This window comes from Tepidibacter mesophilus (assembly GCF_002724055.1).
Lineage (GTDB): Bacteria > Bacillota > Clostridia > Peptostreptococcales > Peptostreptococcaceae > Tepidibacter_A > Tepidibacter_A mesophilus.
Genome location: NZ_BDQY01000010.1, coordinates 1 through 57,671 on the forward strand (window position 1 = coordinate 1; position 57,671 = coordinate 57,671).

The following is a 57,671-nucleotide window of genomic DNA, read 5'->3' on the forward strand; positions in this document are numbered from 1 at the left end:
AAATCTTTGACATTTTTAAGATGCCTTAAAAATGCATTATCTCGTATTAGCATATCTTTCGATATGTTATCCGTGTGTATAGGGCAGGTTACCCACGCGTTACTCACCCGTCCGCCGCTAAGATTAAAAAGCAAGCTTTTTAATCTCCGCTCGACTTGCATGTGTTAGGCACGCCGCCAGCGTTCATCCTGAGCCAGGATCAAACTCTTAAATAAAAATTCGTCTAATGCTAACGCATTGACTCATATCGCCAACGAAATTCTTTCGGCATAGCCTCATAATTTCCGTTGCTCAAAGTTTGTCTACTCAGTAAACTGACTTTTTGTTTGTTTATTCCGAAAATCACTGATGTGATTTATTTATAACCTACTGTTTAATTTTCAAGGTTCATTTATTTCTTTCGTGTGTTTCGTGTTTGCCTCGTTGTTGAGGACAAGTAATAATATATCACCTTCTAATCAATCCGTCAACATTTTTTTAAAGTTTTTTATATTTATTTAAAATTTAATTAATCACCTTTTTAGTGACTCTTTACATAGTATATCTTAGAAAAACATTTTTATTCATTAAATTTGATTTTTTTATTATATTTAGAGAGACTTTTATGTTTGATAATAAATTAAATAGAAAAAGGCTGCTATTAGCAGCCTTTTTCTATTTAATTTGCTTCTTTATATAATCTATCGCAGTTGGAAGTTGTTTATCTACATCTTCTACTACAATATCAGGAGTTATTCCTTTACCGTGTATATACTCTCCATTTGGAGTAAAGTATTGAGACACTGTAAGTTTAAATCCCGATCCATCATTTAAAGATCTTACAGTTTGAACTAATCCTTTTCCAAATGTAGTAGTCCCTATTAAAGTTCCAGCCTTGTTATCTCTTACAGCTCCAGATAATATTTCAGATGCAGAAGCTGAACCTTTATTAACAAGTACTGCAAGAGGTACATCTATTTTGTTTTTATCAGAATTATAATATTTTGTTTTTCCATTTCTGTCTTTTGTATAAACTATAGTTCCCTCTCCAATTAATTTATCCGTTATTTCCTGACATTTATCTAATAATCCACCCGGATTATCTCTTAAGTCAATTATTAATCCCTTTATATCCTTATCTTGTAATTGATTCAAATGAGTTTTAAATTCATCTGCAGTTTTTTCATCAAATTGAGTTATTCTTATATATCCTATATTATCTTCTAGTATCTGAGACTTTACAGTTTTCAGTCTTATTTCTTCTCTTTTTATTTTCATATTTATTGTTTCTTTTCCATTTCTTAAAATAGTTATCTCTACTTCCGTTCCAGCTTTTCCCTTCATCATAGATATAGCTTTATCCATCTCTTTTGCTGTAACATCTTCTCCGTTTACCTTTATTATTTTATCCTCGCTCTTTATTCCAGCCTTAAAGCCAGGTGAATCTTCAATAGGAGATACTACGGTTATATATCCGTCTTCGCCAGGTGTTATAATAACCCCTATACCGCTAAAAGAACCTTCTGTATTTTCCATAAAACGTTCAAACTCTTTTTTGTTCATATACTGTGAATATGGATCATTGAGTCCTTCAAACAATCCTTTTATAGATCCGTCTACCAAATTACCTTCATCTACATCTGTATAGTAATTATCATCTATTACCTTTTCAAGAGAATACAGTTTATTATACTTTTTGTATTCATTAAATGCTTCTTTAGAAACCAATACCTTATCCCCAAATGCAAGTTCCATATTCATAGTTACTATAGAACTTATTAAAATCAGTACAACCCCCCATACAACGGCTTTCTTTTTAGATATCATTAAATGCATCTCCTTTTAAGTATTCTATCTATATTATATGTTTAATTATCTATTTATATAACGTATAGAAATTATATTATTTTGATTTAAGCATAGGTAACGGATCTACATACTTTCCATTCTTTCTAACTTCAAAGTGACAGTGCGGTCCTGTTGATCTTCCAGTTGAACCTGCTTTAGCTATAGATTGTCCCCTTTTTACTTCCTGTCCAGTTTTAACTGAAAGCCTTGAATTATGTCCATATAAAGTTACTATTCCACCGCCATGGTCTATCATAACAGTATTGCCATATCCATTTTGCCATCCAGCAAACATTACCTTACCATCATTTGCTGCAACTATATTCGCACCCATAGGAGCTCCTATGTCAAGTCCAGTATGCAGTTTCTTAGTTTTTAATATAGGGTGAATTCTATATCCAAAATAAGAAGTTATCCTAGTGTATCCAGGCGCTGGCCATCCCATGGCTCCACCCACATAAGAACCTTTAGATTGTTTTTTTAGTATTTCAGCTTCTAAAGCTTTTGCATATTTATTTAATTCATCTATATTAGCTTCTAGCTTTTTAGCATCCTTTTGCAGGTCATTTTTTAATGCTGCCTCTTTGTTTTGGCTAGCTACAAGCCTCTCTTTTTCTACCTGTATACTATTTTTTAAAGAAATTATTTCTTTTTCTTTATTTTTAAGCTCTATTCTTTTTTTTTCGATTTCTTTTTTCTGATTTGATAATTCTGCTAATAATTCTTTATCGCTGTTTACTATTTTTTTAATCATGTCTAAATTAGACAATAATTCATTCATATCTTTTGAACTCAGTATAACCTCTATATAACTCATATCAGAAGTCTTATACATAACATTTATTCTTTCTCCTAATAGAATCTCTTTTTTACCAATTTCATTCTCTAGTTTTGATATTTCCTCAGTCGTTCTCTTTATTTTTGATTGTGCACTGCTTAAATCAGATTGAGCTTTATTTATTTTTTCTTGAGTATTGTGTATTTGATAACCTAATTTTTCAATATTATTATCTACTTTAGCTTGATTTTTCTTATTTTCATTTAAAGCATTTTGTATGTTTTTTTTACTTTGTTGAGTATTCTTAAGTTTTTGTTCATAGCTTGTATTTGCCGCAAACACATTAAAAGAAGTAATAAACATTATAATAATACATGTCCATACTATTTTTTTATTCATTCTAATATCCCACCTTACTAGTTTTAGACATTCAAGTACCTTCTAAGAGAAATAATACTTCCTATTATCCCAACTCCAATACCCATTACTATAGATATGTTTATTAAGCTATCCATAACCCCTGTTACAGGTAAAATATATCCTGAAAAAATAGAATATGATGGCAAATCTAATTTTGAATAAAAATAATCATATCCAAAATAAGTAATTGCAAGAGATATTAAAGCTCCTATTAATCCTAAAACCATTCCCTCTATTATGAATGGCCATCTTATGAACCAATCAGTAGCTCCAACGTATTTCATTATATTTATTTCTCTTCTTCTCCCATGTAGTGCTAACTTTATTGTGTTTGAAATTATAAAAAGTGATACAAAAGCTAAAATTGTTATTATGAACAATCCAGACATCTTTACTATATTAGATAATTGTATAACTTTTTCTACAACATCATCATAATATTTAACTTCTTTTATACCATCGAATTTTTTAACTTTATTTGCTATTTTCTCTGTATTTTCAATATTACTAACTTCTATTATAAATGAGTTATCAAGCGGATTATCTATTCCTTCTAGAAGATATCCATCCTCTCCCCATCTTTTTTTCATTTTATTTAAGGCATCTTGTTTTGATTCAAATTCTACACTTTGTACTCCAGATACCTGACCTAACTTTTTTTCAAGATCGAATATGTGCTGCGATGTCATATCCTCATTTAAATAAATTTGAACATTATCAAACTGCCCTTCGACTAGTGATGTGAAGTTGTTTATATTTATTACCACACTAAAAATTATACTAAGTACGAACAAAGCTGCTGAAACAGATCCTATAGATACAAGTGACATAGTAGGGTTTCTGAATATTCCTTTTAACCCCTCTTTTATATTGTAAATAATACTATTCATATCTGTAGCTTCCCCTTTCTTCGTCCTTTATGACTATTCCTTTTTTAAGCGCTATAACTCTTTTTTTCATTTTATCAACTAAATCACTTGCATGAGTTGCCATTATTATAGTAGTCCCTCTTCTATTAATATCCGTTATAATATTCATTATTTCATTTGAAGTTTTGGGGTCTAAGTTACCCGTTGGTTCATCTGCAATTATTATTGCAGGATTGTTAACTATAGCTCTTGCTATACTAACTCGTTGCTGTTCTCCTCCTGATAATTCTGAAGGATATGATTTTGCTTTTTCACTAAGACCTACCATGCCTAGAACGAAAGGAACTCTTCTTCTTATATTTTTACTGCTTTGCCCTATTATTTCCATGGCAAAAGCCACATTCTCATAAACCGTCTTATTTGGAAGCAATCTAAAATCCTGAAAAACAATACCTATATTTCTTCTATACTTTGGAATCTTTCTTTTTGGTATATCACTTATATCCTTTCCACTAACATATATTTTTCCACTTGTTATGTCTTCTTCCTTCAAAAGTGCCTTTATAAAAGTAGATTTACCTGCCCCAGATGACCCCACCAAAAATACAAATTCTCCTTTTTCAATTTTTAAATTTATATTAAAAAGTGCTAATTTGCCATTTTTATAACTCTTACTAACATCTTTAAATTCTATCACTTTCACCAACTCCATCCAAAAATTTAACTTTGACTTCTCTATTATAACAATAAATACGATAAAACTCCAATTCTGATGTTAAATTGGAATAAATTTAGAACTTTAGATACATATATCTCGAATTATTTTAATATATAGAATCTATATATCAATTATTTTGATATAATTATATAAAGGGGATGATTTTATTGAAAAAAGAATTTAGAAAAAAAGTTATATCAGAGAGAAAAAAACAAGGTTCAGACATAATAAACTCAAACTCAGAATTAATATTTCAAAATTTATTAAAACTAGATGAAATAAAAGAAGCAAATACTATAATGGCATACCTTAACTTTAATAACGAGGTTAAAACAGACAATATAATAAACTATTTCTTATCTAAAGATCAAAAAGTTATAGTTCCAATAACAATACTGAATGAAAAAAAGCTTTTACTATCTCAAATTAAAGATATTGAAACCGAGGTTTCTATAGGCACTTACGGAATTAGAGAACCAAAGTCAGAATTTATAAGACCAGTAAACGTCAAAGAACTAGATATAGTAATAGTACCCGCAGTAGCATATGACATTAATGGATATAGACTCGGTTATGGAGGCGGATATTATGATAGGTTCTTGGAATCTATAAGAGATGACTGCATAACAATTGGAATAGCCTTTGAAATTCAATTATTTGATGAAATTCCAAAAGAAAATCACGACGCACAACTTGACTACATAATAACAGAAAAAAGGATAATTAAAATTTAATTATCCTTTTCATCCTTATCCTCTTCTTCATCTATTAATTTATCTAAAGCTTTATTTACTCTTTCATTTATTTCACTCTCACTAAGCCCTGTAAGAACTTCAAGACCCTCACTTATATTTGATACTGAATATATGTGGAACATTCCATCTTTAACAGCCTGTATTACCTCATCGCTTAGCATAAGATTTTTCACATTTTGTATAGGTATCATAACACCTTGGTTTCCCGTAAGTCCTTTTATCTTACAAACATCAAAGAATCCCTCAATCTTTTGATTTACTCCTCCTATAGGTTGTATCTCACCTTTTTGACTAACAGACCCTGTTACTGCAATATTTTGCCTAATAGGAATAGATGCAATACTAGATATTATTACATAAAGTTCTGTACTCGAAGCACTATCCCCATCTATACCAGAATAGTTTTGCTCAAACGTGATAGACGTATTAATTGATAACTGTCTTTCTTTCCCATATTTTTCACCTAAATATCCACTTAATATCATTACTCCCTTATCATGTATACTTCCACTGTGCTTAATCTCTCTCTCTATATTTATTATTCCACGCTTTCCTCTATAAGTAGACGCTGTTATTCTGGATGGCTTTCCAAATGAGTATTCTCCCGTACCCATTACAGCCAGACCATTGATTTGACCTATTTTTTCACCTTCTACATCCAAAATAAGAGTTTTATCTTCAAACATCTCATTAAGCTTTTGTTCATACTTATTATTTCTATATTTTTTAGACTGTATTGCTTTTTTTACATCTTTGTCTGTAACATAATCTAAATCTTCATCACTCAGATTTTCTGCTTCATAAAGAATATCTACTATTTGATTAAACCTAGCTGTCAGCTTTTGTTTATTTTCACATATTCGAGAACTATACTCTATAATCTTAAGAACAGCCTTTTTATCAAAATGCTTTAAACCTTCTTTTTCACAATGAGATGAAATAAATCTAGCTACTTTATATATATTTTCTTCATTTCTATCTACCTCAATATCAAAATCCGCCATAACCTTAAAAAGCTTTGCGAAATCTTCATCATATGCGTATAATAAATTGTAAATACGGTTGTCTCCTATTAAAATAACTTTTATATCAATATCTATTGGCTCTGGTTTTAATGTAGATGTAACTATATATCCATATTGCTTATTTAGTGTTTCTATATTTATCTTACCAGTTTTTAAAGTTCGTTTAAGAGCTTCCCATGCAAATGGATGAGAAAATAAATCCTTTACATTCAATATCAAAAATCCTCCATTTGCTTTGTGAATAGCACCTGGCTTTAATTCCATAAAACTTGTAGTAAGAACTCCTATTTCATTTTTATACTCTATCATCCCCGTCAAATTATAATAAGTTGGATTAGTTTCATTTACAACTCTACATCCCTTTTGTTCACTGTTATCTATGAATAAATTAACATTGTATCTTGTAAAGAATTTGCTATCATCTTTTTGCATAAATCCAAATATATTCTGTTCTGTATTTTTTTGGGGCTTAAACTTGTCTATATTTTCTACCATATCATCCTTCATATCGTGTAAAAATGTAAGTTTTTGTTCATTATATCCATGATTTTCTATTAATATATTAATATAAAAACTTATTATACTTTCTCCGATTTTTTTATCTAAATTAGATATCTCATTCTTAAATTCTTCTTCTATTTCTTTTATCTTTTTCAAATAACCACTTATATCATTATTCAATCTAGCAGCACTTTGTCTTATATTATTTAATTGTATTTGAGATAGTTTTTTATACTCTTCATCTTCCATAGGAGTATTGTCTTCTTTTAAAGGAATGCTCACAAGACCCCTTTGCGTTATTTGAAATGTAAACCCTCTTGATTTTGCAAACTCATTTAATTCATTTATAACAGTTTGAGTCATAGTCTCATACTCTATTGTTATAGCTTTATTTTCATCTTCATATTCCCTAGATTCGAACGTTCTTGGAATATCTGATTTCAACCTTTCCAATACACCCTCTACATCTTTTTTAAACTTCTTACCGTTACCTGCTCTAAATTTAAGAGCTATAGGTTCATTAGGACTTTTATAATTGTATACATAAACATAATCAAAATTGTCCCTTTTATATCTAGATATTTTTTCTATCATAGCCATTGTATAACTAGTTCTTCCCGTACCGCTCATCCCAGCCACATATACATTATATCCTCTTCTTTGTATGTTAAGACCAAAGTCCATAGCACACACAGCTCTATCTTGACCTATTATTCCCTTTAGTGGGCTTATATCCCTCGTTGTCTCAAACTCTAATTTATCAATATCATATTCATTTTTCAAATCTTTAATATCTATTTTGAACTTTTCTATATTATTCATAAAAAACTCCTTTTTCATATTAACATTAGTTTTTAATTAGTCTTACCAAAAAAATAAAAAAAAAACTAATGACATAATATTTATCAGTAGTTTTTTATATTTATTCAGATTATAATATTTTTATCTCCTTAATTTTCTTAAAAATGTAGAATATATATTTTGTACAAAATTAAATATATGTATTTATCCCAAAATACAGGGAATTAAAATACCGTTCATGCGTTAAATCTTTTTAATAAAACTAAGCATTACATCTTATTAAATATCCTAAAAGTTCTAAACTCTCTTAGGTCAAACAACGAACTTTCTTAACGGATATTTAAACGCTGTAATACAAGTTTTATACAAAAACATTTAAATCATTCTCTAACATTTTAATTCCCTGTATTTTGTAAGTATGGTGCTCATATTTTAAATAGATTCAAAACATACTATTCCAAAAAATCAAATAAAAAATAATTATATAATAAATACCGTTTTTTTCATTTCATTTATTAGTATGTATTTAGATAAGCTCTTTTATTAAAATATATTTAATAATTTTTTATATAGAGGTAAGATTAATTTTATATTATAGTATCAATATAAAAAAACTATCTATGAAAATGTTAGTGAATGCTTTTAGATATTTTGACCAATACAACTTAGGTTTTATTGTTTAATAATCCGTTAAAAAATTTGCGTGTCTGACCAAAGGGAGTTTCGTAAATTTTAGGATTATTAATAAGATAAAATCTTAGTTGTATTCAAAATATAGTTGCATGAACGGTATTTACATAGATAGTTTTTGATAACCCACAATTTGAAAATCATATAATTTCCCTAATCGTAAAAAAGTAGCTACCTGAATTTCGTTTATATAAAATTTAGGTAGCTATTATATAGCATTGATTAAAAATCTCAGAGTATTTTACTTTTCCTCAAACCTACTAATCAATTCTACTTTATCAGGAAGCTCTGTTAAAGTACTTTCAACTACTATGTATGGATGAGAATCTTCTGGCTTTTTATAAACAGAATAAACTTTCATATTCATCTTGTCATCTTCTTTTACCATTTCTATCTTGTCTATCTCAACTCCATAATCTTTATTTTCTCCTCTTGTAACTATTACATATACTTTATCCTTAATCTTACAAGCAAGCGCTCTTTCTTCATTAACGTATTTTGGCATTATATCAAGTATTTTATCTGGTATGCTGTCTCTTTCTACTACTGTAAACTCTACAGCTTCAGCTTTATCACCTAAAAATCTGGGAACTACTAAAAAACCCCCAACAACTAGTATAATAGCGATAATTCCATACAGTACCGCCTTAGTGTTCCATTTAATTTTCAAACCATATCACCTCCAAATCTTTTTATAATTATATGAATATGATTTGAATATTAGAACTTTTAGGATATTCAACAACCGTAAAATTAAAATTAAGTTTTGCTTTATAAATTTTATTTATTTAGATATACTTTTTTTATTAAATACAACTAGAATACCAGCAATTACACCACCAAATATATTAAATATCAAATCTATATTAGTATCCATTAAACTATGTTGATTTTTAGTATTAATTATACTATCTAAAATAAATTCTAAAATTTCTAAAAAAACTCCTGCTGTAATACCTACAGATATTACCATAGTAAAAATAAATATTTTAGATTTAGAAAGAAATTCACCATTCAAATTAAATATATTGTAAAAGAGTAATGAAAATGAAAATGTTCCGAACATATGTAAACCTTTATCAAACCAATTATTAGTATTATAAAACTTATAATACTGTCCTACTATATTATGAAATACAAAAGTCATAATAACTAATACTTTTATGTAATTTTTTATCTTTTTATTCTTTTTCTTTTCAAAATAAAGTATTATTAAATAACTAAAATATATTGCTATAGAATTATAAATAAAATTATATTCTTTTTTAATTAAAAATCCAAAGACCGCCAAAATTATAATTACTGAAAAAGAAATAGTTAGAAATCTTGAAATATTAATTTTTCTTAACATAAAAAATACACCTCCGTAGTCATATTATTTTATATTCAATAGTTAATTTACATACTTATAATTACAAATATATTGCCCTATTTCATATTTATCATCACATTTTTCTTTTTTGTGAATATAATAGTAAAGTGTATCTTATTTTTACTCGGGGGTGCTATTATGACCAATAAAACCAAGGAATTAGTAGAATTAATTTGTACTACAGATGAATTCAAAAATCTTAAAAAATCAAAAAAAAATATAGATAAAAGTAAGACTCTAAAAAAGAAAGTAGACGACTTTAAGAAAAGACAATTAAAAATACAAAGCTCAAAATTATCAAAAGAACAATTGAATTCAGAAATGATAAGACTTAATAATGACTTTAAAGCATTACACGAAATATCTCAAGTAAACGAGTTTTTTCAATGCACCAAAAAATTTAACGATATGATGTTTGATTTATTTAAAGAAATCAATATACTTCTAGATTCAAGGTTAAATTCAAAATAAATTAAGAAGGTGATCTATTTGAGTTCATTAAAAGATAGGAAATACAAAGATGAATTACCGCTCAATACTATAAATAAAATAAGAAAAATACTTAGTGACTTAGGAATTATTACAATAGAAACCGATTGGAAAAACTCAGCTAAAGGATTTTGTTCTGTAAGAGTTCAAATTATAAACACTTCAATTTCAACTAATGGAAAAGGGACTTCCCATGAATATGCTCTTGCAAGTGCTTATGCAGAGCTTATGGAAAGAATTCAAAACCAAACTTTCTTTAGATTAGACGATACTTTAAGCGAAGATGCTATGTCTTATAAACACTTTTATTATGCTCCCGATGAAGAGTACTTTAGTGTAGATGATATTATAAAAAGAAATGACGATTGGTCTTCATATCATCTAAATAGAATAAATTCAACTATAGACGAGTATGAAATTTTGAACAAATGGGCAAAAACATCTTATGAGCATACACCTCTTGATTTTGTGAGCATTCCATATAAAAATTTAAACACCGATAAATTATCTTACATACCTATTAATATGGTATCAAAAATATATATGTCAAACGGAATGTGTGCAGGAAATACATTTGAAGAAGCCTTAATCCAAGGTATATCCGAAACTTTAGAAAGACATGTGAATAAAGTCATAATAACCGAAAAGATAACTCCACCTAATATCCCAAGATCCTATATACAAAAATTTCCTAGATTAGATTTTATGATAAACCAAATAGAGTCTAAAGGTAACTACCAAATTATAGTAAAAGACTGTTCATTGAATGAAAATTATCCAGTAGTAGCTGTTGTATTTATAAATAAAGATAATCAGAACTACTTTATCAAATTCGGCTCTCATCCAGTATTTGAAATTTCACTAGAAAGAACTTTAACTGAGCTTTTACAAGGGCAAGATATAAGTAATATGATAGGACTTAAAGAGTATTCATACAACAGCACCATATCCGATGAATATCAGAATTTACTTGGAATACTAACCAATGGATCTGGATATTATCCAAATGAATTTTTTGATTCAAATCCAGATTATGATTTTAATGAATTTAAAGATATTTCAACTTTAAATAACAAAGAAATTCTAAATCATACTATAAAACTATTAAACAATAAAGGATTTGATATATTCGTTAGAGACTGCTCTTTTTTAAATTTTCCTTCTTATCACGTTATAGTTCCAGGCCTTAGTGAAGTAGATAAATTCGATGATATAGATTCACTAAATACCTATATAAAATATATTCAAATAAAAAAACATATAAGGAATTTAGGTAATATATCGAATCAGGAAATTTCAAATTTAATAGATTTAATACATGAAGTTGAATACAATCCAAATTTATCTATAACACAGCTATTAAATTTAAATACTGATAACAATACACCTTGGTATTATTCAAACATGAATTTATTTTTAAGTGCATTAAATTATTATCAAAAAAACTTTGATAAATCCTATAGACATTTCAATAAATATTTGAATTCTTTAAATTTAAAATATCATAATAAAAATACTATAAATCACTATAAATGTGTTAAAGATTATATATCTATGCGAGCTGATAATATAGATGATGAACATATAGAACAAAACTTAAATCTATTCTATAATAAAAATTTAGTAAACAGTGTTATGAATGAATTTAGGTATCCAGAAAATATATTGAATTCAACCTATATAGATGAATATAAATATAGAAATAAAAAAACATATGCCAATACATATGATAATATATATAAAACATTAAAAGACAGATATATATTATCCAATATAAATCAAAAGAGCTTATCTTTAGATTAATCTAAAGATAAGCTCTTTATTTATACGACTTCTACACTCTTAATTTCTGCAACTATATTTTTTTGAACATTTTCTATATTTTCTAAAATCTCATCTTCATCTATATTATCTACTATTTTTTTAAAGTGAGAATTTTTAATCTTTCTACTTAATCCTATGTATTCAAGTTTATTTTCATCTATATCTTCTAAAATAGTAATAATTTCGTTATTCACATACTCATTTATAGCGTCTTCATTATTTACTAACTCATTTAAAATCAATTCATCTTCATTAATATTAACTTCCATGTTGATAGTTACCTTAATCTGTCTTATCATATATAATTCCTCCATTAATTAATTTTATGTAAAAAAAATAACAAGATAATTATATACTATTAATCTATGAATTAGGGCCAAAATTAACATGTAATTTATACCATTAATTTAATTTATTAACAACTATATATTATTGAATTTTCTGTTACTTTTAACCCTTATATATTCTCCTATATTAGTTATACAAAATATAGTACTTATCATAAAAACTCCTGGAAACAATGCAATCCACCATTTATTTAAAAGTATACTCTCTCTAGCATCCATAAGCATAGAACCCCAAGATGGTACATCTATAGGAAGTCCTAACCCTAAGAAGCTTAATGTAGTCTCTGCCATAATTGCATTAGCTGAATTTATTGCTGACATATATATTATGCTAACCATATAATTAGGTATCAAATGCTTTTTAATTATATATATAAAATCCGCCCCCATAATCTTAGATGCTAAAACAAACTCTCTTTGCTTTAATTCAAGCACTTCACTTCTTACTATTTTAGCTATATTCATCCAACTAGTTATACTTATTACGAATATAATACTACTAACCTTATTGCTTTGAAGTATAGACTGAATAAGTGTCATTATAAGTAAAGATGGAATGCTAATCATTATATCTATAAATCTCATCATAATATCATCTATAACCCCATCACAATAACCACTTATACTTCCATATATGGCTCCTATCACAGTAGATATAACCATAGATAATACCCCTATGATAATAGATATTCTTCCTCCATACAATACTCTTGATAATATATCTCTGCCTAGATGATCTGTTCCAAATATATACTCTTTACACGGTGATACGAACACATCAGATAACTTCATATTAGTTGGATCTGAACTAGTAATTAAAGGTGCTAGCATGCATAGTGATACTATTATAAACAATACAAGAGGTGAAATAAATATATCTCCTTTAAATCTTAAATTTTTAAAAGAAAATTTCTTTTTTTCAATATTATTAGTTTCTCTTAAAACTCCGATAGGGGTAAAATCCATTTTAATTCATTCCTCTCTCTTTTAATCTTGGATCTATTAAGCTACTTAATATATCAGATACTACGCTTACTAATACGACTATAATACCCGTTAACATAACTCCTCCCATTAAAAGAGGATAGTCATGATACTTAGCTGATTCAAATATCAGCTGTCCAAGACCCGGATATGAAAATATGTACTCTACAACAAATCCTCCTGCTATCAAGTGGCTAAAAGATAGAGACATCAGTATTATAATAGAAGGCATTATCTTTTTAAGTGGATGCCTAACTATTATTTGAAACCTAGAAAGTCCCTTAGCTCTAGCAAGAAGTATATAATCTTCTTTAAGTTCCTCTAAAACTTTATTTCTTACAAAATTCGAATAATATCCCAAATGTCCAAACACTATAACTGTAAGTGGTAATATAAGATGATTTATTCTATTTAAAATATTATTTTCTTTTCCTATATCATAAACACCAGATGATGGCAGCATCCTGAGGTTTACACTAAATACTAGTATTAATATTAAACTAATCCAAAATCCAGGTATACAATAAAGAAATGTAGTACACCTTGTAATAATCCTATCTATTAATTTCCCTTCATTTAATGCTGTTAGAAGCCCCAATATTATAGATAATATAAATGTCAGGGTAATGCAAAGACCTATTAACAAAACCGTATTTGGTAAATTATTTTTTATAATATTTTGAACTGGCATTTTGTACTTATATGAATATCCTAAATCACCTTTTATAGAATTTTTAACCCACATTCCATACTGATAAATTAACGGCTTATTAAGTCCCAAATCATCAATAGCTTTTTCTCTTAATTCGTTAGAAATTTTTTCAACTCCAGATCCATATACTGATACAAGAGGATCTCCTGGAGCTAAATGAGAAATCATAAATACCCCAAATGATAATATCATTATAGTTAATATAGCTTGTTTGATTTTTTTCAATATGAACTTCATCATTTGAGATATCAACTCCTTTTCAACATATAAAAAAAGCCATGAAAGCAAAATCCTTACAGGATTTCTTGCCTTCATGGCTTATATTCATCAAAAGATAATCTTCATGATTAACACTTCAATTATCTTCATAATAGCATAAATACCATAGAATGTAAATATATTTACTTAATATCCCACTCTTCTATATTCCATAAAAAGCCTATTCCGTGATGCCCAAGAACAGTACTTTCAATACCAACTATGTTATCCTTAGATCCATAAATAGCATCTATATAAGCTAAGAATGTAAATGGCGGATCAAGTGCTAATTCTTTTTGGAACTCCATATAATAAGGTTTTCTATCTTCTTCTTTAAAAGTAGTTCTTCCCTTAGTTATAAGTTCATCTACTTTTTGATTTGAATATGCATTCAAGTTCATTCCTGATTCTATTTGAGATGAGTGGAACACCTTATAAGTATGATCATCTGGATCATAAGGGCTTCCCCATCCTATTAAAAATGCCTCTAAATTTCCCCAGTCTATCTCTGATTGTATATCCACACTTGCATTTACTCCTATTTTTTCAAACTGATGGCTTACTACGTTTGACATATTCACTCTTACTGGGTCTCCTTCAAAGCAAGTTAATTTAAAAGATAATTTTTTACCGTTTTTTTCAAAAATATTATCCTTATTTAATTTCCAACCATCTTGGACTAATATTTCTTTCGCTTTTTGAGGGTTATACTCATACTTTTCTACGTCTTCGTTATTGTATGAACTCATTTGTAAAGGTCCATAAGCTACTTTTCCCATTCCATCAAGTACACTATCTACTATCTCTTGTCTATTAACAGCATAGTTTAACGCCTTTATAACTTCTTTATCCTTAAATAAATCATTATTAAAGTTATACATTACCCCTCTGTAGTCAGCAGTCTTTTCTCTATATATTTTGATACCTTCAACACCTTCAAAAACTTCTGTATCCTTTGGTTCAAGTTGAGCTAAATCAATTTCTCCTGATTTTAACTGCATAGCTCTAACTTTTTCATCTTTTATAATCTTAAATATAACTTTATCAATCTTAGGAATAGTATTGTAATAATCTTTATTTGATGATAGCTGTATGTATTGTCCAGACTCCCATTTGTCGAACTTATAAGGTCCTGTTCCAACTGGATTTTGATTAAACTTATCATTATTTAAATCCTTACCCTCTAACAAGTGCTTAGGAAGCATTCCAACAGATAAATAATCAAGTATAGCAACACACGGAGCATTTAAATGTAACTTAACATTGTACTTGTCTACAACCTCAACACTGTCTATCTCTTCATAATTTGATGCTATCTCAGACGCATTATCAGGATTTTTTATACTATCTATTGTAAATTTAACATCATCTGCTGTAAATTCTTTGCCATCATGCCACTTTACTCCTTCATTAAGTACAAATTCATATGTATTAGTGCTCTCATCAAAACTCCACTCTTTAGCTAAATCAGGTATAACCTTTCCATCCTTATCATGCTTAGTAAGTCCTGTGAATATAACTTTATGTATCTCTGCATGCTCATCAAGTGCTGGATTTATTCTTCCAGTCTCACTTACATTACCCGTACCATAAGTTAATACCTTCTCTGCTTGTCCATCATTATTTGATTGTTCTTCAGTAGTAGAACTGCATCCACTCAACATTACAACAACCATAGCAAAACTTAAAAATAAACTCAAAATTTTTCTTTTCATTTTTATCCCCCTTTATTTTTATTAAAACAAAAAACCATGAGTGCATAGGCCCATAATCTTGTGGGCTTTATTACCTTCATGGTTAATATATTCATATATTCATTTGACATAATTTTATCATAATTATCAAAATATGTAAACATCATTTTTTTCATTCCATATCACATATTATCTCTTTGGGAATATTATAACCTTGAAGATAACAACATTAATATTAAAGGATGTGATTAAAATAACTGAATCATTTTTAATAGCTATAGCAATATGTATAGATGCTTTTGCCATAGGGTTATCCTACGGAATGAAAAACATAAAATTCCCCAAAATTTCCTTAATAATAATTAGTTTTATTTCCGTATGTGTTCTTATATTCTCAATGGTTATAGGAAATTTACTAGAAACATTATTACCTAATAACCTCACAACTATTCTAAGTTTCATAATATTAGTTGGCTTAGGCTTTTCTTTAATAATAGAAGGTTATATAAAACATTTATTTATTCAAAAAAAAGAGAATAATGATAAAAATCTAGTTAATATAAAATTGTCAAAGTTAGAAATCACAGTAAATATTGAACTTGATAACGAACTAGATAATGAAGATATTACAGAAAATATAAATTTCAAAGAATCTATATGCCTAGGTATCGCACTTTCGCTGGACTCACTTGGAGTAGGTTTTGGCAGTGCTCTAGCAAATGTTAATTATTTGCAAGTTATTACCTTTGTCTTTATCCTTAATTTATTATCAATTCCACTAGGTACAACTATAGGTAAGAAATTTAAATTATATGTCAAAAATATGAAAACATTTTGGCTAGCAGGAGGCATATTAATTATACTAGGAATATTAAAATTGACATAAATCGCTTAGATAAGCGCTTTATGTCAATTTTTATATTTATCCGAAAGCTAAGAGTTCTAAGACTCCACCCTCTTAAGGCTAGAGATAAGAACTCTACAGCTTCTGGATAAGTTTCACTTGATAAAATTAATACAAATATAATATTTTTTATTGATAAATTAAATTATTAGATAATATATATAGTGTATATAAGATTATATAAAGGAGGTTGACTAATGCCGTTTATTATCTTGATTTTAAGCTTCATTATTATAATTAAATCTGCAGATTTATTTATTGATGCCGCATCTGATTTAGGTTATTATTTAGGTATTTCACCTTTAATAGTAGGGTTAACAGTGGTAGCCTTTGGAACCAGTGCTCCTGAAGCTTCCGTTAATATTATTGCTTCCTTACAAAATAAAGGTGATATTTCGATTGGTAATATTGTTGGTAGCAATATTATTAATATCGGAATTGTAATAGGAATAACAGCACTAATCTTTACAATTAAAGCCGAATGGTCGGCTATACGAATTGACATTCCCTTCGCTTTTCTTAGTAGCATAATTTTTGTGTTTCTTGCACTTGATGGTTTATCAAATAAAGATGGTTTCATTCTTGCAATACTTTTCTTCATATATTTAAACTACTTATGGTTAACAAGTAAATCTAGCTATAAGAAAAACGTAGATACAAAAAAGCAAGATATAAATCTAAGAAACATAATATTTTATTTATTAGTAGGAATAGTAGGTATTGCCTTTGCTGGACATTTAATTGTAGAGGCTAGTGTGAAAATAGCAATACTATTCGGTTTTAGTGAAGCTTTTATTGGACTAACAGCCATTTCATTTGGTACATCTTTGCCAGAATTAGTTACATGTCTTATGGCTTGTTATAAAAAAAATGCTAGCATCGCAATTGGTAATATGATTGGTAGCAATATATTCAATATACTATTAGTTCTATCAATTTCATCGATTATTTCACCTATTCCTTTTAATCCTCAACTTACAATCGATTTAGTTTTCATGACGATTTTAACTCTTTTTCTATTCATATTCGCTTATACTAACAAAAAAATTTCTCGTATAGAAGGCTTTCTTTTAGTAATATCCTATTTTATATATTTTTCTTTCATATACATACGTAGATAGTAATGTTAATGACATTCACCATATAAAATATCTATATTAAGTACATTAAAAAATAATGTTTACCCTTAAAGTTTGTCTGTATGGTAATTATTGTATTAATCTGTTTATTAGAATAAATAAACTGAAAATACTAATACTATCGTTAGACTAATTTAAAGGAGGTTTTAATATGCAAAATAATATAAATTCTAGTATTGGATGTACTGTAGATGAATGTAAGTATCATGCTAAAACAGTTCAAAAGTGCAGTCTTGATGAAATTCAAGTAGTTAAGCATACAACTAATGCTACATCTAAAGAAGCTACTGATTGTGGAAGTTTTGAAAGAGAGCATTAAATTTAAACATTGACTATAAAATATAACTTTTCACTAAAAACAAGGTAAAAATAGCATATAAAGATGAGCTACATTATGGATGTCAATTCCAAAATGTAGCTCTATTTATTTTTTAAACAATAAAATAAATTTGAAATAAAATTAATTTTCCTTACATATTCTAATAAAAAGCGCAAAGGTGGTTATGAATGTGTTTTTTATTAATAATCTAATATATACATTTTTAATTGCATTAGGGGTAGTAATTGGTGCTAGCTTTTTTGCTGGAATTGGAGCTTTGATTAATAACCATCCTCCACTTAAAACTATGATTGATATATCGAGTTCAATTAAAGTTTGGGCAGTAGCTGTTAGCCTTGGAGGAACCTTCTCATCATTTGAAATTATCGAACAAGGCATATTCAAAGGAGAAATCAAATCCGTAATAAAACAAGTAGCTTATATTATCTCTGCCCTTACTGGTGCAAATCTCGGATATTTAATAATTAAGTTATTATGGAAGAGTGGAAAACTATGGAGATAATAAAACTAAAATATTTTATTTCAATAATATCAGGAATAATAATTGGATTAATATTAGGATCATCTATTATTATTGCGTTAGTTAGTTATAGAGTTGACAGCTACTACGAAGAAATACAAAAGCTTAACATTTCAATAGAAGAAAGAGATGAACGGTTAGAAAAACTTGAACAATCTTTAAATAATAAGAAATTAATACTTAAAGACATCGAGATTATATTAGCACACGAAGAGGATGAAATAGATAAAATTACTATTGAGAAGTATGCTAAAGAGAAATATATTAAATTGTTAGGCCGTGAAGTAGAAACTATTGACGTTGATATAATAGAAGAAATTATTGATAAGAGAATTTTCAAATTAAAAAACAAGGAGTATCAACTTGAAGTAACTAAAATCGTTTTGACAGATGTATTAAAAATTTGGATACAAACTAGACCAATAAATTGATTTAATTTTTTATTAAAATAACCTTCTAAATGTGAACTATAAGTAATTTTCATTGTATCCACATTAGAAGGTTACTTTAATGCTTTATATTATTTTTATAAATCTACGAAAGTTCTTTTCCTAATTTATCAGCTACTAATATAGCTGCATAAACATCATCAGCTGTCACCTGAAACGGCATATTATGAATTGTTTCTCCTTCAGCCACTGCTAATTCTGCTACTTGGAGCAATTTTTCTTTTGTTACATTGTGTGCATTTATATTTTCTAGTGTTACAGGAAGACCTACATTATTGCAAAACTCTATCACTTCTTTAATCTCCTCCATAGGAGCATTCTCTAATACTAATTGAGCCAATGTTCCAAAAGCCACCTTTTCGCCATGAGAGAAATGATGACATTCTTCAAGTGCTGTTAAACCATTGTGAATTGAATGTGCAGCAGCCAATCCTCCACTTTCGGCTCCAACTCCACTTAAATAAGTATTTGCTTCAATAATTTTTTCTACTGATTCATTAGATACCTTATTTTCTACAGCTAGTTTTGCTTTTACTCCATTAGCAAGTAAAGTTTTATAGCATAGTTCAGATAAAGCGAAAGCTGCTTCTGTTACATGAGCACCTAGTAACGATAGTTCATTTGAACGTTTGCAAGCACGAGCTTCAAAATATGTTGCTAATGCATCTCCCATTCCTGAAACTAATAATCGTGCTGGCGCTCCTGCAATTATTTTTGTATCCATAAGTACTACCGCTGGATTAGTTGGTAAAAATAAATACTCATCAAATACTCCTTCTTCTGTATAAATTACTGTAAGAGCGGTACACGGTGCATCAGTAGATGCAATAGTTGGAACAACCATCACTGGATATTCAGTATAAAAAGCAATTGCTTTTGCTGTATCGAGCGTTTTTCCGCCACCAATACCAACAATCATATCACAACCTTTTTCTTTAACAATGGCTTTTAAACGATTTATTTCTACTTTTGAGCATTCACCATTAAACACTTCTATAACATACTCTCTATTATTTGAAGAATAACTTTCATCAACAGTATTTTTTGTTAATTCCATAACAAATGTGTCTGCAATAATAAACGGTTTTTTGGCAAAATTCTTTGTGTAATTCTCAATACGTGATAATTCACCATAACCTTGAACATATTTACTTGGACTATTAATAATTTTAGTTGACATTTCTTCCACTCCTATCATTTTATACATTTCTTATAACTATTAACTAGCAATACCTATGCCAACTTTAAAGAAATCATAATATATCAATTATTCATTAAATAATATATACTATTATTTAAACTTATTTCAAAATAACTAGTTTTATAAAAAACATATTATATTATTTGTTTTTCAACGAATCACTAGTTGTAATTAATATTTTTAATAGACTAAATAATTAAATATTTTAAAAAATAAAATTAGTTTATTCGATAAAAACATTTATTTCATCCTATATTAAAAGTCTAATATTAGTATAAAATCTCGGTTTAGGAAAAATCACGTCTCAAAATGGGATATCTTATATTTTTTTCCCATTTTGGGATAAATCAATATTGTATTCTTTTATTTTTCTATACATGGATGATTTCCCAATATTAATAAGTATGCTTGCTTTAATAACATTTCCATTACAACGCTTTAATGCTTCAATAATCAATTCTTTTTCCATTTGTTTTAAAGTTTTTATTTCTAAATCACCTTTGCATTTTGTTGTAAAATAAGTATCATTATTAATAGTATTTGACATGTATTCTGGCAATAATGAAGAATCGATACATTCACTATCAGATATATAATAAGCTCTTTGTATTACATTTTGTAATTCTCTTAAATTTCCATTCCAAACATATTTTTTAATATTAGCTAAAAAAGCTCTATCAAAATACTTATTTTGTCTGCAATTATTCTCATTTAATTTATTTAAAAAATAATGTGAGCAATGTATAATATCTTCAGGACGTTCTCTTAATGACGGAATATGTATTTTTAAAACATTTAATCTATAAAATAAATCACCTCTAAAATTTTTTTTCTGTACCTCATCATATAAATTTCTATTGGTAGCTGCTACAATTCGTACATCTAATTTCCTCTCATAAGTACCACCAATCCTTGTCACTACATAATTATCTAAAACACGGAGTAATTTTGCTTGTATTTCTAATGGCAACTCACCAATTTCATCTAAAAATATAGTTCCTTTATTAGCTAATTCAAACTTACCAGGTTTTCCTTCTTTAGACGCCCCTGTAAATGAACCTTTTTCATATCCGAAAAACTCACTCTCAACCAATTCTTTAGGGAGTGCAGCACAATTGATTGCAACAAAAGGTCCACTACTTCTAGGACTGCTACTATGAATAGAGTGAGCAAATAACTCTTTTCCTGTACCACTCTCTCCTTGAATTAAAACTGGACAATCATTTTGAGCCATTTTTTTTGCAGTCTCAATCAATGAAATTAATTTAGGATTTATCGTTACTATATTATCGAAATTATAACTAGAAGAATTACCAACTACTTTATTGACAACAGCTCTAACTATATCAAGTTTTTTTAATGAGATAACAACACCAAAATACGTATTTTTTTCAATTGCTGGTGAAATAGTAAGACTACATTCGATTATTTTTTTTCCTACATATAAAGTTATCTCACTATATTTTATAGTACTGTTCATGTTAAAAATATCATTATCCTTTAATATATCCTTTAATAAATAGTTAACATCAATAGTATTCATTTGCTCTTTAGATACTTTTAAAATTTCGCATATCTTTGTATTGAAATTTTTTATCTTATAATTAGTTCCTAGTATCAAAATTCCATCTTCAATGGAATCAAATGATACGTCAATCCATTTTCTATGTTCAATTATTGAAAGTTGATTTTGAATTGCATTTGCAGCTGCAACTACTATTCCTAGTGTATGAGGATGAAAATCATAAAAATCTCCAGATAAATCAATAATTCCTATAAGTTTTCCTTCATTATTATGAATTGGAGCTGCCGAACAAGTCCAACCATGTTGATCCTTACAATAATGTTCAGCACCTAAAGTTTGAATCGGCTTGTCCAAATTTAAGCATGTTCCAATAGCATTTGTTCCAACATTTTGTTCAGTCCATTGGCAACCCTTTATAAAATTTAATTCATCTCTTTTCCCCATTGCTAATTTATTCCATATAGTCTCAATTATAACTCCATTTTCATCACATAATATAATAGCATAGTTAGAATCTTTTACAATATTATGCAAATCCATCATAATAGGTTTTGAGACCTCAATTAGTTGTCTATTTTTCTTTAAAATATTCTCAAATTCTTCTTTAGGAATTAATTTTCCACATCCTTTATTATAGTCCACCTTATATTTTTTGCACCTTTTCCATGAATCTAATATTTCAGTTCTTATATGAAATGAATTTTCTCTTTCTTCAATAAAATTTTCCCAAGCTAATCTAGTTTCTTCAATTCTTCCTGTCATATTAACTCCTCTACAAAAAATATTTTAATATTAATAATATTTATAGGTACTTAATATTAATAATACCATACTTATCAAGAGTGTAATAAATACACAAATTATTCAAATCTTAATCTATTTTATAAATATACCCAATATAAAAAAAAGCTAGCATAAAAATGCTAGCTTTTTTTTATTATTAAATACTTTCTTTAACTGCTTTAACTATATCATTAGCTGTTAAACCATACTTTTCTAATAAATCATTAGGAGTTCCTGACTCCCCAAAAGTATCCTTAACTCCAACTTTCTTAACTTTCACTGGACAATTCTCAGTTACAACTTCACTAACTGCAGACCCTAGCCCACCTATTACACTGTGCTCTTCTGCTGTTATTATAGCTTTTGTTTCTTTAGCAGCTTTTATTATTATATCAGTGTCTATAGGCTTTATAGTAGGCATATTTATAACTCTTAAAGATATACCTTCTTCTTTTAACATATCATGAGCCTTCATAGCTTCATTTACCATTATTCCACAAGCGATTACAGTAGCATCTGTTCCTTCTAGAACTTCAACTCCCTTACCGATTTCGAATTTATAGTTTTCATCAAATATAGTAGGTACTGCTGATCTACCTAATCTTACATAAACTGGTCCATTATATTTAGCTACTTCAAATATAATTTGTTCTGTTTCTACTCCATCAGCTGGAACTATTACTGTCATATTAGGAATAGATCTCATTATAGCCATATCCTCTACTGATTGGTGAGATGCTCCATCTTCTCCAACTGTAAGACCTGCATGAGTTGCACATACTTTTACATTTAATTTAGGATAACAAACGGAGTTTCTTATTACCTCAAAAGCTCTACCAGCTGCAAACATTGCAAAAGTACTTGCAAAAGGAATTTTCCCAGCAGTTGACATTCCAGCTGCTGCTCCAATTAAGTTTTGCTCTGCTATTCCCATATTGAAAAATCTATCTGGGAAATTCTTTTGGAAATCCGCTGTTTTTGTAGATTTTGAAAGATCTGCATCAAATACTACTACATTTTCGTTCATTTGTCCAAGTTTAACAAGGGCATTACCATAAGCTTCTCTTGTTGCTATTTTTTTCATTACTTAACACCTCCTAATTCTTTTAAAGCTACTTCAAGATCTTCATCGCTAGGAGCTGTTCCATGCCATCCAGCTTGATTTTCCATGAATGAAACGCCTTTACCTTTAACAGTTTTAGCTATTACTATAGTAGGTTTTCCTACTGTTTCTCTAGCTGAATCAAGCGATGCAAATATTTGATCAAAATCATGTCCATCTATTTCTATTACATTCCATCCAAAAGCTTTGAATTTATCAACAACTGGATAGATATTCATTACATCTTCATTTTTACCATCAATTTGAAGTCCATTAAAATCTAAGAAAGTAACTAAGTTATCTAATTTATAGTGAGCAGCACTCATAGCAGCTTCCCATACTAAACCTTCTTGAATCTCTCCATCTCCAAGTATAGTATATACTCTCCAAGGAGCATTATCCATCTTAGATGCCATAGCCATACCACAAGCAGCAGAGAATCCTTGTCCTAAAGATCCTGTCGACATCTCAACCCCAGGAGTTCCTTTCATGTCAGGATGTCCTTGGAGCATAGAATTTATCTTTCTTAACTTCATTAACTCTTTCTTTTCAAAATATCCTTTTTCAGCAAGAGCACTATATAAAACAGGAGCAGCATGTCCTTTTGATAATACAAATCTATCTCTATCTTCCTTCTTAGGATTTTGAGAATCTATATTCATCTCGTCAAAATATAAAGCTGTAACTATTTCAACACAAGATAAAGAACCTCCTGGATGACCTGATTTTGATTCATTAATCATTTGAACTATATTCTTTCTTACACTAGTAGCAATTTGTTTTAATTCATTATGATCTCTCATTTATTACCCTCCTTTTTATATTTTAACTAATAATATATATTTTAAAAATTTAACTAACTTTATGTTCTTATAGGTTTAAAACCTTCACCTAAAACTTCATGTACATTTGCAACCATTATAAATGCATTTTCATCTACATCTTTTACTATATCTTTTAATTTTACCTCTTGAGTTCTATCAACTACTACCAGCAATACATTTTTATCTTTCTTTGTGTACATTCCTTTCCCATTTAAAGAAGTAACTCCCCTTCCTAGGTTTTGCATTATTTCACCACTTATTTCATCTGGTTTTGATGATATTACAAAGAAAGCTTTAGAATAACCCATACCTTCGATTATAAAATCTGCCATTTTAACAAGTATGTAAAGAGCAATTATAGAGTATAGAGATGTTTCGACATTTCTGTTTACAAAGCCGGCAAGTGCTACTATACATAGGTCTATACACATCATCAGCTTTGGTGTACTTATATTAGGAAAGTATTTATTTAGTATTGCCCCTGCTAAATCTGTTCCACCTGTAGTTCCTCCTGATTTAAAGACAAGACCTATTCCAACACCTGCAATAAGACCTCCGTATATAGTCGATAGTAACATATCATTAGTAGGTATATATCCATGAGAGGTTTTTGCAATGACTTCTATAAAAAATGATAATGCCAATGTAGCATATCCTGTTTTTGCTCCGAAAGCTTTTCCAAGAATTATAACTCCAGCTATAAAAAGTGGTATATTTATAACTAGATTTGTTACCGAAATAGATATGCCTGTAATTTTTTTAATAACTATAGCAAGACCTGTGACTCCACCAGGTGCTATTGTATGTGGAGCTAAAAACATAACTATTGCTAATCCCATTAAAGCACATCCAATAGTTATAAGTATATATTCGATTAATATAGTACTCCAGTGCTTTTTTTTCATATTCCACTGCCCCTTTGTCTATTTTTTGATCATCACTTGTACAATGAATTTTGGGAGTAACATCATCCTTTTATATCTCCATGGCTCTTTTACAAGCCTATACAACCATTCAAGTCCAAACTTTTGATAAACCTCTGGTGCTCTTTTGACTTCTCCCGCATATACATCAACGCTTCCTCCAACACCCATAAAAACAGATGTATTTACCTCATCCTTATACTTTTGAATCCATAATTCTTGTTTTGGAGCCCCAAACGCAACAAATAATATATCAGGTTTTAATTCATTTATTTTTCTTATAACTTCTTTTTCCTCATCATGACCTTCATGTCCTATATGATGACCTTTGAAGTAGCCATGGTGAGCTCCTGAATTCTTTATATTTGGGTATTTTCCAACTATATTCTCAACTGCTCTATCAGCAACTCCAGGCTTTCCACCTAATATAAATATAGACTTATTGTTTTCATTACAGTAATTAAGTATATTCTCCATAAGATCAATTCCTGTAACTCTTTCCTTTAAAGGATTTTTTATTATTTTAGAAGCAATTACAAGTCCTATTCCGTCTGGTATAACAAGATCTGCCTCTTTTATTATATTTAAAAATTGTTCATCATCCTTAGCCATCATAACTATTTCACTATTTGGTGTTACTATAATGTTTTTTTTGTTATTACCAAAAAATGTACTCGATGCATTTAACGCTTCATTCATATCTACTTTATGTACTGGAACTCCTAATATATTAATTCTTTCCAAAGTATTCACCTCTATTTTCAATCAAATCCATCAATACCTTATTGTGGATATCAGTTATTTCTCTGAATTCATCTTTTTTTCTAGATATTAATTTTCTCTCATCATCTATATTCTCTATTAAATATTTTACATCATTCATTATATCATTAAAATTTATATTTAAAATAGATATCACATCATTTTTTTCAATAAAATTTAAAAAATTATTTATTTTTGGATCATAAGAAAGCCCTACAACAGGTACCTCCATTAAAACCGAAAATATAAGTGCGTGCAACCTCATTCCTATTAAAAAATCCAAGTTTCCAACCAAAGATATATACTCATCTACATAAAGATATTTATCTAATACGAATACATTTTTTCTATATTTTTTATCTATACTCTTATAAATATCTTTTATTATACTAGAATCTGCATAAAAATGAAAAGGTATAAATAGAACTTGATAATCATATTCTTCAACTAAACTTTCACACACCTTAGAAATTTCTGCTACTATTTGCTTGTTATTCTTCCACGGCCTTATAGAAAATCCTACTATTTTCTTATCAAAGTCTATATTTATATCTCTTAATATTTGTTTCCCAATCTCAATATCTGGTTTTTTAATTCCAAATACAGTATCCATTGTAACTAATATATCCTTCTCTATTCCCATATCTAAAAGCTCTTGTTTAGAATTTTCATCTCTTACATTTATAAAGTCAACTTTATTTAAAACCCTTTTTAAAATATTTCGATTGTACTTCTTATTAACAGGGCCTATCCCTTGAGAATATATCATAACCTTTTTATTTAAAATCTTTGCTATATGTATTATAGCTATATAATAAAGAATAGATCTCTTTGAAGTCACGTCTTGAAGAAGGGATCCTCCTCCACTAACTAATAAGTCACAGTCTTTGATTTCTTTTATTATACTAAAAAGATTCATTCTCTTTATAGACTTTACATTATGCTTTTTTGAAGTGAATTCAGGATACTGAGATAAGACAACTATCTCAGTATCCTGACTAAAACCTTTTATTCCATCTATTATTCCTTTAAGTATAGCTTCATCTCCGATATTATTGAATCCATAATATCCAGATATAACAACTTTAGGCATTTATTTTTCTCCCTTCAATCTTTCTCCATATAAAATCGATTAAAAGAGTAACTATACCTCCTATAATAATTCCAAATACTATCTCATAATTAGTTCTAATATAAGATAGATAAAGAGGTGCTCTTATATGAGAGAAAGTGTTGACTATATTTCCTTGACCAATTACAACTAGTAAAGATAATGGGAATATAGGCCACTTTTGTCCTTTAAACGCTAGATACATCATCAAAATAAATGCAGGATTAGCCATTAAGAATGACTTGTTTCTAGGTCTTGCAGTGAGTACTAACTCTAACATATTTCTAAACAATAATTCTATACTCGAAGGTTTTATATTAGTTTCATGTCCAGTCCTAGCTATAAATACAATACCTATAACCAAGAACACACCTAAAACTATAGCATGTCCTATTTTTATATCTTCCTTAAAAAGTTTTATTATCTCTTTAAAACATATTCCATTTCTTTCTTTTTCTCGTTTATATCCAAATATAGATAAATAAAGCAATACAGTAAGCATTATAGGAGAAAGTTGGGATACTTTAACTCCTCTGAATATATCCATTTCAAGTAAGAACTTACTATCAAGTAAAAGAGATGTTTCAAATAATACCCCTATTAAAGATATCATACAAGCTATTATCAATGTTATTATTCCTTTTACTAGTATATTAAATGCATTCATATTATTTTTAGTTTTTAAAGCAGCTCTAACAACATATAGTATAAAAGCCATACTTATAGAAGGCATTGCAATAGTTGCAAGTAGTGCAAACATCTTGTCTAGTAAATCAGCTTTAACACCTAACCAATATAAAGCTGCAGTCCCTGCTGATGATAATCCAAATAATATATTCATATACTTAGGATTTATATTTACTAGATTGTCTATTAATATTAAAAATGCAGCTATTATACCTATAGCTATAGGTATATGCATCAATCTATTTGGATGAACTTCTCTCATAGAATTAACCTTGCCAATTTTCATATTATGACCCTTTTGTATTCTATTATCAAATTCTTCAAATCTTTGCTTATATATGCTCATATCCGTTACATATTTTCCTTGTTTATCTATAAACGGTTTAAAGTATATAATTCTTACATTTCTCTCTGTTACAGCTCTATACATAGAATTTATTATCTCTTGTCCTTGATGATGATAAGGTATCTCATAATCATATCGTTCCTGAAGCCAATCCCATACATTAAAAACTCTTGTAGCATAATATCCACTGTCCTCAACTAATTTATTAAGACCTTTTTGATCTATATTTTCTCTTTGAACATTGGTTTCAATCATACCTACTACCATATTTCTACTTTTAAGCTCTTTTTGTAGGTAGTCAGTATCAGAATCAAAACCTAAAACTTCTCCACCAGCAAATATTATAGAACTTGGATTAATACCCTGCTCATCTAAAAATTCAAAATAATACTTTATACTTTTTTCATCCTCATACTCAGATAAATATATAGGTCTTGGAAGAACCTCAAGTCCACTAGACTTTATTATATCTATATCCTCTTGTAGGAAACCAATTCCTAAAAACTCAAGCTTAGATCCTTCTAAAACCTTGCTCATTCCTACATAATCTCCATTAACATCATAAAGCTTAGTTTCATCATATATATAGTCTTTACTTTCACCTTTAACTCTTATAGTATTAGAGTCTATAGCCTCTACTCTATCTTGTCCTATTTTTCTTTTAAACCCTTCTAGTATAAAACTGTATATACCCTCATCTGCACTTACTATTAAGTCATATCCATCTATACTAGTTTTTATTTTATATTCTTTTCTATTCTTTAATGTGTTTATAGTAGCTTCATTTATAGCAACCGAGCTTACTTTCATATCCTTAAATTCATTTAAGAAATATTTTAAATCCTCATCACTTCCTTCTTTCATTTTGAGTAATTGATCATAATCAAGAACAATCTCAACATTTTTATATTCACTTTCAATACCATTTCTTTCAAATACTAATACACTAGAAAATAATATACCTATGATTAGAAATATACTAAACAGTCTATTTACCTTCAAATTTATCCCTCCTTCATTTTTCACAAGAAAATAAGGGGTACTAATCCCCCTTTAGATTATTTCACCTCATATTCTCCTTTTACCATGAATATGCAGTTTGTTTTTGCTTTAATACCTCTTCCATCTGATCTTGGCACCATTAAAAGATGATTTGCCGGAGCATCATATCCTTTTCTTAAATCTATACCTTGAGTTAAATCAGCTATTCCTCCAAATTCTGAATCTATTATAGATCCTTTACCTCCTCTTAATATAATCTCACTTCCTGATTGTAATATTATACTTTGTCCCGATTTAACCTCTACTATCTCTAACTCATTAGTGGAATTAATGGGTGTTACATTTCCTTGATTACCTGTATTTATTTTTCCAATAACCTGATTCACATTTTTTGCAAGCTCATCTATTTTCATATCAACATAAGATTTGGTTACAACCGGATCCATATTAGATCCTGCTTCATAACCAGAGGCCTTAACTATATATGTAGATGTTACAATAACAGAACATGATAAAACAGCTATTACAATTTTATTTTTAATCAAATCCTTAAGCATAAATTTAGTCCCCCAATCGAATTATCATCTAATATCCATTATTACAAAATTAACAAAATAAATCAATAAAAATTCGCTTCATGCTATAGCATGGCTCATGTCGCCAACGAGTCCTAACGGGCTCCGTTGCTCAAAATAGTTGCTAGTTAAGCCTTTTTACCAATTTTATTCATAGATTTAAAATATTATATTTTCATTATAAATAAAAAAAAAGAGCCGTTATCAGCTCACTAAATATCGAATAATCCCAAACTTATTTGAAGACCCTCATCTACTTTTTTCATCATATCATCATCGAAATTGCCTATTTTTTCTCTTAATCTCTTTTTATCTATGGTCCTTACCTGCTCAAGCAATACCACTGAGTCTCTATTTAGTCCATAATCATTTGAATTTATTTCAATGTGAGTCGGTAGTTTTGCTTTATTAATTTGAGATGTTATAGCTGCAATTATAACTGTTGGGCTGTATTTGTTGCCTATATCGTTTTGAATAATCAATACGGGTCTTACTCCCCCTTGTTCAGACCCTATTACAGGACTTAAGTCCGCGTAAAAGATGTCGCCTCGTTTAATCTCTAAATTATTCACCTTCTGCGATCTTCCCTTCGTACCCCTTTAAAGAAGACATATCCATGCTAAGACCCATTTCTGCTAAAGCTAAGTTTATAACACCCATTTCTCTATAACCTTTTATCATAGACTCTCTGGTTTGAACTTTTCTTTTTTCTCTTAAATAAAGGTTCATAGCTTCTTTTATAAACTCTGATCTGTTTTTATTTTCTACTTTTATTATTTTATCTACTTCTGAAAGTAAGCTATTAGGTAAACTTACAACGATTTTCTTTTTACCCATACAACTAGACACAAAATCGCCTCCCAAAGTTAAATACACCTCTATTTTATCAGATAATCTAGTATGTGTAAAACTCTATTTCCTTCCAAATACACCCTCGGTATCCTTCTTGAAATCATGCATAAGACCTCATAATTTATTGTATTTAAAGAATTAGCTAGCCTCTCTATCTTAATATCTGCATCTTCACCGAATATCTTTACTTCATCACCTATGCTTACATCTAATCCTTCTATTTGAAGCATACATTGATCCATGCATATTCTTCCAACTACAGGTACTATCTTATCTTTTATCTTCATGTTTGCATTTTCATTTAACATTCTTGTGAAACCATCTGCATACCCAATGGGAATGGTAGCTATTTGTGCTAGCCCATCTGTCTTATACTTTTGGCCATAGCTTATTCCTGTATTAGGTCCTACAGTTTTAATATTCGATACAGTTGTCTTTAATGTCATAACAGGCTTTAGATTTATCCTATCCTTCATAATATCATCAGAAGGATAATGTCCATAAAGGATTATCCCACTTCTTACCATATCAAGATGATACTCAGGGCAATCCATTATACCCGCACTATTACATATATGCTTTATTGGGATTTTTATACCTCTATCTTCTAATTTATCTGTAATATATTTAAATTTATCAAATTGCATATTTGTAAAAGTCTTATCCTTTTCATCTGCCATAGCAAAATGACTATATATACCTACAATATCTAAATTAGAATACCTACATATATTCTCAATAGAGTCTATAGATTGATTATTTATTTGAAATCCCAGTCTCGACATTCCAGTATCTAACTTTATATGTACTCTAGCTTTTTTATTCTTTTGTTCACTAACTTTGTTTAAACTTTGGGCTAATTCATTTGAATATATAGTTATATCTATGTTGTTTTGTATTGCCAGATCAAAGCAATTTTCTTGTATAAAACCAAGACATAATATGGGTAATGTTATATCATTATTTCTAAGTTCTATTCCCTCCTCAAGTGTAGCAACAGCTAGATAATCCACGCCTTCATCAACAAGCGTCTTTGCAATTTGTACAGATCCATGTCCATAAGCATTAGCTTTAACAACTCCGCATATTTGGGTGTCTTCTTTGAGTAATTTTTTTATGTTTTTATAATTTTGCTTTAAGTTATCTATATTTATTTCTGCCCAAGTAGCTCTTGTTTTATAACTCAATATTTCTTCCCCCTCCAATTTAATCCCCGTTGTACTTAAACTCCTTATAATTAACAACAAATCTTTTCTTTAAGTTAACATCCATTATCTCTAACTTATTAGGCTTTAATGTTTTTTTATCAACGTAAATTTTTTGCTTATTAAAATAAAAAGAAGAACCAGGTATATTAGTTTCTAGAATTAAGAAATATTTATCGTAACTTATCTTTAAATCTTCATTTTCAAAAATATTTTTTAGAAAATCTCCTACAAATAAATATCTATTTTCTATGCCTCTATTAGTTAATTTTAATTCATCGTTGTATTTTGGATTTTTAATTATAATCTTATCATCATCATAAATAGTTATTTTTCCTTTTATATTGCTAGGATTTAAGGTTTGGAGCTTGTAATAATTTGGGCTTTTAAAATAGTGAATCGCTTCATAATCTTTTATAGATTTATTGCCACATACGCTTATATTTGCTATACATGAATACGAATCTAATTTATTTATCTTCTTTTGAAATTTATAATACACTTCTTCATCTGTGGATTCTTTACATCCTGTAAAACTAGTACTCGCTAGTATAATTACAAGGATAAGCAAAATCCACTTTTTCACAAAATCCCCCCTTATATTTAATTGTACATCGCTTTTATAATGTCATATCTACATATAATCCCCTTAATGTAGTTGTTCTCATCAACAACAGGTACCCTATTTATAGACTTATTTATCATTTGATTCGCAACATAATCAACACTATCATCTTCATTAACAGTCATAACATCCTTTGACATTATATCAGAAGCCTTATATGCTGCTATCTTTCTAATATCATTTTCTACCTCCTTAAAGCTATCAAAGAAAATATATCCTTGAAGTATGTTTATAAAAGATGGTACATTTACATTTTTCTCTTTTTGTATAATATCTGTTTCTGATATTATACCTACTATCTTATTTTCCTCATCTACTACAGGAACACCACCTATTCTATTCTTTAAAAATATCTCAGCTATCTCCTTTATGGTAGCATCTTTATTTACAACCACTACATTACTAGTCATTATATCTTTTGCCGTCATAATTAAACCTCCCTTCTAGTTGTTATAATAGCATTCGCAACTGCATATTCTCTTGAGTGAGATATAGACAATGAAATTTCTTTCATTTCTAACTTTTCTGATAATTCATATAATTTATTATATAATTTTACTACTGGTTTTCCAAGAGAATTCCTTAATATTTCTATATCTTTTAAATTATATCCTCTGATTCCAGTTCCAAATGCTTTGCTTATAGCCTCTTTCGCAGCAAAATTTCCAGCTATAGTTTGAGCTTTGTAATCTTTTTGTTTAAAATACTCTATTTCTTTCTCTGTATAAATTCTTTCTAAAAACTTATTATTTTTATTTATTGCTTTTTTTATTCTCTCTATTTCTATTATATCTATTCCAGTACCTAAAATATTCATAAGCATCTCCTAAAATTTTATAGTATTTAACATTTATATATTTTAATCCTTTTACGGTAAAAAAACCACCAAATTATATTTAGTGGTTTTCGAATTATTTACACATTGAAAATTATATAATTTTGAATCTATATAAAATTGCTTAAAAACCTACACTTTTAAGCAACAAAGCCCGTAGGACTCGTTGGCGCCATGAACCATGCGTTAGCATGAAACGCATTTATTTCAAAAATTTATCGTCTAATTTTTCCATATCTTTGTGTCCTAGTATAGAATGTATAAAATGATAAGTTGTATTAACTTTTTCTTCTACATCTTCCTTTTGTACTCTAAGTTCATCTAATTCTTTTCTAAGCTTACTTATCTTAGTATTTACGTCTGAAAGATTTGACTGCCCTTTATTTATTCTTTCGTACGAATATTTTACAGTTTCCCTCAAAAGATCTAAATTTTTTTCTTTTATTAACATAGGCATATCTTCTAGTTTTTCAAATATCATATCTATATTATTATTTATATCTTCCATTTCCTGTTTTAATGTATCTAACTCCTTCTCTGCTTTTATATTCTGATTTTCATTTAGCTCATTTGATATATATATTATCTTAGCCATCAACTTAGGCTTTTTTCCCTGAATATCTTTAAGCTGTTTTTCCATAATTTTTTTTTCTTTTATCAACTCATTTAACTCTTTAATCTGTTTTGATATTGAATCATTTGATTCTCTCTTGATAAGCTGTTTAAATGGTTCATATTCAACTAATATAGGTACTTTATTTTTTTTTACTATTTGCTCAATTAAATCTAAATCTAGTTTATCATTCCCAAATATCATATTTTTCAACCTTCCCTTATCTAAATGCTTATAATATATTATATCGTCAAAACAAATTTATATTTTATTAACTATTATAATAAATCTTATTTCCATATATAAAATTTACTAAATAAAATATATCAAGTCAATAAATCTATTGAATTATTTTTTAGTGTTTGGAAAAAATAATTTCACGAGGTGATTTTATGAGAAAAACTATAAGTATACTACTATTTTTTGTACTTATTTTAACTGGATGCTCAAAACCCGAAGAAAAAAAATCAGAAAGTACTCTTCCTAAAGAGCCCAAAACTTTACAAACATTGCAAGACAATGTACTAACTATAATGGCTAAAATAGATTTAATGCCAAGTATTAATACTGCTATTGAAAATAGAAACAAACTAATGGAAATATCTTTTCAAAAAGAAAAAGAACTAGCTTCTCTAAGTGAAGATAGATTGCCCGAAAAAGACAGGGAAAAAACGCCTGAAGATATGGAAAAAGATACAGTTAAAATATCCAACTATATAATAAATACAAATATATACCCATCTTTATTAGTTGAAGATATAGAAAGTATAAACAAGCTAGAAAAAGATAAATTAAAATCCAAATTAGAAGAATATTGGCTTGATATAGACAAAGACTTAGTGGATATCCATAAAGACTGGAATACCGTTCAATCAAGTATGAGCGAAGTATCCGCTGACCCTGAGCAAATTAAAAATTTTGAAACAAATTTAAACTCATTAACAGATTCAGTTGCAAAATACAACATATTTGATTCACTTATATATGCTAATAACATGACTAAATATTTATCTTCTTTTAAACAATACTTTAAAACAAATACTAATAATGATATTGATATTGCAAAATATTCTGTAAGAAAAATAGTATTATTATGTGATATGGAAAATTATGAAGAAGCATTAACAACAGTAAATAATATTTCAGAACTTGTAAATTCGAATGCTCAAACTTATTCTAAAGAAAAGGAAAAATTTGCAAAACTTAAATACTCAATGCAATCTCTTCAAAAATCAATAGAAAACAAAAACCTAAAATTAGTACAAATAAATGCGCCTATAGTTATATCTAATTTAAATGAATTTATACAAAAAGGGACTAGTGAAGACTAGTCCCTTTTATTTAGAAGTATTTATTCTATTAATCGCTTTTTTAAGATCAACTTCAAGAAGATCTATTTCTTTTCCACTAGCTGACTTGATTTTCGCTTCAGCTTCTTCTTTAGCTTTATTAGCTCTTTGTACATCTATTTGATCAGCCCATTCAGCAGCTTCTGTTAATATAGTAGTCTTTTCCTTATCAACCTGAATAAAACCACCTGCAACAGTTGCTTCTTTAAATGAACCATCTTTTTTAAGCTTTAATACACCTATATCCAGTGGAGCTACGTAACTTGCATGATTCTTAAGTATACCGACATCACCGTTTATAGTTCTAACAACTATCATTTCAGCAGTGCCTTCAAAAAACTTTTTATCGGGAGTAACTATTTCTACAGAAAATTCTCCTGCCATGTTTATCTACTCTCCCTTCTTAGCTTTTTCAATTGCCTCTTCTATAGAACCAACATAAAGGAAAGCTGATTCTGGTAAGTTATCATGCTTACCTTCAAGAATTTCTTTAAATCCTCTTACAGTTTCTTTAAGAGGTACATATTTACCTTCCATACCAGTGAACTGCTCAGCAACACTGAACGGTTGAGATAAGAAGTTTTGAATTTTTCTTGCACGGGCAACAGCCATTTTATCTTCATCAGATAATTCATCCATACCAAGTATAGCTATGATATCTTGAAGTTCCTTATATCTTTGAAGAACTGATTGAACTCTACGAGCTACATCATAATGATCAGCTCCAACAACATTTGGATCTAATATTCTAGATGTTGAATCAAGAGGATCAACCGCAGGGTAAATACCACGAGATGCTATATCTCTTGATAAAACTGTCTTAGCATCAAGATGGGCGAATGTTGTAGCTGGTGCCGGGTCAGTTAAGTCATCGGCTGGAACGTATACTGCTTGAACAGATGTTATAGAACCCTTCTTAGTAGATGTTATTCTCTCTTGAAGAGCACCCATCTCTGTAGCTAGTGTTGGTTGGTATCCAACCGCAGATGGCATACGTCCTAATAGTGCAGAAACCTCAGATCCTGCTTGAGTAAAACGGAATATATTATCAACGAATAATAATACGTCTTGTCCTTCTTCGTCTCTGAAATACTCAGCCATAGTAAGTCCTGTAAGCGCAACTCTCATTCTCGCTCCAGGTGGCTCATTCATCTGACCATAAACTAGAGCAGTCTTATCGATAACTCCAGACTCGATCATTTCGTTATAAAGGTCATTTCCTTCTCTAGTTCTCTCTCCAACTCCAGCGAATACCGAAAGTCCACCATGTTGAGTTGCTATGTTGTTAATAAGCTCCATTATAAGAACCGTCTTACCAACTCCTGCTCCTCCGAATAGACCTATCTTTCCACCCTTTGCATAAGGAGCTATAAGATCAACTACCTTGATTCCTGTTTCAAGAATTTCAGTAGAAGTCTCTTGATCTTCAAAAGAAGGAGCTTCTCTATGTATTGGTAATTTTGGTGCACCATCCGGAGCAGGCTTATTATCAACAACCTCTCCAAGAACATTGAATATTCTTCCTAACGTATCTTTTCCAACAGGAACAGATATAGGTGCTCCTGTATCCACAGCGTCAATACCTCTAACAAGTCCATCAGTTGAACTCATGGCTATACACTTAACAGTGTCATCACCTATATGTTGAGCTACCTCTACCACTATCTTTTTTCCATTATATTCTACTTCTATCGCATTTAGTAAGTTTGGTAAATTCTCACTACTAAACTTTATATCCAGTACGGGTCCGATAATTTGAACAACTTTACCGATATTCTTTTCTGGCATTTTCGTACCTCCTTATTTTAACGCCTCTGAACCTGCAACTATCTCTGATATTTCTTGAGTTATAGATGCTTGTCTTGCTCTATTGTATTTTAATTCTAATTTAGAAATCATCTCATCTGCATTATCAGTAGCAGATTGCATAGCAGTTCTTCTAGCTCCTTGTTCTGATGCAGAAGATTCAGCTATACCTCCATATATAGATCCTTCCATAAACTTAGGAACTAAATACTCAAGTACCTCTTCTTCACCTGGATCAAACTCTATCATCTCATGCTTTACACTTTCCTTATCTTGTTCAAAAGAAAGAGGAAGTAGCTTTACCACTTCTGGTGTTTGAGTTAAAGTTGATTCGAACTTAGTATAAACAAGGTATACTTCATCTACTTCTTCCTTTTTATATGCATCAAGCGCAATATCTGCAACCTTTCTAGCATCTGTATAAGTTAAATCTTCAACTCCAATAAATTTATCTAAAACATCATAGCCTCTTTTGTTAAAGAAATCTACAGACTTTTTACCAATAGCTATAATACTTTCTTGTTTGTGTTCCATATGGTTTATTGCAGTCTTTAAGACGTTTGAGTTGTATCCACCAGCAAGACCTCTATCCCCAGCTATAACTATATAGCATTTTTTAGATGAGTCTCTTTGATCTAAAAATATACTTTGAACTCCTTTAGCACTTTTAGCTATCTTTTCTATAGTAGCATAAAGAGTTTCAAAATAAGGCTTAGTGGATTGTGCTCGTTCTTTAGCTTTTTTTAACTTAGCTGATGAAACAAGCTCCATAGCTTTAGTTATTTGCTTAGTATTACCAACACTTTTTATACGTCTTTTAATATCCTTCATTCCAGCCATATTATTTCACCTCCTATTTAAAGAGGACTACTCTTCAATTTTAAAACTTTTTTTGAATTCTACTATGGCATTTTCTAATCCTTCTTTATATTCTTTTCCATCAAGAATATCCTTACCAACCTCAGGATGATTTGCATCCATGAAAGCATAGAATTCTCTTTCAAATTTTCCTATTGCACTAACAGGAATATCAGTTAAGAATTTATTAGTTACTGCATATATAATCATAACTTGCTTTTCAACATCTATTGGGTCATTCTCGCCTTGCTTTAGCATTTCAACGACTCTTTCCCCTTGTGCAAGTCTTGATTTTGTATCCTCATCAAGGTCTGATCCAAACTGAGCAAACGCTTGAAGTTCTCTATATTGTGAGTAAGCAAGCTTTAATGTACCTGCAACTTTTTTCATAGGTTTAATTTGCGCACTACCTCCAACCCTTGATACTGATATACCAGGGTTAACAGCAGGTCTAACTCCCGAGTTGAAAAGCTCAGTCTCTAGGAATATCTGTCCATCTGTTATAGATATTACGTTTGTAGGTATGTAAGCCGAAACGTCTCCTGCTTGAGTTTCAACTATTGGAAGTGCAGTTATAGAACCTCCACCTAACTCATCAGCTAATTTTGCTGCTCTTTCTAATAATCTTGAATGTAAGTAGAATACATCTCCTGGATATGCTTCACGTCCTGGTGGTCTTCTAAGAAGAAGTGACATTGCACGATAAGCAACCGCATGCTTAGATAAGTCATCATAAACTATTAAAACATGTCCACCATTGTACATAAATTCCTCTGCTATAGCACAACCAGCATATGGTGCCATGTATTGAAGTGGAGCAAGCTCAGATGCTGTAGCTGATACTATAGTAGTATAATCCATAGCGCCATTAGACTCTAATCTATCCATTATTTGAGCAACTGTAGAACGTTTTTGTCCTATTGCTACATATATACACTTAACACCCTTACCTTTTTGGTTGATTATAGTATCTAGTGCAACAGAAGTTTTACCAGTTTGTCTATCCCCTATGATAAGCTCTCTTTGTCCTCTTCCTATTGGAATCATAGAGTCTATTGCTTTAATACCAGTTTGAAGTGGCTCATGAACTGATTTTCTAGAGATTATACCAGATGCTATAGACTCGATAGGTCTAAACTTATCACTATTAATAGGTCCTTTACCATCTATAGGTTGTCCTAATGCATTTACAACTCTACCAGATAAAGCCTCTCCTACTGGAACCTCAACTATTCTTCCAGTTCTTTTAACAGTGTCGCCCTCTTTTATATTTTCTTCAGAACCAAGTAAAACGGCTCCTACAGATTCTTCTTCTAAGTTTAATGCCATTCCATAAATCTGACCTGGAAACTCTAAAAGCTCTCCTGCCATACACTTTTCAAGTCCATGAACTCTAGCTATACCATCTCCAACTTGAGTAACTGTACCAACATCAGTCAATTCTAATTTATTTTCATACTTTTTTATTTGTTCTTTTATAATTGAACTAATTTCTTCCGGTCTTAAATTCATGGGTTTCACCGCCCTTCTACGCTATTATTTGAGATAACTGATCCTTTAATTTTTCTAAACGAGTTCTTATAGTTCCATCTATTTCTTCATTACCCATCTTAACTAAAACACCACCTATAACACTCTCATCAACTTCATTTTTAAGTATTATATTCTTGCCTTTAGTTTCAGAAAGCTTTAATTTAAGATTATTTAAATCTTTGTCTGTCATAGGTACAGCTGTTATAGCAACAGCTTCTAAGATGTTATTTTTCTCATTAATTAAAGTATTAAACTCAGTAAATATCTCATCTATAATTCCTATTCTATCTTTATCTACTAAAATCTTTAAAAAGTTCATCATTTCTAAAGAAGTATTATTACCATAAATCTTTTCAACTAATGCTTTCTTCTCTTCTTTAGAAATCAAAGGAGCTTTAAGTATTTTTAAAAAGTCTTCATTTTCATTAAAAAGATCTACGATAACTTTTAAATCGTTATTTAAAATTTCAGTAGTTCTCTCTAAAACTCCAACTTCGAATAAAGCATTAGCGTATCTACTAGCAACTAACTTTGCCATTTAGCTTCGCCTACCTCTTCTATAAAATCTCCTATCAATTTTTCATGTTTAGCTCCATCTATATCAGTTCCTATCACTTTAGAAGCTGCTAAAATTGCTAGAGATGATATATCATCTTTAAGCTCATTCATAACTTTTTGTTTTTCTCTTTGAATCTCTCTATTAGCTCTTTCTTTTAATTGAACTGTTTCTTCTTGAGCCGCCTTGATTATTTCATCTGCTCTTTCTTCAGCTCTCTTAGAACCATTCTTAACTATTTCTTGAGCTTCTTCTTTAGCTGAACTTATCTTTGCTTCATATTCAGCTTTAAGTTCTTCTCCTTTATTAACTGCTTCCTCTGCATCTTTATAAGATGCTTCAACTTCAGCAGTTCTATTTGCCATAAATTCTGTAACTGGCTTAAATAACAATTTTTTAAGTATTAAATACATTATAATAGTATTTATTATTTGTATAGCCATTTGTGCATCTATGTTAACAACGTTCTGAAATAATTGCATTTATAGTCCTCCTTTCAATCCATTATCAATTTTAAGAGTTAGGAGATGGATTGCATCTCCTATTATTACATAAAGTAACTGATGAACGGATTAACAAATAGAAGAATTATTGCTATAACTAGACCATAGATACCAGTTGACTCTGCAACTGCTGCTCCTAAAAGCATAGTCTTTATTATATCTCCTTGCGCTTCTGGTTGTTTTCCAACAGCCTCTGCACCTTTACCTGCTGCAAATCCTTGTCCTATACCTGCTCCTATACCTGCTATCATTGCTAAACCTGCTCCTATAGCTGATCCTGCTAAAACTATCGCTTTTGCCATTTCCATTTTAAATTCCTCCTAATCATTTTTATGTATTTTCTATATAATCTTTAATCTATTGCATTTGAAACAAAAACCATTGTAAGCATTATAAATATAAACGATTGAAGTACTCCAGAGAATAAATCAAAATAAATATGAAGCACTGCTGGTATACCTACTCCTAATATAGGGAATACTTCTATACCTATTAACCCACTTAAATATCCAAAGAATTGATATAAAAGTGCCATAATAACTGACCCACCCAATATATTACCAAAAGGACGGAAACTTAACGATATTGGAGTTGCAAGCTCTCCAATTATATTAAGAGGTAACATAGCCGGCATTGGATCTAAGAATCCTTTTAAATATCCTCCTAAACCTTTACTCTTGACTCCATTATAGTGAATCATAAAAAATGTTATAAGAGCCCAAGCTAAAGTAGTATTAAGGTCAGTTGTTGGAGATTTTCCAAAAAGACCTGTCAAAGTTACTAGATTTGAACAAGCAAAAAATAAGAATAAACTTCCTATGTAAGGAGCGAATCTCATTTTATCTTCTCCCATAGTTTGTTTAACTACACCATTTAATCCACCTACAATGCCTTCAATAATGATTTGAAACCCTCTTGGAACCTTCTCAAGCTTTCTAGTTCCAAAGTAAGCAAACAATGTAAGCACAATCATAATTGCCCACGTAGTAGTTACTGTTTCACTAATAGGTATGTTAAGACCAGGTATTGTAAATATTATTTTAGGACCTAGATTCATATTACGCCTCCTTTCCTTTAATAATTTTTTCTATGCCAAATAGGTTTACAATCAATATACTAATCTTAGGTAAAAGTAAACCTATAATGGTTCCAATAGCATTTATGTATGGTGCTTTAAATGATATAGCAAGCACCATAGCTGTAAGTATAAATCTTATCATATATCTTGAAAGAACATATCCTTGTGCATTTCCTGGATGCATAGTTATAGCTTTTTCCAAAGTAAGTGATAAAAGTCTAAGATTTAATATTGAAAAAATACTGCCAAATGCAAGACCACACAAAAGTTCCTTCGAAAATGTATGTGTTAAAAAAGCAACGATAACTACAAGTCCAAATATTGCAATCATCACTTTTATTATGCCAACAATCATATTTAATGTCGATTTCAAAGGATCACTTCCTTTTTTTTATAACTGATATTGATATCTTATACGCATTTACAAAGCCTGCTCCAATGCCTATTATTATGAGTATGATAAAAAAGATGGGTGTTTTTGTATTGAATTTTCTGTCTATTAACCCTCCCAGAAAACCACATACAATAATTGGAACTACCATATATATACCTATTTGAGATACTAAGCTTAAATAAACTAAAGCCTCTACCCATTTGTTTTTTTTATCACTCATAGTTTTTCCCCTTATACATCGTCATACATCGTCGAATTTTGTTAATTTTAAAACTATTATGTATAATAAAATCTATTTGTAATGTCTTTTAATAAAGATTATATACTATATACGCATCCCTTTTCAATGAAAACATTTTCCTAATTTCATAAATCTAAATTTTGAGTATATTTGGATTAAAATCCGCCTATATATCTATTATATATTCCGACGGATTAAAAATCAAACATAATGAAACCTTTTTCCTCATGTGAATTTAAGCATTTTTGAGTATTACCTTAAAAATCCTTTGTTTTTTCCACATTTTCTTTATAATTCGCTATTAAATAATCAATTATTCTATCACAGGCTTTACCATCACCATATGGATTTACTGCATTTGACATTTTAGAGTATTCATTCTCGTCCCTTATCAGTAAATTTGTCGATTTATAAACTTCTTCTTCATCAACCCCTACAACTCTTGCAGTTCCCGCTTCTACAGCTTCAGGTCTTTCTGTTTCAGACCTCAAAACTAAGACAGGCTTTCCAATAGCTGGAGCTTCTTCTTGTATGCCTCCAGAATCAGTAAGTATTATATCTACTTTATTCATTAAATTTGCAAAAGGTTCATAATCAAGGGGTTCTATAAGGTGTATTTTATCCATATTCCCCATTATAGATTTTGCACAATCTCTAACCTTAGGGTTCAAGTGCATTGGGAATATTACTTCTACATTTTCATTATCTTGAACTACTCTTTTAATAGCTTTGAATATATCTTCCATAGGTTTTCCCCAATTTTCTCTTCTATGACAAGTCAACAGTATAACCTTATTATTATCATAGTCTATATCATCTATGTCTTTATTGTTGAATTTATAATCTTCATCTATTACAGATAAAAGAGCATCTATAACAGTGTTTCCAGTTATACATATTTTATCCTCATTTATATTCTCTTTTAATAGATTTTCTTTATTTCCATCAGTAGGTGCAAAGTGAATAGATGATATCATTCCTGTAAGCTTTCTGTTCATCTCCTCAGGATATGGAGAATATATATTACCACTTCTGAGCCCAGCCTCTACATGCCCAACTGGGACTTTATTGTAAAAAGCTGCTAAAGAAGCAGAAAAAGTAGTAGTAGTATCCCCATGAACAAGTAAGATATCAGGTCTATCGTTGGCGATTACACTTTCAAGTTCTTTTAGAACTCGGTTAGTAACATCAGTTATAGTTTGTCCATGCTTCATAATATTCAAGTCATACTTAGGTTTTATATCAAATATTTTAAGTACACTATCTAGCATTTCTCTATGCTGAGCTGTTACACAAACTATAGAATCTATATTGTCATTCTTATCCATTTTTTTAACTAAAGGCGCCATTTTGATAGCCTCTGGTCTTGTTCCAAATACAGTCATAACTTTTATTTTGCTCATTTTAAATCCCCCTATTTAAGTTCGCTATCTTCTGGTGATAAAAGCTTCAATCTAACTATTCCATAGTATATGAACACTGCATCTAATATAAGTATAATAGTTGATTCAAAGAAGTTACTCTCAGATATTAACACAGCACTAACTCCTAGAAACAAACTTATTCCATAAAGTATAAGAACAGTCTTTCTTTGAGATAATCCCTTACTTAAAAGCCTGTGATGCAGATGTCCCTTATCAGCCTGCATTATAGGTTTTCCACTTAGTTTTCTTCTTATTATAGCAAATGTAGTATCAAATATAGGTATACCAAGAGCTAGTACTGGTATAAATATAGCAAGAGCTGCTGCTGATTTTATAGCTCCCTGTATAGATACAACAGCTAACAAATATCCTAGGAATAAAGACCCAGTGTCCCCCATAAATATTTTTGCTGGATTGAAATTATAAGGCAAAAATCCAATAGCAGAACCAGCTAAACACATCAACAATACAGCTGATGTTTGTTGATCATTAGCAAACGCTACAAAAGCAAGCGTGATAGCAGCTATTGCAGATACCCCTGCAGCAAGTCCATCTAACCCATCTATTAAGTTAACAGTATTAGTTATACCAACTATCCAAAATATAGTAACAGGAACAGATAATATTAAACCTAGCTGAGTTATACCACTTTGAGTAAATGGATTTGTAACCCACTCAACTCGTACTCCACAAACAACAACAATTACAGCTGCAAGTACCTGACCTAAAAGCTTTGTCTTTGCTCCTATTTCATTCAAATCATCAACTATACCCATGCAAACTATAACAAGACTCCCAAGAAGTATTCCTATTATTTCCTTGTCTATGTCTACAATAAAAATGCTAGTTAAAAAAAATCCCAAGAATATTGCAATTCCGCCAAGTCTTGGTATAGGATCTTTATGTACTCTTCTATCATCCTTTGGTATATCTATAGCTCCTATTCTATGTGCAAGCTTAATAGCCAGTGGTGTTGAAAAATAAGATATTCCAAACGATAAAACAATCGCAATAATAATCTGACTCATATTTTCACCTCTTTAAATATTTTAATATCCCATATCATCATTTAGGGAATCATCATTTTCTATCCATTCATCTACTTGTATAATTCTAAAACTTTGATTAGTTTCCCTTATTATTACTTTTTCTATACCAGAATTCAATATAAGTCTTTTACACATAGTACATGAATTGGCATTACTAACAAGTTCATTAGTTTTCATATCTTTTCCCACTAAATAAAGAATTCCTCCAATCATATCTCTTCTACTAGCAGATATAACACAGTTTGCCTCAGCATGAACACTCCTACATTTTTCATAGTTTTGCCCTCTTGGAATGTTCATCTTTTCTCTTAAGCAATAGCCTAAATCACTACAATTTTCTCTACCTCTAGGAGCTCCAGTGTATCCTGTAGATATTATCTCATCGTTTTTGACTATAATAGCACCATAATTACGTCTAAGACAAGTTCCTCTTTCAAGAACTGTTCTTGCTATATCTAAATAATAGTTATGTTTATCTCTTCTTTGCATAAATTTGCCTCCATTACTTTAAAGTTAAAAATTATAACCAAGCTATCTTCATTATATTATTTATATAGGATATACACAAGTTAATTAATACTTCTACAAAAAAAAGAGCGTGCCATATGACACACTCAAAGTATTACTTAGTACCGTATAATCTATCTCCAGCATCTCCAAGACCTGGAACTATATATCCGTGATCATTTAATTTTTCATCAATAGACGCCACATATATATCTACATCCGGATGGCATCTTTCAACCTCTTCTATACCTTCTGGGCAAGCAACTAAATTTACAAGCTTAATACTTGTAGCTCCTTTTTTCTTTAAAACATCAATAGCCGCAACTGCAGAACCACCTGTGGCAAGCATAGGATCTACTACTATAAAATCTCTTTCTTCTATATCAGCAGGGAATTTAGAGTAGTACTCAACAGGTTTTAAAGTTTCTGGATCTCTATAAAGACCTACATGTCCAACTTTAGCAGCTGGAACCAATTCAAGTATTCCATCTACCATTCCAAGACCGGCTCTTAATATAGGTACTATGCCTAATTTCTTTCCTGAAATAATCTTAGACTTAGTTTTTATAACCGGAGTTTCAATTTCTACTTCCTCTAAAGATAAATCTCTTGTTACCTCGTATCCCATAAGCATAGAAACTTCTTTTACTAATTGTCTAAAATCCTTAGAACCTGTATTCTTATCTCTTATAAGAGTTAACTTATGTTGGATTAATGGATGGTTCATTATAACTACCTTTGACATTTAAATTTCCTCCCTTAAAAAAATCTATTTAGAATATTTTTTTTCTATTTCTGTTATTTTATCTACTCTTCTTTGGTGTCTATCTCCTTCAAATTCAGTGCTAATCCACGCATCTATTATTTCAAGAGCTAATCCTCTTCCAACTACTCTCTCTCCTAAAGATATCATATTAGCATTATTGTGAGCTTTAGACATCTTAGCTGAAAAAGTATCTGAAACAACGGCACATCTTACTCCCGGAACTTTATTAGCCGCTAAAGATATACCTATTCCTGTTCCACAGCAAAGTATTCCTTCTTCAACCTCACCTTTCATTACAGCTTCAGCAACTTTAACCCCATAATCTGGATAGTCAACAGAATCTAACGAGTCAGTTCCAAAATCAACAATTTCATACTCATCTTGCAGATGTTTTTTAATTTCTTCCTTTAAATTGTATCCTCCATGGTCACTTGCAATTCCTATTTTCTTCATTTAGTTCACCTCCAAATTAATTTTTAAAGTCTTTTTTAATCGAATTAATTACAAACCTAATAGTATTTCGACATATATTCTTATATTCCTTCTTTTTATTTTAAATTTTTTATATTTTTTCTGTTTTTTATTTTTTCTTTTAAATGTTATTCATTATTGTTAATGTTTTTGTCCTTTTTTCTTTTTTCATCTCTTTAAATTTGTATATATTTAAGCTCTTTTATTTACTCTATATACTCACTTTGATCACCATTCTAAAAATAATGATTATTAAAATGTTAGAGAATGTTTTTAATATTTTACTATGCAACTAGTATTACGACGTTTGATATACGTTAAGAAAGTTCGTTGTCTGACCAACGGGAGTTTAGAACTTTTAGTATATTCAATAAGACGTAATACTTAGTTGTATTTAAAATATCTACCACATGAGCGTTATTTTAATAAGCTTTATTTTTTTCTCAAACGCATTAATCTTTACTATTAAACTCTATACAAATTTATACCCCGCTGCCTTTGTTAGGCGATTCATTATAGCTTGCCCAATTCCACTCTTTTCAAACTCTTCGGAATATATAATATCAACACCTTTTTTATCCATTTCTCTTAAAGTTTTAAATAAGTTATATGCTACTTCATTCAAGTCATCTCCAAGTCCTATAACTTCGCCTTTATATTTATCTTTATTCTTATTTATGCACATAATCCCCACTTTTTTGCCTTGTTCAACTTTTTCATCAACTAATTTATTAATTTTATCCACATAATTATCATCTTTTTTAACAATAAACACTTCTGCATTCGGTGCATAGTGAGTGTATTTCATCCCAGGAGCTTTTGCAATTATGTTTTCGTTTTTTTCAAGTATTCCTGGATCTATTACAACTTCTCCTAAAATCTCACTTAAATCCTCTAAAGTTACTCCACCAGGTCTTAATATCGTAGGTATATCCCCTGTTAAATCAAGAACAGTCGACTCAAGCCCAACATTTGAGTCTCCTCCTAGTATAATACCATCAACTCTACTATCCATTTCTTCATATACATTCTGCTCATCGGTAGGAGATGGTCTTCCAGATATATTTGCAGATGGGCCTGCAACAAATACCCCACTTTCCTTTATAAGAGATAAAGCTATAGGGTGAGACGGCATTCTAACTGCAACAGTATCTAAGTTCCCACTAGTAATAGATGGTACTACTGCCTTCTTTTTCAATACTATCGTTATAGGTCCTGGCCAAAAATTATCCATAACCTTATAAACTCTGTCATCTATACCAGTAGCTATCTTATGAATTTCTTCTTTATCTGAAATATGAACTATTAAAGGATTATCGCTTGGTCTTCCTTTAGCTTCATATATTTTCTTAGCTGCTTTTTCGTCAAGTGCATTAGCACCTAGACCGTATACTGTCTCAGTTGGGAATATAACAGTTCCACCGTCTCTCAAAATTTTCCCAAATTCCTGTATTTTATCTATATCAATATTATCCTTGTCTATTTTGCAAACCAAAGTCTTTTTCAACTACCTCACCTCGTCATAAGTATCAAAATATACTAACCATCAAAATTCCCAATAAAAAACCTGTTATAGTGTATATAGTCTTTGAGTTAGGAAAAATTTCTTCTATAGTAACATAAAGCATTGTTCCAGATGCTATTGCCAAGAAAAAACCTACAAACCCCTGAAATATTTCTCCAAAATAAGACCCTATATAACTACCTACTCCCATAGGGATACCTGCAATTATTGTAAATAGCATAACCTTTACTATATTCATTCTTCCTTTTATAAGACTTAGCGCCATGGCAATCCCCTCAGGAACATTATGTATCCCTATTACTATTACCAAAGTAATCCCTAACGATTCTTTAACGCTAAACGATGACCCTATAGCAAGTCCTTCAGGAAAGTTATGTAATAAAACACTAAAAAATATTAAATAACCAGTTTTTAGCATACCGTCAAAATTCATAAATTGTTTTATAATCATACTTACAAAAACACCTACAAAAGTAAAAATTATAGCTAAATTGATACCTATTGCATCCATAGCCTCAGTCAACAAATCGAATGTAACTACAGACAACATGATACCTCCTGCAAGACCCATAAACATATTCAAATATCTATCAGCCTTTTTTCTAAATATAAAAGCTATAACCCCACCAATAAAAGTTCCAATAACCCCACACAAAAAACCAAGCAAAGTAATTTTAAGCATAATATCCCTCCCACTTAAACCTCAATAAGTTTTATGAAAATTATACTCAAAATATTCTCTCCTTAGCAAAAAAGCCCTAACATTATTCATAAGAATAATATAGGACTAATGCTTTAGTTATTTACAGCCTTTAATTTTTCAGATTGGTCAACAGTTATAAGAGAATCTATCATTTCATTTAAGTCTCCCTCTATAAAGCTGTCTAACTTGTATAAAGTTAAATTTATTCTATGATCTGTAATTCTTCCTTGAGGAAAGTTGTAAGTTCTAATTCTTTCTGATCTATCTCCTGTTCCAACCTGACTCTTTCTTTCAGCTGCTATTTCTTTATGTTGTTCAGCTTGTGCCTTATCAAATAGTCTAGCCTTTAATACCTTAAGAGCTTTTTCCTTATTCTTAAGCTGACTCTTTCCATCCTGACAAGATACAACCTCTCCTGTTGGAAGATGCGTTATTCTTACAGCAGAATCCGTAGTATTAACACTCTGTCCACCGTTTCCTGAAGAACGGAAAACATCTATTCTTAAGTCATTAGGATTGATATCAACTTCAACATCATCAACTTCTGGTAAAACAGCAACAGTAGCAGTAGATGTATGTATTCTACCACCAGATTCCGTAGCTGGTATTCTTTGAACTCTGTGAACTCCAGACTCATACTTAAGTCTTGAATATGCTCCTTTTCCTTTTATAGAGAAAGAAACCTCTTTATATCCTCCTACACCAGTTTCATTGCTACTCATTAACTCAACTTTCCATCTTCTTGTTTCTGCATATCTACAGTACATTCTAAATAAAGTTCCAGCAAAAAGTGCAGCCTCATCACCACCTGCTCCACCTCTTATCTCAACGATAACATCCTTTTCATCATTAGGATCTTTAGGAACAAGTAAAAGCTTAAGTTCATCTTGTATATTTGGTAAATTATCTTCAAGATCAGATAGTTCCATTTTAGCAAGTTCTCTTAACTCTTCATCAGATTCTTCTTGAAGTATTTGCTTTGATTCTTCAATTCCCGCAATAGCTTCCTTGTATTCTCTATACTTCATAACTATAGGTTCTATTTCCGCATGCTCTTTAATATATTTTTGCCATTCAGATTGTCTGTTAATAACCTCAGGGTCTCCAATCTTCTGAGTTAAATCTTTATACTTATCTTCTATAATCTCAACTTTATCAAACATAAGTTTTTCACCTCTTTCAGTATATCAATTTTCCATTATATCAAATTTTCGTACCTATAACAACCCTTTGTATAGAAGCTAAATCTTCTAATATCCTTATATTCTCATATCCATTTTGTATCATTATATTTTTCACATCATGAGCTTGATCATACCCAACTTCATAACCTAAGATTCCATTATCCTTTATAAATTCAACAGAATCCTCTGTTATCTTTCTATAAAAATCAAGTCCATCCTCTCCTCCATCAAGAGCTAAAGATGGCTCATAATCCTTAACATCTACATCAAGACAAGATATATCTTCACGTCTTATATAAGGAGGATTAGACACTATTATATCGAATTTAATATCCTCATTCTCAAGTGATGAAAATACATCTGACTTTAAGAAAGTTATCTTATCTTCTACATCATTATTCTTAGCATTAATACTACCTACCTCAAGAGCATCATCTGATATATCAAGCGAATATACCTTTGAATCTTTTATATATTTAGCTAAAGATACACTTATAGCGCCAGATCCCGTCCCTATATCCACTATCATAGGATTATCTATTTTTTTTGCCTGTTCTATAACATCTTCAACCAATACCTCTGTATCTGGTCTTGGAATCAAAACTCCTTCTTTAACAAAAAAATCAAGCCCCATAAACTCTCTATTCCCTATAATATAAGCCATAGGTCTTCCTTTTCTTCTTTGCTTTAAAAGAGCTTCTATTCTATTTTCATCCTTTTTAGAAATTTCTTCATCTAAATTAAGATGTATATAAAGTCTAGTCACATCAAGTACTTTGCAAACAGCAAGCTCAACGTCAAGTTTTGCAGTAGTACTATTTTTAAGCTCTCTTATCCACTTTTTCATCATTTGTCTTATCGTCATTATTTTCCACCTCTTCTTCAAGTGCAGCCTTTAAAGCACAAAGTGCTACCTCTAACTGCGAATCATCCGGTTCTCTAGTCGTAATCTTTTGAAGCATCATTCCAGGGAATGCAATGATTCTTACAAATATATTATCGTACATTCCAGCAATTTTTATAATTTCATATGATATACCCGCAACAATAGGTATACATATTAATCTGTATACAACTCTTAAAAACGGGTTTGGCCATCCAAATAAAAAGTATATAAGCATAGACACAATCATAACTATGAACATAAAGTTAGTTCCACACCTTGGATGAAGAGTGGAAAATTTCTTTGCATTTTCTACAGTCAAATCAAGACCCTTTTCATAGCAATAAATAGATTTATGTTCTGCTCCATGATATTGAAATACCCTTTTAATATCCTTATTCAAAGATATTAAAGAAACATAGGTTAAAAATATTCCGATTCTAACTAATCCTTCTGTAAAGTTTAAAACCATAACACTATCAGTGAATTTCTTTAATATCCCTCCCAAAAAAGTAGGTACTAATATGAACAACAAAACAGAAAATACTAAAGCAATAAACATAGAAAAGTATATCAATATATCATTAGTCTTATCCTTAAACTTATCCTCTAAGAACTTTTCAAATCTAGAAGGTTCGACTTCTTCCTCTTCATCAAAAAATTGAGCAGAAAAATTAAGAGCCTTAATTCCTTCAACCATAGTTTCAAGAAGTATAAATCCGCCTCTTAAAAACGGGATTTTGTTAAATCCTTTATCAATAACCCAGCTCTTAATTTTCTTTTTATCTATTTCAATATCTCCATCCGATTTTCTAACAGCCACAGCTATATTATTTTTATTCTTCATCATAACGCCTTCCATTACGGCTTGTCCTCCAACAGTGCTTTTGCTCATAGACTCATCTCCTTTCCAATATATATTATCACAAAATTCGTCTAGTTGCTACGCACTGACTCATGTCGCCAACGATCCCTACGGTCTCCGTTGCTCAAAATATTTCCAAATGTAGGTTTTCAATCAATATTATCCACAAGTTGAATGGGATATAGTTTTGTATATAATAAAAATGTCTTGAAACATATTCCAAATATAAAAACTAAACCTATAAAATAAAGGGTATTAAAATATTAGCGAATGATTTAAATATTTTTGTGTAAACCTAGCATTACAACGTTTGAATATCCGTTAAGAAAGTTCGTTGTCTGACCGTTAGGGAGTTTAGAACTTTCAAGATATTCAATAAGATGTAATGCTTAGTTTTACCAAAACTATTTAATACATAAGCGGTATTTTAATACCCTTTATTTTTTGGATTAAGCCCCAATACTTATGAAATTATATTTTATCCGAAAGCTAAAAGTTCTAAGACTCCACCCTCTTGAGAATGGATATAAGAACTTAACAGCTTCTGGATTAGTTTACCCACAGGGCACTTATGCAACTAAAAATTCAGTTGGATCAAAAACTCCATCTGAATTAAGTTTCACTTTATGCATTAACAGTTTTCATTTTATCATTTACAACCTTTGCTATTTCTGTACTTTCCTTATTCAAATCCATCAAATACATAAAAGTAGAACCCTTATAAGGGATATTCTTCTTTATAACAGTATTTTCAAGACATTTTCTAAGAATTGCTATAATACAATCCTCATTATGGTTTTCTTGGCAGTTTTTACAATGAGCACAAGTATTAGCTATACCTGAACATACTAAATCCTCTTCATAATATTTAACATCATTTTTTGGAATCATACTAGATGCACCCTCTATTTGTATAACACCTTTAAGCTTTGAAAATTCCAGTAGTCTCTTGGAATACCCAACTAAGCACTCTTTGTTATTACATCCATCTGTCTCATATAAAGAACACTCTTGGCACATATTATTCAATATTTCTATAGTATCTAAGATATCACTCATGAAAAATTCCCCCTATAACCTATATAAAAGCTAAAAACTCTTCATTAACATGTTGTTTTTTATTTTCCTCAACATCTTTATTTACAAATTTTTCAATTCCTATTCTATTTATAGTTCTAAAAACTCTCTCTTTTTTATTACCTTCTTTTATATAAACATCTAATACATTCTTTAAAGCTTTTTTTACATTTTCTGTAGATATATTATTGTATATCTTTGTAGCATGTATAGGTTTAACAGTAGCTCCTCTACCACCTATGTACACATCAAACTTATCTTTTCCTTTAGTTATAACCCCAAAATCTGCACATAAAGGATCAGTGCAACCTCTTGGGCATCCAGCTACTGATATTTTAAAATCATGCGGCGTTTCAATTCCAAAAAATTCATTTTCAAGCTCTATACCTAGATTAAGAGCTGTATCAAGTTGTCTTTTACAAAGCCCTTCTCCCGCACTACAACCCTTTACATTTCTAACCTGAGAACCAAAGTTACCTATTTTAAATCCATACCCAGGAGCCACTTTTTCAACCTCTTGTAGTTGTTCTAAACTTCCTACAACAACTAATGTCTGTCTGCTAGATAGTTTTACAACCGGAACTCCCATTTCTTTTAACTGGCAAGATAAATTACATAAATTTTCAACACTTATAACCCCGCAATTAGAAACAAGTACAAGTGCAAAAGATCCATTGATTTGCTCAAATATAGCTTTTCCCATATTTTTCCTACCTCCAATCAACTAATATTATACCATCAACCATAAAAAATACATATAGGGCATAGCCTATATGTATTTTAATTTAATCATTTTCTTTTATTATCACATGGCACTTCCTGCATCTTGCTTCATAACTTTCCGTGGCTCCAACTAGTATTATTGGATCATCGTATTTTGCAGGTTGTCCATTTATCAATCTTTGAGTTCTGTGTGCTGGATTTCCACAAACCATACATACAGCTTGAAGCTTTTGTACAAACTCAGCTATGGCTAAGAGTCTTGGTGTTGGGCCAAAAGGTTCGCCTCTAAAGTCCATATCCAGTCCTGCTACTATAACTCTTATGCCTTTATCTGCAAGGTCCATGGCAATATCAACAACTTCACCTTCAAAGAATTGAACCTCGTCAATACCAACAACTTGTGTATCTGAATCTATATGGTTATAAATTTCTTTTGCACTCTTAATAGGAATAGCTGTAATGCTTGCCCCACTATGAGATACAACATCTTCATCACTATATCTATTGTCTATAGCTGGCTTAAATGCTACTACATTTTGCTTTGCTATTTTTGACCTTTTAAGTATCCTTATAAGTTCTTCACTTTTCCCACTATACATAGGACCAATAACTACTTCTATGTATCCATGATGAATAGGTCTATACATAAAAATTCCCTCCAAAGAAAAATTCGCTTGATGCTAACGCATGGCTCATGTCGCCAACAAGTCTAACGACTCTGTTGCTTAAAATTCACATGCGTTCATGGCGCCAACAAGTCTAACGACTCTGTTGCTTAAAATAGTCGCAAATTTACTTTTTCGACCAACATTATTCATATATTTGAAATTATATAATATCTTAATAAATAAAATAGAGGCTGGATTACCCAACCTCCACTATTAACCAATGTTGAATTTTTTCTTGAACTTGTCGATTCTTCCACCTTTTTCAATGTTCTTTTGCTTTCCAGTGTAGAATGGGTGACAATCTGAACAAATCTCTACTCTTATTTCATCTTGAGTTGATCCTGCTTTGAATGTATTACCACATGCACAATGTACAGTTATTTCTTCGTATTTTGGTTGTATATCCTTTTTCATTCTTTTCACCTCTTTCATTCTTTAATTATGTTAATTTTATTTTCTTATCAATATTCAACTCTTACATTATATCATATGACTATTTTCTCTTCAAGATTAAATGTTCTTATTTACTAAATTTACAAATTCATTATTGTTTTTTGTTTGTTTTAAGAATTTTATCATCTTTTCTGTATCATCTTGACTATTGTTTCCTATTGATTTTCTAATTTTCCAAAGAAGACTCATCTCCTCACTCGTAAGAAGTAGTTCTTCTTTTCTAGTTCCAGATTTAACTATATCAACTGCTGGGAATATTCTCTTTTGAGCAAGCTTTCTATCTAAATGAACCTCCATGTTCCCAGTTCCTTTAAATTCTTCAAATATAACATCATCCATTCTTGATCCTGTTTCAACTAAGGCTGTTGCAAGTATAGTTAACGATCCGCCTTGTCTTATGTTTCTAGCTGCTCCAAAGAATTTTTTAGGTCCATGGAGTGCACCAGGATCAAGTCCCCCAGATAAAGTTCTTCCTGTTGGAGGTATTGTTAAGTTGTAAGCTCTTGCAAGCCTTGTTATACTATCAAGAAGTATTACAACATCTCTTCCATGTTCAACAAGTCTTTGCGCTCTATTAAGTACCATTTCAGCTACTTTTATATGATGAGATGGTAATTCATCAAAGGTAGAATATATAACATCACCTTTTATAGATTCCTGCATATCAGTAACTTCTTCAGGTCTTTCATCTATTAAAAGAACTATAAGTTCAACATCTGGATAATTAGAAGATATACTGTTGGCTATGCTTTTAAGAAGTATAGTTTTACCCGCTTTAGGAGGAGCTACAACAAGTCCTCTTTGACCCATACCTATAGGTGCTATTAAATCAATTAATCTTGTGGCTATTTGATGTTGCTCATTTTGAAGATTGATTCTAACATCAGGGTATATAGGTGTCAATTTTTCAAATGAAGGTCTTCTTATACTATTTTCAGGATTCTCATTGTTTATCTTTTGAATATAAAGTAATGCCCTGAATTTCTCTCCACTCTTTGGTGGTCTAGTAATTCCCATTACTTTGTCTCCTGTTTTCATATTAAATCTTCTTATTTGAGATGGTGATATGTATACATCTTGTCCTGTCGAAAGATAATTTGAACCTCTTAAAAAACCATATCCATCAGGTAGTATTTCCAAAACTCCGTGTGCTATATCTTGTTTTTGGTCATTTTTCAACTCATTTATTACCTTTTTAGGAATATGATTATCTTTAGCCTTTAATTCTTCTATCTTGTTTTCGATGTCATTATTTATTTCAGCGTCATTATTTTTTTCATTTTTTTCTATATCAATTATCATATCTATAAGTTCAAGTTTTTTGTACTTAGTTGCAGATCTTATGTTTAATTCTTTAGCAACATCTCGAAGCTGTGCTATGGTTTTGCTTTTTAAATCTTCGTAATTCAATGGGTATCCCTCCAAATTTAAAACGTTTAATCTAACCTCGGGAAAATAAGATGTGAATATAGAAGTGAAAATCTAATAAGGTAATATTACCACTGTTATATTGCAAGGTCAAGCAAAAATTCGCTTTATGCTAACGCATAAGCTCATGTCGCCAACGAGTCCTACGGGCTCCGTTGCTCAAAAATAGTTGAAACTCTTGTTTACTTATCAATGTTATCTATAGATTCAAAGTTTTATAATTCCTTGAATATTAAAAAGAGAGATTAAATCTCTCTTTATATATATATCCATATGCTTATTTTTTATTCTATAAGAAACTATATAATTTTAAAAACCACTAGACGAATTTTATACCTACTTTGCATAACTAGGTTTTGTATCTAACTTGTGTATAGCTTCTATAAATCTTATAGTTCCAGTCTCTGATCTCATTACTACTGAATGTGTGTGAGCAGTTTTGTTTCCTTTATATATAACTCCCTTTAAAAACTCACCATCAGTTATACCAGTAGCTGCAAAATATACTTCATTTCCTGTTATCAAATCTTCCATTGTAAGGATTTTTTTATGATCAATTCCCATATCTAGGCATCTTTGTTCTTCTTCCTTTTCAAAAGGAACAAGTCTACCTTGGAAATCCCCGCCCATACATTTAAGTGCTGCTGCAGCTAGTACTCCTTCTGGAGCACCTCCTATTCCTACCATCATATCTATTCCTGTATGTTCAAAACAAGTAGCCATAGCAGCTCCTATGTCACCTTCATTGAATAGTTTTATTCTAACTCCAGCATCTCTACATTCCTGTATTAATTTAGAATGTCTATCACGATCTAACATAGTAACCGTCAAATCATCCATACTCTTATTAAGTACATTTGATAATATATTCAAATTGTAGCTAATAGGATTGTCTAGCTTTACAAGCCCTTTAGCTTTTGGTCCAACAGCAATTTTATCCATATACATATCAGGTGCATTAAGTAAACATCCCTTAGGCGCAAGAGCAACTACTGCAATTGCATTAGGAAGTCCTTTTGCAACACAGTTAGTTCCATCTAAAGGGTCTACTGCTATATCAACCTTAATAGAATCAACTGAACGTCTTCCTATTTTTTCTCCGATATAAAGCATAGGTGCTTCGTCCATTTCTCCCTCACCTATAACTACTTCTCCATCTATATCAATAGTATCAAACATCTTTCTCATTCCATCAACAGCTGCTTGATCCGCTATATTTTTGTCTCCTCTACCTAAATAT

Annotated in this window: 62 protein-coding genes and 1 rRNA gene (1 of these 63 running past the window's edge); 9 read left to right on the forward strand and 54 right to left on the reverse strand. The window is 30.1% G+C overall.

Annotated elements, in window-relative coordinates; genetic code table 11:
* The 5 genes from Tmeso_RS07925 to ftsE all read right to left on the reverse strand — a co-directional run.
* Positions 1–215, reverse strand: a 16S ribosomal RNA gene (locus Tmeso_RS07925); the annotation flags it as partial.
* Positions 216–654: 439 nt separating this feature from the next.
* The gene (locus Tmeso_RS07930) at positions 655–1,806 is read right to left on the reverse strand and encodes a S41 family peptidase (protein WP_099189965.1); all 1,152 of its coding nucleotides are present in this window, start codon (positions 1,804–1,806) and stop codon (positions 655–657) included.
* Positions 1,807–1,882: 76 nt separating this feature from the next.
* Positions 1,883–3,004, reverse strand: coding sequence for a murein hydrolase activator EnvC family protein (locus Tmeso_RS07935; protein ID WP_099189967.1), 1,122 nt, complete (start codon positions 3,002–3,004; stop codon positions 1,883–1,885).
* 23 nt (positions 3,005–3,027) lie between these two features.
* Positions 3,028–3,915 (reverse strand): permease-like cell division protein FtsX, encoded by an 888-nt coding sequence (gene ftsX, locus Tmeso_RS07940; RefSeq protein ID WP_099189969.1) that lies wholly within the window; start codon positions 3,913–3,915, stop codon positions 3,028–3,030.
* A complete protein-coding gene (gene ftsE, locus Tmeso_RS07945; RefSeq protein WP_099189971.1) occupies positions 3,908–4,591 on the reverse strand; it encodes a cell division ATP-binding protein FtsE in 684 nt (227 codons plus the stop codon). Before ftsE ends, ftsX begins: the two co-directional genes overlap by 8 nt.
* Positions 4,592–4,779: 188 nt before the next feature.
* Here ftsE and Tmeso_RS07950 point away from each other — a divergent pair, with 188 nt between their 5' ends.
* Positions 4,780–5,346 (forward strand): 5-formyltetrahydrofolate cyclo-ligase, encoded by a 567-nt coding sequence (locus Tmeso_RS07950; protein WP_099189973.1) that lies wholly within the window; start codon positions 4,780–4,782, stop codon positions 5,344–5,346.
* Here the strand turns inward: Tmeso_RS07950 and Tmeso_RS07955 are convergent.
* From Tmeso_RS07955 to Tmeso_RS07965, 3 genes are all read right to left on the reverse strand, one after another.
* Positions 5,343–7,715 (reverse strand): Lon protease family protein, encoded by a 2,373-nt coding sequence (locus Tmeso_RS07955; RefSeq protein WP_099189975.1) that lies wholly within the window; start codon positions 7,713–7,715, stop codon positions 5,343–5,345. The genes Tmeso_RS07950 and Tmeso_RS07955 overlap by 4 nt on opposite strands.
* Before the next feature lie 910 nt (positions 7,716–8,625).
* Positions 8,626–9,054 carry a hypothetical protein gene (locus Tmeso_RS07960; protein WP_099189977.1) on the reverse strand — a complete coding sequence of 143 codons (429 nt, stop codon included), beginning with the start codon at positions 9,052–9,054 and terminating at the stop codon, positions 8,626–8,628.
* A gap of 114 nt (positions 9,055–9,168) precedes the next feature.
* On the reverse strand, positions 9,169–9,735 hold the full coding sequence (locus Tmeso_RS07965; RefSeq protein WP_099189979.1) for a hypothetical protein: 567 nt from the start codon (positions 9,733–9,735) through the stop codon (positions 9,169–9,171).
* A 159-nt stretch (positions 9,736–9,894) separates the two neighbouring features.
* On the opposite strand from Tmeso_RS07965, the gene Tmeso_RS07970 reads away from it, so the two are divergent.
* Both Tmeso_RS07970 and Tmeso_RS07975 read left to right on the forward strand, forming a co-directional pair.
* Positions 9,895–10,227 (forward strand): YlbF family regulator, encoded by a 333-nt coding sequence (locus tag Tmeso_RS07970; protein WP_099189981.1) that lies wholly within the window; start codon positions 9,895–9,897, stop codon positions 10,225–10,227.
* 18 nt (positions 10,228–10,245) lie between these two features.
* Positions 10,246–12,048 (forward strand): YcaO-like family protein, encoded by a 1,803-nt coding sequence (locus tag Tmeso_RS07975; protein ID WP_187296276.1) that lies wholly within the window; start codon positions 10,246–10,248, stop codon positions 12,046–12,048.
* Positions 12,049–12,068: 20 nt separating this feature from the next.
* Here Tmeso_RS07975 and Tmeso_RS07980 read toward each other — a convergent pair whose 3' ends face one another.
* From Tmeso_RS07980 to Tmeso_RS07995, 4 genes are all read right to left on the reverse strand, one after another.
* Positions 12,069–12,368, reverse strand: coding sequence for a hypothetical protein (locus tag Tmeso_RS07980; protein WP_099189985.1), 300 nt, complete (start codon positions 12,366–12,368; stop codon positions 12,069–12,071).
* A gap of 123 nt (positions 12,369–12,491) precedes the next feature.
* On the reverse strand, positions 12,492–13,382 hold the full coding sequence (locus Tmeso_RS07985; protein ID WP_099189987.1) for an ABC transporter permease: 891 nt from the start codon (positions 13,380–13,382) through the stop codon (positions 12,492–12,494).
* A gap of 1 nt (position 13,383) precedes the next feature.
* Positions 13,384–14,427 (reverse strand): ABC transporter permease, encoded by a 1,044-nt coding sequence (locus tag Tmeso_RS07990; RefSeq protein WP_330400328.1) that lies wholly within the window; start codon positions 14,425–14,427, stop codon positions 13,384–13,386.
* A gap of 86 nt (positions 14,428–14,513) precedes the next feature.
* The gene (locus Tmeso_RS07995) at positions 14,514–16,085 is read right to left on the reverse strand and encodes an ABC transporter substrate-binding protein (protein WP_099189991.1); all 1,572 of its coding nucleotides are present in this window, start codon (positions 16,083–16,085) and stop codon (positions 14,514–14,516) included.
* Positions 16,086–16,278: 193 nt separating this feature from the next.
* Here Tmeso_RS07995 and ytaF point away from each other — a divergent pair, with 193 nt between their 5' ends.
* From ytaF to Tmeso_RS08020, 5 genes are all read left to right on the forward strand, one after another.
* Positions 16,279–16,950 (forward strand): sporulation membrane protein YtaF, encoded by a 672-nt coding sequence (ytaF, locus tag Tmeso_RS08000; RefSeq protein ID WP_187296277.1) that lies wholly within the window; start codon positions 16,279–16,281, stop codon positions 16,948–16,950.
* A gap of 215 nt (positions 16,951–17,165) precedes the next feature.
* Positions 17,166–18,089 (forward strand): calcium/sodium antiporter, encoded by a 924-nt coding sequence (locus tag Tmeso_RS08005; RefSeq protein ID WP_099189995.1) that lies wholly within the window; start codon positions 17,166–17,168, stop codon positions 18,087–18,089.
* A gap of 169 nt (positions 18,090–18,258) precedes the next feature.
* The gene (locus Tmeso_RS08010; RefSeq protein WP_099189997.1) at positions 18,259–18,426 is read left to right on the forward strand and encodes a DUF1540 domain-containing protein; all 168 of its coding nucleotides are present in this window, start codon (positions 18,259–18,261) and stop codon (positions 18,424–18,426) included.
* A 190-nt stretch (positions 18,427–18,616) separates the two neighbouring features.
* Positions 18,617–18,949 (forward strand): YtrH family sporulation protein, encoded by a 333-nt coding sequence (locus Tmeso_RS08015; RefSeq protein WP_330400329.1) that lies wholly within the window; start codon positions 18,617–18,619, stop codon positions 18,947–18,949.
* Entirely contained in the window at positions 18,922–19,398 is a 477-nt protein-coding gene (locus Tmeso_RS08020) for a hypothetical protein (protein WP_242967895.1), read from the forward strand. The genes Tmeso_RS08015 and Tmeso_RS08020 overlap by 28 nt, the downstream gene beginning before the upstream one ends.
* A gap of 103 nt (positions 19,399–19,501) precedes the next feature.
* Here the strand turns inward: Tmeso_RS08020 and Tmeso_RS08025 are convergent, their stop codons facing one another.
* From Tmeso_RS08025 to Tmeso_RS08100, 16 genes are all read right to left on the reverse strand, one after another.
* Entirely contained in the window at positions 19,502–20,596 is a 1,095-nt protein-coding gene (locus Tmeso_RS08025; protein WP_099190003.1) for a glycerol dehydrogenase, read from the reverse strand.
* 340 nt (positions 20,597–20,936) lie between these two features.
* Positions 20,937–22,904, reverse strand: a complete 1,968-nt coding sequence (locus Tmeso_RS08030; RefSeq protein WP_099190005.1) for a sigma-54-dependent Fis family transcriptional regulator — start codon at positions 22,902–22,904, stop codon at positions 20,937–20,939.
* 178 nt (positions 22,905–23,082) lie between these two features.
* Positions 23,083–24,009, reverse strand: a complete 927-nt coding sequence (locus Tmeso_RS08035; RefSeq protein ID WP_099190007.1) for a transketolase family protein — start codon at positions 24,007–24,009, stop codon at positions 23,083–23,085.
* Positions 24,009–24,830, reverse strand: coding sequence for a transketolase (locus Tmeso_RS08040; protein WP_099190009.1), 822 nt, complete (start codon positions 24,828–24,830; stop codon positions 24,009–24,011). Before Tmeso_RS08040 ends, Tmeso_RS08035 begins: the two co-directional genes overlap by 1 nt.
* A gap of 59 nt (positions 24,831–24,889) precedes the next feature.
* Positions 24,890–25,756: a YitT family protein gene (locus tag Tmeso_RS08045; RefSeq protein ID WP_099190011.1), complete on the reverse strand. Its 867-nt coding sequence runs from the start codon at positions 25,754–25,756 to the stop codon at positions 24,890–24,892.
* 18 nt (positions 25,757–25,774) lie between these two features.
* The gene (locus Tmeso_RS08050) at positions 25,775–26,527 is read right to left on the reverse strand and encodes a WecB/TagA/CpsF family glycosyltransferase (RefSeq protein ID WP_334293198.1); all 753 of its coding nucleotides are present in this window, start codon (positions 26,525–26,527) and stop codon (positions 25,775–25,777) included.
* Positions 26,505–27,629 carry a polysaccharide pyruvyl transferase CsaB gene (gene csaB / locus Tmeso_RS08055; protein WP_099190015.1) on the reverse strand — a complete coding sequence of 375 codons (1,125 nt, stop codon included), beginning with the start codon at positions 27,627–27,629 and terminating at the stop codon, positions 26,505–26,507. Before csaB ends, Tmeso_RS08050 begins: the two co-directional genes overlap by 23 nt.
* On the reverse strand, positions 27,622–29,682 hold the full coding sequence (locus Tmeso_RS08060; RefSeq protein ID WP_099190017.1) for a DUF5693 family protein: 2,061 nt from the start codon (positions 29,680–29,682) through the stop codon (positions 27,622–27,624). Before Tmeso_RS08060 ends, csaB begins: the two co-directional genes overlap by 8 nt.
* Positions 29,683–29,738: 56 nt before the next feature.
* Positions 29,739–30,239, reverse strand: coding sequence for a hypothetical protein (locus tag Tmeso_RS08065; RefSeq protein ID WP_207653836.1), 501 nt, complete (start codon positions 30,237–30,239; stop codon positions 29,739–29,741).
* 230 nt (positions 30,240–30,469) lie between these two features.
* Positions 30,470–30,829 (reverse strand): type II toxin-antitoxin system PemK/MazF family toxin, encoded by a 360-nt coding sequence (locus tag Tmeso_RS08070; RefSeq protein ID WP_099190019.1) that lies wholly within the window; start codon positions 30,827–30,829, stop codon positions 30,470–30,472.
* Positions 30,822–31,106: a CopG family ribbon-helix-helix protein gene (locus Tmeso_RS08075; RefSeq protein ID WP_278281401.1), complete on the reverse strand. Its 285-nt coding sequence runs from the start codon at positions 31,104–31,106 to the stop codon at positions 30,822–30,824. The genes Tmeso_RS08070 and Tmeso_RS08075 overlap by 8 nt, the downstream gene beginning before the upstream one ends.
* 29 nt (positions 31,107–31,135) lie before the next feature.
* Positions 31,136–32,296, reverse strand: coding sequence for an alanine racemase (alr, locus tag Tmeso_RS08080; protein WP_099190021.1), 1,161 nt, complete (start codon positions 32,294–32,296; stop codon positions 31,136–31,138).
* 19 nt (positions 32,297–32,315) lie between these two features.
* Complete coding sequence (gene gerS / locus Tmeso_RS08085) at positions 32,316–32,900, reverse strand: germination lipoprotein GerS (RefSeq protein WP_099190023.1); 585 nt, start codon at positions 32,898–32,900, stop codon at positions 32,316–32,318.
* 17 nt (positions 32,901–32,917) lie between these two features.
* Positions 32,918–33,367 (reverse strand): CBS domain-containing protein, encoded by a 450-nt coding sequence (locus Tmeso_RS08090; protein WP_099190025.1) that lies wholly within the window; start codon positions 33,365–33,367, stop codon positions 32,918–32,920.
* 2 nt (positions 33,368–33,369) lie between these two features.
* On the reverse strand, positions 33,370–33,756 hold the full coding sequence (gene acpS, locus Tmeso_RS08095; protein ID WP_099190027.1) for a holo-ACP synthase: 387 nt from the start codon (positions 33,754–33,756) through the stop codon (positions 33,370–33,372).
* 220 nt (positions 33,757–33,976) lie between these two features.
* Positions 33,977–34,591, reverse strand: coding sequence for a coiled-coil domain-containing protein (locus Tmeso_RS08100; protein ID WP_099190029.1), 615 nt, complete (start codon positions 34,589–34,591; stop codon positions 33,977–33,979).
* 188 nt (positions 34,592–34,779) lie between these two features.
* Between Tmeso_RS08100 and Tmeso_RS08105 the strand changes: the two genes are divergently transcribed.
* The gene (locus tag Tmeso_RS08105; protein WP_099190031.1) at positions 34,780–35,718 is read left to right on the forward strand and encodes a hypothetical protein; all 939 of its coding nucleotides are present in this window, start codon (positions 34,780–34,782) and stop codon (positions 35,716–35,718) included.
* 6 nt (positions 35,719–35,724) lie between these two features.
* Here Tmeso_RS08105 and atpC read toward each other — a convergent pair whose 3' ends face one another.
* The 26 genes from atpC to glpX form a co-directional block, all read right to left on the reverse strand.
* Complete coding sequence (atpC, locus tag Tmeso_RS08110; protein ID WP_099190033.1) at positions 35,725–36,120, reverse strand: ATP synthase F1 subunit epsilon; 396 nt, start codon at positions 36,118–36,120, stop codon at positions 35,725–35,727.
* A 6-nt stretch (positions 36,121–36,126) separates the two neighbouring features.
* Entirely contained in the window at positions 36,127–37,524 is a 1,398-nt protein-coding gene (gene atpD / locus Tmeso_RS08115; protein WP_099190035.1) for a F0F1 ATP synthase subunit beta, read from the reverse strand.
* Positions 37,525–37,536: 12 nt separating this feature from the next.
* Positions 37,537–38,382, reverse strand: coding sequence for an ATP synthase F1 subunit gamma (gene atpG / locus Tmeso_RS08120; protein WP_099190037.1), 846 nt, complete (start codon positions 38,380–38,382; stop codon positions 37,537–37,539).
* A 27-nt stretch (positions 38,383–38,409) separates the two neighbouring features.
* On the reverse strand, positions 38,410–39,912 hold the full coding sequence (gene atpA / locus Tmeso_RS08125) for a F0F1 ATP synthase subunit alpha (protein WP_099190039.1): 1,503 nt from the start codon (positions 39,910–39,912) through the stop codon (positions 38,410–38,412).
* 16 nt (positions 39,913–39,928) lie between these two features.
* A complete protein-coding gene (locus Tmeso_RS08130; protein ID WP_099190041.1) occupies positions 39,929–40,471 on the reverse strand; it encodes a F0F1 ATP synthase subunit delta in 543 nt (180 codons plus the stop codon).
* Positions 40,459–40,971: a F0F1 ATP synthase subunit B gene (gene atpF / locus Tmeso_RS08135; protein WP_099190043.1), complete on the reverse strand. Its 513-nt coding sequence runs from the start codon at positions 40,969–40,971 to the stop codon at positions 40,459–40,461. Before atpF ends, Tmeso_RS08130 begins: the two co-directional genes overlap by 13 nt.
* Positions 40,972–41,036: 65 nt before the next feature.
* Entirely contained in the window at positions 41,037–41,294 is a 258-nt protein-coding gene (gene atpE / locus Tmeso_RS08140) for an ATP synthase F0 subunit C (RefSeq protein ID WP_207653837.1), read from the reverse strand.
* 50 nt (positions 41,295–41,344) lie between these two features.
* Positions 41,345–42,049, reverse strand: coding sequence for a F0F1 ATP synthase subunit A (gene atpB, locus Tmeso_RS08145; protein WP_099190047.1), 705 nt, complete (start codon positions 42,047–42,049; stop codon positions 41,345–41,347).
* A gap of 1 nt (position 42,050) precedes the next feature.
* Positions 42,051–42,443, reverse strand: coding sequence for an ATP synthase subunit I (locus Tmeso_RS08150; RefSeq protein WP_099190049.1), 393 nt, complete (start codon positions 42,441–42,443; stop codon positions 42,051–42,053).
* Positions 42,444–42,447: 4 nt separating this feature from the next.
* Entirely contained in the window at positions 42,448–42,684 is a 237-nt protein-coding gene (locus Tmeso_RS08155; RefSeq protein ID WP_099190051.1) for an AtpZ/AtpI family protein, read from the reverse strand.
* Between the two features lie 278 nt (positions 42,685–42,962).
* Positions 42,963–44,108 (reverse strand): non-hydrolyzing UDP-N-acetylglucosamine 2-epimerase, encoded by a 1,146-nt coding sequence (wecB, locus tag Tmeso_RS08160; protein WP_099190053.1) that lies wholly within the window; start codon positions 44,106–44,108, stop codon positions 42,963–42,965.
* An 11-nt stretch (positions 44,109–44,119) separates the two neighbouring features.
* Positions 44,120–45,157 carry a glycosyltransferase family 4 protein gene (locus tag Tmeso_RS08165; RefSeq protein WP_099190055.1) on the reverse strand — a complete coding sequence of 346 codons (1,038 nt, stop codon included), beginning with the start codon at positions 45,155–45,157 and terminating at the stop codon, positions 44,120–44,122.
* Positions 45,158–45,178: 21 nt separating this feature from the next.
* The gene (locus tag Tmeso_RS08170; protein ID WP_099190057.1) at positions 45,179–45,667 is read right to left on the reverse strand and encodes a deoxycytidylate deaminase; all 489 of its coding nucleotides are present in this window, start codon (positions 45,665–45,667) and stop codon (positions 45,179–45,181) included.
* 133 nt (positions 45,668–45,800) lie between these two features.
* Positions 45,801–46,430 carry a uracil phosphoribosyltransferase gene (gene upp, locus Tmeso_RS08175; protein WP_099190059.1) on the reverse strand — a complete coding sequence of 210 codons (630 nt, stop codon included), beginning with the start codon at positions 46,428–46,430 and terminating at the stop codon, positions 45,801–45,803.
* A gap of 24 nt (positions 46,431–46,454) precedes the next feature.
* Positions 46,455–46,904: a ribose 5-phosphate isomerase B gene (rpiB, locus tag Tmeso_RS08180; protein WP_099190061.1), complete on the reverse strand. Its 450-nt coding sequence runs from the start codon at positions 46,902–46,904 to the stop codon at positions 46,455–46,457.
* A gap of 490 nt (positions 46,905–47,394) precedes the next feature.
* On the reverse strand, positions 47,395–48,429 hold the full coding sequence (locus Tmeso_RS08185) for an L-threonylcarbamoyladenylate synthase (RefSeq protein WP_099190063.1): 1,035 nt from the start codon (positions 48,427–48,429) through the stop codon (positions 47,395–47,397).
* A gap of 22 nt (positions 48,430–48,451) precedes the next feature.
* Complete coding sequence (locus Tmeso_RS08190; RefSeq protein ID WP_242967896.1) at positions 48,452–49,129, reverse strand: ZIP family metal transporter; 678 nt, start codon at positions 49,127–49,129, stop codon at positions 48,452–48,454.
* A 113-nt stretch (positions 49,130–49,242) separates the two neighbouring features.
* A complete protein-coding gene (gene prfA / locus Tmeso_RS08195; RefSeq protein WP_099190067.1) occupies positions 49,243–50,313 on the reverse strand; it encodes a peptide chain release factor 1 in 1,071 nt (356 codons plus the stop codon).
* Between the two features lie 40 nt (positions 50,314–50,353).
* Entirely contained in the window at positions 50,354–51,199 is an 846-nt protein-coding gene (gene prmC, locus Tmeso_RS08200; RefSeq protein ID WP_099190069.1) for a peptide chain release factor N(5)-glutamine methyltransferase, read from the reverse strand.
* Complete coding sequence (locus Tmeso_RS08205) at positions 51,156–52,112, reverse strand: DUF1385 domain-containing protein (protein ID WP_099190071.1); 957 nt, start codon at positions 52,110–52,112, stop codon at positions 51,156–51,158. The genes prmC and Tmeso_RS08205 overlap by 44 nt, the downstream gene beginning before the upstream one ends.
* Positions 52,113–52,706: 594 nt before the next feature.
* Complete coding sequence (locus Tmeso_RS08210; RefSeq protein ID WP_099190073.1) at positions 52,707–53,141, reverse strand: hypothetical protein; 435 nt, start codon at positions 53,139–53,141, stop codon at positions 52,707–52,709.
* Between the two features lie 19 nt (positions 53,142–53,160).
* Positions 53,161–53,862 carry a nitrite/sulfite reductase domain-containing protein gene (locus Tmeso_RS08215; RefSeq protein ID WP_099190075.1) on the reverse strand — a complete coding sequence of 234 codons (702 nt, stop codon included), beginning with the start codon at positions 53,860–53,862 and terminating at the stop codon, positions 53,161–53,163.
* 82 nt (positions 53,863–53,944) lie between these two features.
* Positions 53,945–54,529: a thymidine kinase gene (locus Tmeso_RS08220; protein WP_099190078.1), complete on the reverse strand. Its 585-nt coding sequence runs from the start codon at positions 54,527–54,529 to the stop codon at positions 53,945–53,947.
* 234 nt (positions 54,530–54,763) lie between these two features.
* Positions 54,764–54,964: a 50S ribosomal protein L31 gene (gene rpmE / locus Tmeso_RS08225; RefSeq protein ID WP_099190080.1), complete on the reverse strand. Its 201-nt coding sequence runs from the start codon at positions 54,962–54,964 to the stop codon at positions 54,764–54,766.
* A 96-nt stretch (positions 54,965–55,060) separates the two neighbouring features.
* Entirely contained in the window at positions 55,061–56,413 is a 1,353-nt protein-coding gene (gene rho, locus Tmeso_RS08230; RefSeq protein WP_099190082.1) for a transcription termination factor Rho, read from the reverse strand.
* A 354-nt stretch (positions 56,414–56,767) separates the two neighbouring features.
* Positions 56,768–57,671, reverse strand: partial view of a class II fructose-bisphosphatase gene (glpX, locus tag Tmeso_RS08235; protein ID WP_099190084.1) — the 3' portion only. Its footprint extends 65 nt past the window's final position; 904 of the gene's 969 nt are visible here — the last part of the coding sequence; the start codon falls outside the window, past its right edge; it ends in the stop codon at positions 56,768–56,770.

Coding starts and splice junctions, on each gene's coding strand:
- Tmeso_RS08100 (WP_099190029.1), bottom strand. CDS start 34,591: ATGATATTTGGGAATGATAAACTAGATTTAGATTTAATTGAGCAAATA.
- Tmeso_RS08210 (WP_099190073.1), bottom strand. CDS start 53,141: ATGAGTGATATCTTAGATACTATAGAAATATTGAATAATATGTGCCAA.
- Tmeso_RS08220 (WP_099190078.1), bottom strand. CDS start 54,529: ATGTATAGACCTATTCATCATGGATACATAGAAGTAGTTATTGGTCCT.
- Tmeso_RS08045 (WP_099190011.1), bottom strand. CDS start 25,756: ATGAAAAAAAAGCACTGGAGTACTATATTAATCGAATATATACTTATA.
- ftsX (WP_099189969.1), bottom strand. CDS start 3,915: ATGAATAGTATTATTTACAATATAAAAGAGGGGTTAAAAGGAATATTC.
- atpF (WP_099190043.1), bottom strand. CDS start 40,971: ATGCAATTATTTCAGAACGTTGTTAACATAGATGCACAAATGGCTATA.
- rpmE (WP_099190080.1), bottom strand. CDS start 54,964: ATGAAAAAGGATATACAACCAAAATACGAAGAAATAACTGTACATTGT.
- atpD (WP_099190035.1), bottom strand. CDS start 37,524: ATGCCAGAAAAGAATATCGGTAAAGTTGTTCAAATTATCGGACCCGTA.
- Tmeso_RS08030 (WP_099190005.1), bottom strand. CDS start 22,904: ATGACAGGAAGAATTGAAGAAACTAGATTAGCTTGGGAAAATTTTATT.
- Tmeso_RS08155 (WP_099190051.1), bottom strand. CDS start 42,684: ATGAGTGATAAAAAAAACAAATGGGTAGAGGCTTTAGTTTATTTAAGC.
- Tmeso_RS08205 (WP_099190071.1), bottom strand. CDS start 52,112: ATGAGCAAAAGCACTGTTGGAGGACAAGCCGTAATGGAAGGCGTTATG.
- wecB (WP_099190053.1), bottom strand. CDS start 44,108: ATGAGCAAAATAAAAGTTATGACTGTATTTGGAACAAGACCAGAGGCT.
- upp (WP_099190059.1), bottom strand. CDS start 46,430: ATGTCAAAGGTAGTTATAATGAACCATCCATTAATCCAACATAAGTTA.
- Tmeso_RS07965 (WP_099189979.1), bottom strand. CDS start 9,735: ATGTTAAGAAAAATTAATATTTCAAGATTTCTAACTATTTCTTTTTCA.
- Tmeso_RS07980 (WP_099189985.1), bottom strand. CDS start 12,368: ATGATAAGACAGATTAAGGTAACTATCAACATGGAAGTTAATATTAAT.
- atpB (WP_099190047.1), bottom strand. CDS start 42,049: ATGAATCTAGGTCCTAAAATAATATTTACAATACCTGGTCTTAACATA.
- Tmeso_RS08130 (WP_099190041.1), bottom strand. CDS start 40,471: ATGGCAAAGTTAGTTGCTAGTAGATACGCTAATGCTTTATTCGAAGTT.
- Tmeso_RS08105 (WP_099190031.1), top strand. CDS start 34,780: ATGAGAAAAACTATAAGTATACTACTATTTTTTGTACTTATTTTAACT.
- Tmeso_RS08165 (WP_099190055.1), bottom strand. CDS start 45,157: ATGAGTCAGATTATTATTGCGATTGTTTTATCGTTTGGAATATCTTAT.
- Tmeso_RS08170 (WP_099190057.1), bottom strand. CDS start 45,667: ATGCAAAGAAGAGATAAACATAACTATTATTTAGATATAGCAAGAACA.
- prmC (WP_099190069.1), bottom strand. CDS start 51,199: ATGACGATAAGACAAATGATGAAAAAGTGGATAAGAGAGCTTAAAAAT.
- Tmeso_RS08010 (WP_099189997.1), top strand. CDS start 18,259: ATGCAAAATAATATAAATTCTAGTATTGGATGTACTGTAGATGAATGT.
- Tmeso_RS08005 (WP_099189995.1), top strand. CDS start 17,166: ATGCCGTTTATTATCTTGATTTTAAGCTTCATTATTATAATTAAATCT.
- Tmeso_RS08065 (WP_207653836.1), bottom strand. CDS start 30,239: ATGCTTAAGGATTTGATTAAAAATAAAATTGTAATAGCTGTTTTATCA.
- Tmeso_RS07955 (WP_099189975.1), bottom strand. CDS start 7,715: ATGAATAATATAGAAAAGTTCAAAATAGATATTAAAGATTTGAAAAAT.
- atpA (WP_099190039.1), bottom strand. CDS start 39,912: ATGAATTTAAGACCGGAAGAAATTAGTTCAATTATAAAAGAACAAATA.
- Tmeso_RS08190 (WP_242967896.1), bottom strand. CDS start 49,129: ATGCTTAAAATTACTTTGCTTGGTTTTTTGTGTGGGGTTATTGGAACT.
- Tmeso_RS07985 (WP_099189987.1), bottom strand. CDS start 13,382: ATGGATTTTACCCCTATCGGAGTTTTAAGAGAAACTAATAATATTGAA.
- csaB (WP_099190015.1), bottom strand. CDS start 27,629: ATGCCTAAAGTTGTTATATCTGGATATTATGGATTCAATAATATCGGA.
- Tmeso_RS08090 (WP_099190025.1), bottom strand. CDS start 33,367: ATGACGGCAAAAGATATAATGACTAGTAATGTAGTGGTTGTAAATAAA.
- prfA (WP_099190067.1), bottom strand. CDS start 50,313: ATGTTTGATAAAGTTGAGATTATAGAAGATAAGTATAAAGATTTAACT.
- Tmeso_RS07995 (WP_099189991.1), bottom strand. CDS start 16,085: ATGAAAAGAAAAATTTTGAGTTTATTTTTAAGTTTTGCTATGGTTGTT.
- Tmeso_RS08035 (WP_099190007.1), bottom strand. CDS start 24,009: ATGAAAAAAATAGCAACAAGAGAAGCTTATGGTAATGCCCTTGTTAAA.
- rpiB (WP_099190061.1), bottom strand. CDS start 46,904: ATGAAGAAAATAGGAATTGCAAGTGACCATGGAGGATACAATTTAAAG.
- atpE (WP_207653837.1), bottom strand. CDS start 41,294: ATGGCAAAAGCGATAGTTTTAGCAGGATCAGCTATAGGAGCAGGTTTA.
- Tmeso_RS08215 (WP_099190075.1), bottom strand. CDS start 53,862: ATGGGAAAAGCTATATTTGAGCAAATCAATGGATCTTTTGCACTTGTA.
- acpS (WP_099190027.1), bottom strand. CDS start 33,756: ATGAATATTTTAGGTACTGGAATAGATATAATAGAAATAGAGAGAATA.
- Tmeso_RS07970 (WP_099189981.1), top strand. CDS start 9,895: ATGACCAATAAAACCAAGGAATTAGTAGAATTAATTTGTACTACAGAT.
- Tmeso_RS07935 (WP_099189967.1), bottom strand. CDS start 3,004: ATGAATAAAAAAATAGTATGGACATGTATTATTATAATGTTTATTACT.
- Tmeso_RS08025 (WP_099190003.1), bottom strand. CDS start 20,596: ATGTCAACTAAAATTATTAATAGTCCAAGTAAATATGTTCAAGGTTAT.
- Tmeso_RS07930 (WP_099189965.1), bottom strand. CDS start 1,806: ATGATATCTAAAAAGAAAGCCGTTGTATGGGGGGTTGTACTGATTTTA.
- atpC (WP_099190033.1), bottom strand. CDS start 36,120: ATGGCAGGAGAATTTTCTGTAGAAATAGTTACTCCCGATAAAAAGTTT.
- Tmeso_RS08040 (WP_099190009.1), bottom strand. CDS start 24,830: ATGAGAGATCATAATGAATTAAAACAAATTGCTACTAGTGTAAGAAAG.
- atpG (WP_099190037.1), bottom strand. CDS start 38,382: ATGGCTGGAATGAAGGATATTAAAAGACGTATAAAAAGTGTTGGTAAT.
- Tmeso_RS08020 (WP_242967895.1), top strand. CDS start 18,922: ATGGAAGAGTGGAAAACTATGGAGATAATAAAACTAAAATATTTTATT.
- Tmeso_RS07990 (WP_330400328.1), bottom strand. CDS start 14,427: ATGAAGGCAAGAAATCCTGTAAGGATTTTGCTTTCATGGCTTTTTTTA.